The 57671-nt window shown below is 61.7% G+C and carries 45 protein-coding genes; 21 read left to right on the top strand and 24 right to left on the bottom strand.

Annotated elements, in window-relative coordinates:
• Nucleotides 1–41 precede the first annotated feature (41 nt).
• Nucleotides 42–1103, bottom strand: coding sequence for a sugar ABC transporter substrate-binding protein (locus AB4Y87_RS19220; RefSeq protein ID WP_442005879.1), 1062 nt, complete (start codon nt 1101–1103; stop codon nt 42–44).
• Nucleotides 1104–1510: 407 nt separating this feature from the next.
• Here AB4Y87_RS19220 and AB4Y87_RS19215 point away from each other — a divergent pair, with 407 nt between their 5' ends.
• Nucleotides 1511–2263 (top strand): helix-turn-helix domain-containing protein, encoded by a 753-nt coding sequence (locus AB4Y87_RS19215; protein WP_442005878.1) that lies wholly within the window; start codon nt 1511–1513, stop codon nt 2261–2263.
• Between the two features lie 64 nt (nt 2264–2327).
• Here the strand turns inward: AB4Y87_RS19215 and AB4Y87_RS19210 are convergent, their stop codons facing one another.
• Complete coding sequence (locus AB4Y87_RS19210; protein WP_442005877.1) at nt 2328–3128, bottom strand: SDR family NAD(P)-dependent oxidoreductase; 801 nt, start codon at nt 3126–3128, stop codon at nt 2328–2330.
• Nucleotides 3129–3456: 328 nt separating this feature from the next.
• Here AB4Y87_RS19210 and AB4Y87_RS19205 point away from each other — a divergent pair, with 328 nt between their 5' ends.
• The 9 genes from AB4Y87_RS19205 (at nt 3457) to AB4Y87_RS19165 (ending at nt 11909) form a co-directional block, all read left to right on the top strand.
• Entirely contained in the window at nt 3457–3852 is a 396-nt protein-coding gene (locus tag AB4Y87_RS19205) for a nuclear transport factor 2 family protein (RefSeq protein ID WP_442005876.1), read from the top strand.
• An 81-nt stretch (nt 3853–3933) separates the two neighbouring features.
• Nucleotides 3934–4563: a hypothetical protein gene (locus AB4Y87_RS19200; protein WP_442005875.1), complete on the top strand. Its 630-nt coding sequence runs from the start codon at nt 3934–3936 to the stop codon at nt 4561–4563.
• Nucleotides 4560–4868 carry an RES family NAD+ phosphorylase gene (locus AB4Y87_RS19195; protein WP_442005874.1) on the top strand — a complete coding sequence of 103 codons (309 nt, stop codon included), beginning with the start codon at nt 4560–4562 and terminating at the stop codon, nt 4866–4868. Before AB4Y87_RS19200 ends, AB4Y87_RS19195 begins: the two co-directional genes overlap by 4 nt.
• Nucleotides 4869–5507: 639 nt before the next feature.
• Nucleotides 5508–6944: a GH32 C-terminal domain-containing protein gene (locus tag AB4Y87_RS19190; RefSeq protein WP_442005873.1), complete on the top strand. Its 1437-nt coding sequence runs from the start codon at nt 5508–5510 to the stop codon at nt 6942–6944.
• 39 nt (nt 6945–6983) lie between these two features.
• The gene (locus AB4Y87_RS19185; protein ID WP_442005872.1) at nt 6984–8318 is read left to right on the top strand and encodes an ABC transporter substrate-binding protein; all 1335 of its coding nucleotides are present in this window, start codon (nt 6984–6986) and stop codon (nt 8316–8318) included.
• 46 nt (nt 8319–8364) lie between these two features.
• Nucleotides 8365–9246: a carbohydrate ABC transporter permease gene (locus AB4Y87_RS19180; RefSeq protein WP_442005871.1), complete on the top strand. Its 882-nt coding sequence runs from the start codon at nt 8365–8367 to the stop codon at nt 9244–9246.
• On the top strand, nt 9243–10151 hold the full coding sequence (locus AB4Y87_RS19175) for a carbohydrate ABC transporter permease (protein WP_442005870.1): 909 nt from the start codon (nt 9243–9245) through the stop codon (nt 10149–10151). Before AB4Y87_RS19180 ends, AB4Y87_RS19175 begins: the two co-directional genes overlap by 4 nt.
• A 38-nt stretch (nt 10152–10189) precedes the next feature.
• Nucleotides 10190–11269, top strand: a complete 1080-nt coding sequence (locus AB4Y87_RS19170) for a LacI family DNA-binding transcriptional regulator (protein WP_442005869.1) — start codon at nt 10190–10192, stop codon at nt 11267–11269.
• Nucleotides 11270–11606: 337 nt separating this feature from the next.
• Entirely contained in the window at nt 11607–11909 is a 303-nt protein-coding gene (locus AB4Y87_RS19165) for a DUF4193 domain-containing protein (RefSeq protein WP_442005868.1), read from the top strand.
• Between the two features lie 90 nt (nt 11910–11999).
• On the opposite strand, the gene AB4Y87_RS19160 is transcribed toward AB4Y87_RS19165, so the two are convergent.
• A complete protein-coding gene (locus AB4Y87_RS19160) occupies nt 12000–12743 on the bottom strand; it encodes a response regulator transcription factor (protein ID WP_442005867.1) in 744 nt (247 codons plus the stop codon).
• Between the two features lie 100 nt (nt 12744–12843).
• Here AB4Y87_RS19160 and AB4Y87_RS19155 point away from each other — a divergent pair, with 100 nt between their 5' ends.
• On the top strand, nt 12844–14514 hold the full coding sequence (locus AB4Y87_RS19155) for a sensor histidine kinase (RefSeq protein ID WP_442005866.1): 1671 nt from the start codon (nt 12844–12846) through the stop codon (nt 14512–14514).
• Nucleotides 14515–14517: 3 nt separating this feature from the next.
• On the opposite strand, the gene AB4Y87_RS19150 is transcribed toward AB4Y87_RS19155, so the two are convergent.
• The 3 genes from AB4Y87_RS19150 to AB4Y87_RS19140 all read right to left on the bottom strand — a co-directional run bounded on the left by AB4Y87_RS19150 (nt 14518) and on the right by AB4Y87_RS19140 (nt 18313).
• Entirely contained in the window at nt 14518–14757 is a 240-nt protein-coding gene (locus AB4Y87_RS19150) for a PLDc N-terminal domain-containing protein (RefSeq protein ID WP_442005865.1), read from the bottom strand.
• A gap of 33 nt (nt 14758–14790) precedes the next feature.
• A complete protein-coding gene (locus AB4Y87_RS19145) occupies nt 14791–15999 on the bottom strand; it encodes a 5-methylcytosine restriction system specificity protein McrC (protein ID WP_442005864.1) in 1209 nt (402 codons plus the stop codon).
• A 79-nt stretch (nt 16000–16078) separates the two neighbouring features.
• Nucleotides 16079–18313: an McrB family protein gene (locus AB4Y87_RS19140; RefSeq protein ID WP_442005863.1), complete on the bottom strand. Its 2235-nt coding sequence runs from the start codon at nt 18311–18313 to the stop codon at nt 16079–16081.
• Between the two features lie 188 nt (nt 18314–18501).
• Between AB4Y87_RS19140 and AB4Y87_RS19135 the strand changes: the two genes are divergently transcribed.
• Nucleotides 18502–20238: a M23 family metallopeptidase gene (locus AB4Y87_RS19135; RefSeq protein ID WP_442005862.1), complete on the top strand. Its 1737-nt coding sequence runs from the start codon at nt 18502–18504 to the stop codon at nt 20236–20238.
• A 111-nt stretch (nt 20239–20349) separates the two neighbouring features.
• Here the strand turns inward: AB4Y87_RS19135 and AB4Y87_RS19130 are convergent, their stop codons facing one another.
• Nucleotides 20350–23499 carry a glycoside hydrolase family 2 TIM barrel-domain containing protein gene (locus tag AB4Y87_RS19130; RefSeq protein WP_442005861.1) on the bottom strand — a complete coding sequence of 1050 codons (3150 nt, stop codon included), beginning with the start codon at nt 23497–23499 and terminating at the stop codon, nt 20350–20352.
• Between the two features lie 113 nt (nt 23500–23612).
• On the opposite strand from AB4Y87_RS19130, the gene AB4Y87_RS19125 reads away from it, so the two are divergent.
• Nucleotides 23613–24221, top strand: a complete 609-nt coding sequence (locus AB4Y87_RS19125) for a TetR/AcrR family transcriptional regulator (protein ID WP_442005860.1) — start codon at nt 23613–23615, stop codon at nt 24219–24221.
• A 38-nt stretch (nt 24222–24259) separates the two neighbouring features.
• Here the strand turns inward: AB4Y87_RS19125 and AB4Y87_RS19120 are convergent, their stop codons facing one another.
• From AB4Y87_RS19120 to AB4Y87_RS19090, 7 genes are all read right to left on the bottom strand, one after another.
• Entirely contained in the window at nt 24260–26197 is a 1938-nt protein-coding gene (locus tag AB4Y87_RS19120; protein WP_442005859.1) for a DUF5107 domain-containing protein, read from the bottom strand.
• Nucleotides 26198–26316: 119 nt separating this feature from the next.
• Entirely contained in the window at nt 26317–27849 is a 1533-nt protein-coding gene (locus tag AB4Y87_RS19115) for a glycoside hydrolase family 32 protein (protein WP_442005858.1), read from the bottom strand.
• Nucleotides 27846–28898, bottom strand: coding sequence for a LacI family DNA-binding transcriptional regulator (locus AB4Y87_RS19110; protein ID WP_442005857.1), 1053 nt, complete (start codon nt 28896–28898; stop codon nt 27846–27848). The genes AB4Y87_RS19115 and AB4Y87_RS19110 overlap by 4 nt, the downstream gene beginning before the upstream one ends.
• A gap of 15 nt (nt 28899–28913) precedes the next feature.
• Entirely contained in the window at nt 28914–30329 is a 1416-nt protein-coding gene (locus AB4Y87_RS19105; protein WP_442005856.1) for a right-handed parallel beta-helix repeat-containing protein, read from the bottom strand.
• 65 nt (nt 30330–30394) lie between these two features.
• A complete protein-coding gene (locus tag AB4Y87_RS19100) occupies nt 30395–31291 on the bottom strand; it encodes a carbohydrate ABC transporter permease (protein ID WP_442005911.1) in 897 nt (298 codons plus the stop codon).
• 170 nt (nt 31292–31461) lie between these two features.
• The gene (locus AB4Y87_RS19095) at nt 31462–32349 is read right to left on the bottom strand and encodes a carbohydrate ABC transporter permease (RefSeq protein WP_223936080.1); all 888 of its coding nucleotides are present in this window, start codon (nt 32347–32349) and stop codon (nt 31462–31464) included.
• A gap of 70 nt (nt 32350–32419) precedes the next feature.
• Complete coding sequence (locus tag AB4Y87_RS19090; RefSeq protein ID WP_442005855.1) at nt 32420–33700, bottom strand: ABC transporter substrate-binding protein; 1281 nt, start codon at nt 33698–33700, stop codon at nt 32420–32422.
• A 266-nt stretch (nt 33701–33966) separates the two neighbouring features.
• Between AB4Y87_RS19090 and AB4Y87_RS19085 the strand changes: the two genes are divergently transcribed.
• The 3 genes from AB4Y87_RS19085 (at nt 33967) to AB4Y87_RS19075 (ending at nt 38245) form a co-directional block, all read left to right on the top strand.
• Nucleotides 33967–34149 carry a hypothetical protein gene (locus AB4Y87_RS19085; RefSeq protein WP_442005854.1) on the top strand — a complete coding sequence of 61 codons (183 nt, stop codon included), beginning with the start codon at nt 33967–33969 and terminating at the stop codon, nt 34147–34149.
• A 175-nt stretch (nt 34150–34324) separates the two neighbouring features.
• The gene (locus AB4Y87_RS19080) at nt 34325–35530 is read left to right on the top strand and encodes a NosD domain-containing protein (protein WP_442005853.1); all 1206 of its coding nucleotides are present in this window, start codon (nt 34325–34327) and stop codon (nt 35528–35530) included.
• Between the two features lie 126 nt (nt 35531–35656).
• A complete protein-coding gene (locus AB4Y87_RS19075; RefSeq protein WP_442005852.1) occupies nt 35657–38245 on the top strand; it encodes a GH32 C-terminal domain-containing protein in 2589 nt (862 codons plus the stop codon).
• A 48-nt stretch (nt 38246–38293) separates the two neighbouring features.
• Here AB4Y87_RS19075 and AB4Y87_RS19070 read toward each other — a convergent pair whose 3' ends face one another.
• The 8 genes from AB4Y87_RS19070 to speB all read right to left on the bottom strand — a co-directional run bounded on the left by AB4Y87_RS19070 (nt 38294) and on the right by speB (nt 49202).
• Nucleotides 38294–39061, bottom strand: coding sequence for a copper homeostasis protein CutC (locus AB4Y87_RS19070; protein WP_442005851.1), 768 nt, complete (start codon nt 39059–39061; stop codon nt 38294–38296).
• 9 nt (nt 39062–39070) lie between these two features.
• Nucleotides 39071–39487, bottom strand: a complete 417-nt coding sequence (locus tag AB4Y87_RS19065; RefSeq protein ID WP_442005910.1) for an acyl-CoA thioesterase — start codon at nt 39485–39487, stop codon at nt 39071–39073.
• 74 nt (nt 39488–39561) lie between these two features.
• The gene (locus AB4Y87_RS19060) at nt 39562–41649 is read right to left on the bottom strand and encodes an ABC transporter ATP-binding protein (RefSeq protein ID WP_442005850.1); all 2088 of its coding nucleotides are present in this window, start codon (nt 41647–41649) and stop codon (nt 39562–39564) included.
• Nucleotides 41646–43379, bottom strand: a complete 1734-nt coding sequence (locus AB4Y87_RS19055) for an ABC transporter ATP-binding protein (RefSeq protein ID WP_442005849.1) — start codon at nt 43377–43379, stop codon at nt 41646–41648. Before AB4Y87_RS19055 ends, AB4Y87_RS19060 begins: the two co-directional genes overlap by 4 nt.
• A 353-nt stretch (nt 43380–43732) precedes the next feature.
• Nucleotides 43733–45805 carry an MFS transporter gene (locus AB4Y87_RS19050; protein ID WP_442005848.1) on the bottom strand — a complete coding sequence of 691 codons (2073 nt, stop codon included), beginning with the start codon at nt 45803–45805 and terminating at the stop codon, nt 43733–43735.
• Between the two features lie 9 nt (nt 45806–45814).
• On the bottom strand, nt 45815–46297 hold the full coding sequence (locus tag AB4Y87_RS19045) for a MarR family winged helix-turn-helix transcriptional regulator (protein ID WP_442005847.1): 483 nt from the start codon (nt 46295–46297) through the stop codon (nt 45815–45817).
• A gap of 134 nt (nt 46298–46431) precedes the next feature.
• Nucleotides 46432–48135 carry a thiamine pyrophosphate-binding protein gene (locus AB4Y87_RS19040; protein ID WP_442005846.1) on the bottom strand — a complete coding sequence of 568 codons (1704 nt, stop codon included), beginning with the start codon at nt 48133–48135 and terminating at the stop codon, nt 46432–46434.
• The gene (gene speB / locus AB4Y87_RS19035) at nt 48132–49202 is read right to left on the bottom strand and encodes an agmatinase (RefSeq protein WP_442005845.1); all 1071 of its coding nucleotides are present in this window, start codon (nt 49200–49202) and stop codon (nt 48132–48134) included. The genes AB4Y87_RS19040 and speB overlap by 4 nt, the downstream gene beginning before the upstream one ends.
• Before the next feature lie 231 nt (nt 49203–49433).
• Between speB and AB4Y87_RS19030 the strand changes: the two genes are divergently transcribed.
• Entirely contained in the window at nt 49434–51407 is a 1974-nt protein-coding gene (locus tag AB4Y87_RS19030) for an amino acid transporter (RefSeq protein WP_442005844.1), read from the top strand.
• Between the two features lie 6 nt (nt 51408–51413).
• Here the strand turns inward: AB4Y87_RS19030 and AB4Y87_RS19025 are convergent, their stop codons facing one another.
• Entirely contained in the window at nt 51414–51989 is a 576-nt protein-coding gene (locus AB4Y87_RS19025; protein WP_431118647.1) for a helix-turn-helix domain-containing protein, read from the bottom strand.
• 267 nt (nt 51990–52256) lie between these two features.
• On the opposite strand from AB4Y87_RS19025, the gene AB4Y87_RS19020 reads away from it, so the two are divergent.
• Nucleotides 52257–53798: a sodium:solute symporter gene (locus AB4Y87_RS19020; protein WP_442005843.1), complete on the top strand. Its 1542-nt coding sequence runs from the start codon at nt 52257–52259 to the stop codon at nt 53796–53798.
• 110 nt (nt 53799–53908) lie between these two features.
• Here AB4Y87_RS19020 and AB4Y87_RS19015 read toward each other — a convergent pair whose 3' ends face one another.
• Entirely contained in the window at nt 53909–54103 is a 195-nt protein-coding gene (locus AB4Y87_RS19015; RefSeq protein ID WP_442005842.1) for a hypothetical protein, read from the bottom strand.
• A gap of 244 nt (nt 54104–54347) precedes the next feature.
• Here AB4Y87_RS19015 and AB4Y87_RS19010 point away from each other — a divergent pair, with 244 nt between their 5' ends.
• The 3 genes from AB4Y87_RS19010 (at nt 54348) to AB4Y87_RS19000 (ending at nt 57498) form a co-directional block, all read left to right on the top strand.
• Complete coding sequence (locus tag AB4Y87_RS19010; protein ID WP_442005841.1) at nt 54348–55511, top strand: VIT1/CCC1 transporter family protein; 1164 nt, start codon at nt 54348–54350, stop codon at nt 55509–55511.
• A 144-nt stretch (nt 55512–55655) separates the two neighbouring features.
• Nucleotides 55656–56468, top strand: coding sequence for a matrixin family metalloprotease (locus AB4Y87_RS19005; RefSeq protein ID WP_442005909.1), 813 nt, complete (start codon nt 55656–55658; stop codon nt 56466–56468).
• 115 nt (nt 56469–56583) lie between these two features.
• Nucleotides 56584–57498 carry a matrixin family metalloprotease gene (locus tag AB4Y87_RS19000; protein WP_442005840.1) on the top strand — a complete coding sequence of 305 codons (915 nt, stop codon included), beginning with the start codon at nt 56584–56586 and terminating at the stop codon, nt 57496–57498.
• The last annotated feature ends 173 nt before the right edge of the window (nt 57499–57671 follow it).

The raw sequence follows: 57671 nt of genomic DNA, 5'->3' as shown, positions 1-57671 counted from the left end.
CAGTCTTCACCCAGGTCCGGCCTGAGGGAAGGAGGGGGCAGCTACTTCTTGTTGCCCCAGAGGTTTTGGTCATCAACGTTGGCTTTGGTGATAACCGGGGAAGGAAGCATGTCAGCCAGGTTTCCCTTGTAGTCGACGATCTCGCTGCCATGTTCGGACGGGCCGACTTTGTATTCCTTGCCGGCGATAGCGTCCTTAAGGTACTGGACTCCGTACTTGCCGTAGAGGTCCACGGGCTGGGAAACGACGGCATCAACGTGGCCGGAACGAATGGCTTCCAAGGATCCCTTGGATCCGTCAATCGTCACCAGAGGAACGTGGCCAGGCTGTCCGGCGGGAGCCCACTTGCCCTGGCCTTCCATTACGGTCTGTACGCCGGAGAGCATCACTGAGTCACTGGCTAGGAAGACCGCGTCGATCTTGGACGTGCTCAGAACCGTTTGAGCATTCTCTACAGCCTTCGCGGATTCCCAGTTGGTGTCTTTCTTGATGATCTGCATGCCGGGGAACTGGGCCGACATGCAGTCGCTGAATCCCTTGTCGCGGTCGAATCCCGACGTCGTTGACAGCGCGCCGTGCAGCTCCAGCACCGTGCCCTTGCCACCGGTGAGCTTGCCGATCTGTTCACAGACACTGGTGCCCATGGCAACATTGTCAGCCCTGATGTTCATGTAGATCTTGCCGCCGTTGGCTGCGGTGTCCACTGTCACCACCGGGATGTTGGCGGCATTCGCGGCCTGGATAGCCGGAACGACGGCATCACTGTCCCGGGGGATGGTCACAAGGCCTTTGACGTTCTGGGAAATCAGTGTGTTGATATCGGTCACCTGCTTGGCGGGGTCGCCTTCAGCGTTGGATGCCGGGAGCATGTTCAGGCCGTTTGAGTTGGCCTCGGTGACGACCGAGTCAACCAGACCCGCAGTGAAGGGGTTGTCGAGGACACCTGCTGAGAAACCAACGGTGGGCTTCTCATCAGCACCTCCAGGTGCTGCACCCCCGCCACAGGCGGAAAGCGCGACAGTGGCGCTGGCGAGCACGGCGACACCGATGTGGCGACGGCTCAGTTTGAATGCGGAGGCGCCTTTGCGATCCTGCACCATCATTTGCTCCTAATTAGAAGGTAGATATACACGGTGGAACTCTTCTTGTTCCGGGGCGGTCCGTCCTCGGCTTCGAGTACCGGGCGCTTGTCGAAAACTTTGGCCGGCGGTGGCGACTGGGAAATCCTCCATTAATGGCCAGCGTCGGCTTCATCACTCCTCAAATGTAAAGTGACACACCCCACACTGTCAAGTAATACAGCACATTGGACTTTACAGCTGGAGGTCCAAACTCGCAGTCGTGCTGGCTGAAGTCTAAATAAACAGCCAAATATCGCCAGAGCGGGCAAGAGAAGGGTAAACTGGCGTGAGCGCAGACTTTACATTGTGGCCAGCTAAGTGGTCGCTTGGTGGACAGACATATCAACGACTGGCTCGCATGCCGGGTTGGATCGCCGGAAAGGCCCACGATGAGTATTCAAGAGACAATACCGGCTACAGAAGAGGGTCGCGCCCAACTGGGCGGTCAGCTCCGGGCCGCACGGACCAAGGCGAAAATCTCCCTCCGGGAGCTCGCCCGCCGGGTCGGCATCTCCGCAAGTTTTATGTCGCAGGTCGAACTGGGCCGTGCCGTCCCTTCCATCGGAACCCTGTACACCATCGTGTCCGAACTGGGACTGTCGCTGGACTCGCTGATGAGCGGTGAGCACTCGGGGCCAGCCCAGCAGGCCAATGACGCCAGCGCCAAAGCGTCAGCGAACAAACTGAACGGTGTTTCCGCGTTCGTCCCTCCGGCAGGTTCCCTGCCAGGAATCCAAAGGGCCAGCGACCGTCCGGAGATCAACATGGGAGGCGTCCGCTGGGAGCGGCTTACGGAACGGGCGGATCCGTTGGTCGAGTTTTTGCGGGTGACGTACGCACCCGGGAGCGAGTCCTGTGCCGCGGACGCCTTGATGCGCCACCCTGGATGGGAGTACATCCACATACTTTCTGGCCACCTGAACGTTCAGGTCTCCTTTGACGGCGATGTTCTCGGGCCGGGAGACAGCATGAACTTCGACTCGAACGTGCCGCACCGTCTCAGTAACACCTCCGGTGAAGACTGCATCGCCATCTGGGCAGTAGTCGGCCGTCAGGGTTTCGCCCATCCTCTGGACCTCGCCAGGGCGAGGCACGGATCCGACGACGGCGATTCCGCGGCGATTGGCCACTCACACTCCTGATTTCTACCCCTTCGTGCCGTCCATCCGTTGCCCTGCCGACGGGCGTCAAGGACGGACTGAGAACCTAGATAAGTCCGCGGATACTGCCGCCGTCCACGCCCCAGACGGATCCGGTGACGAAACTGGTAATCGGGCTGCAGAGCAGGGCGATGATGCGTGCCACTTCCTCCGGAGTGCCCAGCCGTTCCAGTGGCAGCTGACGCAGCTTCATTTCGTGCTCGACCGCCGCCTGGCGTTCCATCCCGTGAAGGGTGGCAAAGGTGTCCGCGAAACCGCCCGGTTTGGTCCAGAACGGTGTCCAGATTGGCCCAGGAGCGACCGCATTGACGCGGATCTTCGGACCCTCTGCGCGGGCAATAGACTTCGTCAGCGCCAGCACTGCCGCCTTGCTTGCCGAGTAGTCAACAGGCTGGGCTTCAGGCTGGCGGGCCAGATCGGAGGCATTGTTGACGATGCATGGCGCCGTTGATTGACGAAGCGTAGGCAGGGCGGCCCGGATGGTGCGTACGTAGCTCATGAAGTTCAACTCCATCGTCCGCTGCCAGTCTTCGTCTGAGATCTGCTCGAAAGTCCGGACCGCCCCGGAGCCGACGTTGTTGACCAACAGGTCAAGGCCGCCGAGCTGGCTAATGGCCTCAATGACCGCGTTGGTGGTGGCTTCGCCGTTGGTGAAGTCCACGACGGCGGGGACAATCCGGCCCGGATTGTCCGCCGCCAGTTCTTCAAGCTCGGTCAGAGCCGATTTGTCGATGTCCAGCGCTGCCACCGTTGCCCCCTCTGCGGTCAACAAAAGTGCGGTCGCACGCCCGATGCCCTGGGCGGCACCTGTCACGATGGCCTTCTTGCCGGTCAGTTCCAATTCCATGAGATCTACCTTTCGGTCCGCACTACGGCAGCGCTGGTTGTGGTGGCGAAGGATTCGAGGACGACGTTAAGTGATTCAACACACAGCTGTCAAGTAAAAGGTTACATAGTTGTTCGAAGCGAACCCAAGCTTGAACGCTCAGAAACTACGAAAAGTGCCTAATTACTGCGCACTACCCGGCGTCTAACGGCGCCCGAGCGATAAGACGTGGCAGGGGCCTGGCTGCTTGGAGCGAGAGATTCGTCAACTATTAGTTGACACTCTTCTTGTCGTCAATTACCTTGGAAGCAGACTGGGGTCAAACACTTCAAGCAAGGAGAGCGCTTTCGTGGATAACGCCACCGCAGCCGAGAAAAACCAGATCGAAACGTTGGAGGCGAAACGCTACCAAGCCGTAGTCGATGGTGACTACGCTGCCTTTGAAGACCTCTGCCACAAGCAGCTGGTGTACACCCATTCACTCGGCGACAGGGACACGTTGGGCAGCTACCTGGAAAAGCTTCGCAAAGGGTTCTACAAGTACCACCGAATCGACCACCCCATTGAAGACATCCTCCTTATCGGGGACACGGCACTGGTGTTCGGCGAGATGAACGCAGATCTCACTGTCAACGGAACCCATAAAACCCTTGCCAACAGTGCCCTGTCTGTATGGGTCAAGGAGGATGAAACCTGGAAGTTTCTGGCCTACCAGCCGACGCCCCGGAAGCCTGCCGCCGCGTAGATCGAGGGGCAAACGAACGAACGCGATGTCTTTCACAGATGACAAAGTCATCTGTATCAACCGTCATTGTCAGGAGGAGAAATGGTGACCTCACGGCGGGACGTGATCCTGAAAAAGAAGGCGATAGCCGCTCGTCGGCGTGCTGCAGGCGGCTCTTTCGCCACCAAATCCTCCCCCTCCACCGTGAAGGAATTCTCCGAGGTTGTCGGCGTCGATGCATGGATCCTAAAAAGGGCTCTCAGTGAAGCGAACAGCATCTCCGCCTTGGGAGCCGCGATTGCGTCCAATCCGGATACGCCCTCTCCTGAACTTGTCCGCAGCCTGCAGGCGGAGGAGAACTGGTGGCGGCGGATCGAGAACGAGTTGCCGTCGATGAGCAGCACTGAGACGGCAGCTTTCCTTGGCGCCAAGGCCACCAACCGGAACTTCGCGTCGTCGCAGCGGTCCGCCGGGAGGCTGCTCGGGTATGCCCGCCGCCAGGCCATCCGCTACCCGAAGTTCCAATTCGATCTGCAGCGCGGTACCGTCCTTCCTGTCATTCCAGAGCTAGTGGCGCTCACCCGCGGTCTCGACGTCCCGGACGAAGACCTGGTCTTATGGATGGCAACCCCTTCATCGGCATTCGCTGATCAGCGCCGGCCAGTGGACCATCTCAACGACCGGGAACAACTGCTCGCCGCGGCTGAGGCCCACTTCGAGGCCATCTGGTGACGGTCGTCTGGCCCACGACCCCGGAGCCACCCGACCCCTTCGAGCCACGCATCGGAGTCTTGGCACTTGGGACCATCCTCCACCGTATTCACTCCAACCGGTTCCGGCCCAACCAGTTCAACCCCGGGCCCCAGGGCGCCGGCCGGTTCCACTTCTTCGGCGACCCCATGGTCCCGGCCCTGTACCTGTCCGAAACCCGGGAAGCTGCCTTGGCTGAGACCCTGCTGCACGATGTCCCTGTTGGCGCCCCGGCGACGCTTCCCGCAGCATTTACGCCAACAGTGTCTTGGCGGGGCTGGAGTTGAAGCGGCAGGTTCGGATCGCAGAATTTTTCGGACTGGGCCTTCGTGCGCCCGGAATCGAAGCCACCCAACTTACAGACACCCCGATGGATAACTACCCACAGACGCGCAAATGGGCACAGGCAGCCCACTCCGCAGGGTTTGACGGCTCGGTTGGATGTCTAGACGCGACAACAGTGCCAGAGCCAACGTGCTATTTGGTGACAGGTTTCAGGAAGACCACCTTGAAGTAGTCCCGGGAAGCGGACTTGCCTTCGCCGCGGCTGACGGCTTCAGCTGGCTCGTGAATACCTGTGCGCCCCTCAAAGTCGACGTTCTCGCGAGGTAGCAGGAGGCCCCGCCGACGAAGGAGAACCCCGGTCCGACTTCCCGGAGAGTTTCGGTGATCCGGCTGGTCAGAGCGTTTCGTGCTGAACTGCCGGCTCCATCGGCCGCCGAGCAAGCAAGATCGCCAGCAACCAAAACAACTGTGACTCAACAAAGCAGCTGGCCAAGTCATAAAGGTCGAGTCGGTCCATGCCCCGCCCCGAAAGTAGACCATAGAAGGCACGAAACAACTTTTGCTAAAACGCTTGACCACCCCAAGGATTAACGCTAACTTACTAGTGATCAAACGCTTTAGCAGAATGGACATCAGCGCAGATGAAACGCTCAGTCTTCTTCCAACCCGCCAACGGATGGGTTGGGGACCTCATCCCCTTCGAAAAGGACGGCGAGTTCTGGCTCTTCTACCTTCACGAAGACCGTACGGACCCGAAACCCGGCACTTCATGGAATCTGGTCACCACCAAGGACCTCACGGAGTTTGAGAACCACGGCGTATCCCTGCATCACGGCAGCGAAACCGACGTGGACTTCAACGCCTACACAGGCAGCATCGTCGTCGACGACACCGGCGTCCACCACCTCTTCTATACCGGCCACAACCCCCGGAACCTCGGCCCCGACGGCGCGCCCCTGCAGCTGGTTATGCACGCCACGAGCACGGATGACATGCGGAGCTGGGTAAAGCATCCGGAACTCACCTTCGGCGCCCCTGACGGCTACGAGTCCGGTGACTGGCGGGATCCCTTCGTGTTTCGCGATGAAAGCAAAGGCCAGTGGAGGATGCTGCTGGCGGCACGCCACTCCGCCGGACCGGAACGGCGCCGAGGCGTCATCGCACAGTGCGTGTCCACTGATCTCATGACGTGGCAGCACACCGAACCATTCTGGGACCCGCGCCGCTACATCACCCATGAGTGCCCCGACGTCTTCTCCTGGGGCGACTGGTGGTACATGGTGTACTCCGAGTTTTCCGAATCGTTCACAACCCGCTACCGAATGGCCAAGAGTCCCGACGGCCCGTGGACCGTACCCAATCTTGACAGCGTCGACGGCCGCGCCTTCTACGCATCCAAGTCCGCAGAGCGCGATGGTCGCCGCTTCTTCTTTGGATGGATCGCAAGCAAGGAAGGCAACACCGACGACGGTCCCTGGCAGTGGGCCGGCACAATGTCCGTCCTGGAAGCACGCCAGAACCCCGACGGAACACTGGGATTCTCCTTCGCCGACGAACTCGTAGACAGCTTCTGGGAAGACGTCCCGGTAACCCTGCCAGCCGAACTGCCCACACGACTGGACGTACCGGACGGGTACACCGCCATCGTGTCCGAAGAAGAACTGCCCAGCCAGTTTTACGCCAAGGCAGTACTGGACATTGACCCCAACACCACCGAATGCGGGCTGTTGCTCCGGTCAAGCCAGGACGGGGATCAGTCCTACGTCCTGCGCTTGGAACCGAAGCGCGGGCGCATGGTTTTCGACCGGTGGCCAAGGAAGATCACCGGCGACGCGCAGTGGCATGTCTCCGGGGACATCCCGTTCGACATCGAATTGGAACGCCCCTGCCACCTGCCTCCCGGCGAACACACGCTGGAAGTCATCGTCGACGGGGACCTGTGCGTTGCCGTTGTTGATCGGCAGGTCGCCCTCAGCACCCGGATCTACGACTTGCCCGCGGGGCGGATAGGCATCTTCACCGGGGAGGGCTCCGCTGCTCTTACCGAACTTCAGATACGTAAACGCACAGACAACTAAACACCACCACTTTCGGCTCAAATCAAAGGAGATTGTTCCATGAAGAAACTGATTCGCACGGCTGCGGTCGCGGCCATAGCTGCGCTGTCCCTGGCCGCCTGCGCCGGCGGAGGGGCCGGCGGCCCTGCCAATGTGAGGCCCACCGGCGAGATCAAACCGAGGGAAATCTCATGGCTGCTCTCTCGCCCAGCGGACGGGGCAGTAATCAACATCATGAAGAAGGTCGCGGACGACTATGCCAAGGACCACCCGGGCTTCTCGCTGAACCTCATCACCACCCCCGACCGCCCCTCATATATCCAGAAACTCGAGACCCTCGCCGCCGCGAACAAGCTTCCCGAGCTTTTCGACACGGATGCCACACCCTTCGCCCAACAGCTCGCCAAGCAGGGCAAGATGGTGGACGCGGAAAAGCTGCTCAAAGACCTGGGCGTGTATGACAACTACCGACCCAACGCCCTGAACTACCAGCGATTCGATGACGGATCGCTGTACATGATCCCGTTCCAATTCGAACTGGAGTTCATTTGGTACAACAAGGCCTTGCTGCAGCAGGCTGGCGTCCCGGTACCGAAGTCGCTGGACGACATCCCCGCGATGTGCACCGCACTGCGCAACGCCGGAATCACCCCGATCGCCATCGACGGGCAGGACCAGTGGCCCCTGGAACGCTACATGGCCTACCAGCCGTTCAGGACAGCGGGTCCCGACTTCCTCCAGAAGCTGAAGAAGGGCAACGCGAAGTTCTCAGACGCTGCCGGGAAGAAGGCCGTTGACTGGCTGGCTGCCCTGGGCAAAAACAAGTGCTTCCAGGATGGCTTCTCCTCGCAGGGCTACTCCGACGCCCAGAACATTTTCACCTCCGGGAAGGCAGCGATGTACAACATCGGCACGTGGGAATTGCCAAGCCTGGCGACTGACAAGCTGAACCCGGCAGTTCGGGACAATATTGATTTCCTCACCCTCCCGACAACTGAAGGATCCGTCACCGCTGCCAACGAATACGTCTCGCCGTCCGGAATCGGCATGGCTGTCAATGCCAAGACCTACGACCCGCTCGTCAGTGACTTCCTCAAGTTTGCCCTGACGAAATACCCTTCCGAGTACGCGGCCACCGGCGCTCTTTCACCGACGACCAACGTGCAGACCGCCACCCCGGCCAATGCGACTCCCCTGTACAAGAAGGCCCTCGAGACAGCAAACGACCTGGGAGACCAGCAGGCCATGCCGTGGGATACGCAGCTGGACCCGACAACTGACTCACGGCTCAAGCAAGAACTCGTGCTCCTCGTCCAGGGCGACATCACGCCGGAACAGTTCACCAGCACGATGGACAGCACCATCGCGCAGAACGCACCGAAGTTCTTCAAATAACACATAACGGTGGGGGGCCTCGGCCCCCCACCCGAAAGGCCCCACCATGCTCCCCAACAGGTCCCGACTCTCAGTACTGGTTTTCCTGCTCCCACCCCTGCTGCTCTACGGCGCCGCCGTACTGTTCCCCATCCTCCAGTCCCTGTTCCTCAGCTTCTTCTCCTGGAACGGCATCAGCGACATGGAGTTCGTCGGCCTCGCCAACTACCTACGGATGTTCACCGGCGATGACGTCTTCTGGCGCTCCTTCTTCAATGCACTCGGCTACCTGTTTATCTGTCTGGTCCTGCAGCTCGGCGGTGCGCTGCTTGTCGCCACCCTACTCACCTCTCTGCGCCGCGGCCGCGAACTAATTAAGACTCTTTACCTGCTGCCGGCCGTGATCTCCACCGTGGCTATCGCATTCCTCTTCGTGCGGATCTACTCGATCGACCCGGTGGGTCTGCTCAACCAGGTGCTGCAGTGGATCGGCCTCGGCACCCTCGAACACGCATGGCTCTCAGACGTGAACACCGTCCTCACGGCAGTATCGGTACCGGAAGGCTGGCGCTTCACGGGGCTGTACATGCTCATCATTTACGCGGCCTTGCTATCCGTTCCGCAGGAACTTGAGGAAGCCGCCCGCCTCGACGGTGCATCACGGTGGCAACTGTTCACCAAGATCCGCTTCCCGCACATCCGGCCCGTCTGGATCACCACCACTATCATGGCGACCACTTACGGCCTGCGCGGATTCGACATCCCCTATCTGATGACCAACGGCGGCCCCGGACAGTCCTCGGAACTGCTGACCACCTACATGTACAAGACAGCTTTCACCAGCACTGACTTCGGCTACGCCAGCACCATCTCGGTATTTATCGTCGTCGAGTGCTTGGTCGCCGTCGGACTCATCCTTCTCATGCTCAAACGAAAGGCGGACGCATGACCGCGCAAGCAGCTCGGATCACAAGGCCCCCTGCAACATCAGAAGGCAGGCCACCACTGCCCACGTGGCGAAGGCGCAAACGAAGCCTGCACGGCACCCTGTCAAAGGTCCTCATCGCGCTCATCGTCATCGTGCAGGTCTACCCGCTCGCATGGCTTTTCATCACCAGTCTGCGCACCGAAAATGACTTCGCGACGGGCGACCCGTTTGCCCTGCCCAAGGCGATCACATTCGATAACTACGCCCGCGCGTTTGAGACCGGCAATCTCGGGATGAACATCGTCAACAGTTTCATTGTCACGATGGGCGCCAACCTGCTGATCGTGCTTCTGGGCATGATGGCGGCCTATGCCCTGCAGGTCCTCGGCTTTCGGTTCAGCAAGTTCGTCCGCAGCTTGTTTTTGATTGGCATCATCGTGCCCGTGCAGATCGCGCTGGTACCGCTTTTCATCGACTACTCGAACGTAAACCTACTCGACACCTACCCGTCGATGATCATTCCCCTGGCGGGATTCGCTCTTCCGATGTCGATCTACCTTTTCTCCTCCTTCTTTGAATACATCCCTCGCGAGACGTACGAGGCCGCCTCGCTGGACGGCGCGGGCCCGTACCRGATCTTTGGGCTTATCACCCTCCCCCTCTCCGTGAATACTGTGGTCACAGTCGTTCTGGTCAACAGCATCTTCATCTGGAACGATTTCATCTTCGCCAACACGTTCGTCCTCTCCGAGGGACTCAAGACGATCCCACTGGGCCTGCAAAACTACATCGGAGCCATGGGAAAAACCGACTGGACGGCCACCTTTGCCGCGGTCTGCGTCACGATCACGCCCCTGCTGCTGGTGTTCCTCGTGCTGAACAAGGCGATGATCCAAGGCCTCGAGAGCGGGGCGACGAAGGGGTGATGCCCATGCCAGCCGGATATACTCCCGATGGAGGGCAAATGATTTCGCAGAAGAAAAATTCGGGCAACGCGGCCACCCCCGACGTTCCTGTCAAAATAGGCCGCGCGCATCCGGTTACCCTCCGCGAAGTTGCTGAAGCGGCCGGCGTGTCGACTGCCACGGTTTCCCTGGTCATCAACCAGAAGAAGAATGCCCGCATTGCAGATAAGACGCGTCAACGCGTCCAGGACGCAATCCGGCAGCTTGGATACCGCCCCAATGCAATGGCCAAGACCCTGGTCAGCGGCACCTCACGGTTCATCGGGCTGGTCGCAGACGGCGTCGCCACAACCCCCTTCGCCGGCCAGATCATCCACGGGGCGCAGGACGAAGCATGGAAACACGGGTACGCCCTGCTGATCGCCAACACCGAGGGCAACCGCGACCTGGAAAAGGACGCGATCGCCATGATGCTGGAATACAAGGTACGCGGCATCCTGTACTCGACGTGGTTCCACCGGCCGACCGACATCCCGGAAACCCTGCGTGAGGCGGACTTCGTCCTCGTCAACTGCTTCGCTACAGAGCCCGGGGCAGCCTGCGCTGTCGTCCCCGACGAAGCACAAGGCGGGCACTCCGCCACGCAGATCCTGCTCAACGCCGGCCACCGACGCATCGCCTTCATCAATGCCACCATCCCCGCCCCGGCAAAAGACGGACGGCTCCAGGGCTACAAAGACGCGTTGGCTGCCGCGAGCATTGGGTTTGACCCTGACCTGGTCATGGAAGCCTACCCCGACCAAGAAGGCGGATACGGCGCCACCGAAGAGCTGCTCAAACGCAACGTCACCGCCGTGTACTGCTACAACGACCGCATGGCCATGGGACTCTACGACGGACTGCGGGAACACGGGCTGTCCATCCCTGACGACATTGCCGTGGTCGGATTCGACAACCAGGAAGTCATCGCAGCCCACCTTCGGCCGCCGCTGTCCACAGTGTCACTGCCGCACTACGAACTCGGGGCGGCAGGAGTACGCATGCTGCTGGGCTTGGACGAAGCACCCAACGACTCCGCAGTGAAGATTGCGTGCCCCACCATTGAACGCGCATCCGTGGCTGCGCACTCGCCCGTATAGGTTTCGAGCACCGGCTGGACACGGGCGGTTCTGAGCCACCACGTCCGGCGGTCTGCCGGAAGAGGGAACAAACGGTGGTGCGGGAGGAGGTTCTTCCCTCCTCCCGCGAGGCTCAAATCAGGGCTCCGGCGCACATTCGTCATGTTGTCGAGTGTCTGTCTTGTCGAAAGAACGGCGACACGCCCCCACGGCAATTGCGCAGCAGGTTGTTGCGCAATTGGGTCCGCGCGGGAGAATCCGGCCAAGACGCGGCGAATTTTTATCCCGGGAACAATGTCGCCACGGTGCGCGTTGCAGTGTCGTCAGAATCGAGCAACCAGAAAAGAGAATCACCTAAGTGGCAACTGATTACGACGAAGTCCGTTCCGACGTTAAGGAATCCCAGGACCGCTCGCTGGAGGCATTGAAGTCTGCCAACGCGCCTGATGCACGCAGCGTCGTCACTGAATTGGACGAGGCCGATGCGTTCGATGAGGGCTTGACGCCCGGCGGTGAAATTGTCTCCGAGGAACTCATCGTTCAGGTCATTCCCCAGGCCGAGGACGAATTCACCTGTTACTCCTGCTTCTTGGTCCGGCACCGGTCCCAATTGGCACGCGAAGCCAACGGCCACTCATACTGCATTGAGTGCGAAGGCTAAACCCATTGCTGTAGTTACCACCACGAACCGAACGGCATCGCAGAATCGCGCCCAGGCGGCTGGCACCCCAGCCGTCCCCAGTGACGCAGCTCAGTTGCCCTGAGCCAGCGGCGCCAGTCGGTACCCAACGCCGCGCACGGTCTCGAGCCAGCGCGGGTTCTGGATGCTGTCGCCAAGTTTCTTGCGCAAGTTGCCCATATGTACCTCAACGGCACGTTCGTCGGCGTCGCTGACGTAACTGCCGACGTCGTAGGGTTCGTTGCGGAGTCGCCGCGCCAGATCTGCCTTGGTCCGCACGATCCTGCCGGTCTCAAGGAGGGCAAGCAGGAGGTCGAATTCGGTGCGTGTCAGCCTCAGTTCCTTGCCGTTCAGGACTGCCGTCCGGGAACCTGCCGAAACGGCAAGGCCGTTGTGGCTCATTTCCGGGTCAGTTTCTTCCACGGCTGCCTTGGACTCCGACGACGCGCGGGGCCTTCGCATCATGGCCTCGACGCGGGCGCGAAGTTCGCGCGGACGGAACGGCTTGGTCAGGTAATCGTCACCGCCGGCCTCAAGGCCCATGAGGGTGTCCAGTTCCTCCGCCCGGGCGGTGAGCATGATGATGTAGGCGTCCGAGGATTTCCTGATCTGGCGTGCCACCTCGAAGCCATCGATGTCGGGCAGGCCCAGGTCCAGCGTTATGACGTCTGGATTCAGTTCCCGCGCTGATGTAACGCCTGCGGATCCAGTGGATGCAACATGGACGTCAAACCCCGCTTGCGAAAGGACCACACGCACCAATTCGCGAATATCCTGGTCATCTTCAATGACCAGCCCCACTCGTACTTCACTCATCGCTGCCCCTCAGCCCCTTCGATAACCCTTCGAAGTATAACCATTATGGTTAGGCTGATCTCATGAACCGACTTTCTTCTGCATTCCCGGTGGTTGCGCCGTGACCCGCCCAACCACCTGGGATCTTGGGGAGAAGAAAAAACTCCTGGTTTTTCGGCGCTCTTTCCACGAACACACCCTGCGAATGAGGGTGGTTCTCAGCCAATTGCCGCTGTCTGTCTGTGTCTGCATTTCGGCGATTCTGGTGTGGCTCTTTTTCCCGGCCACCCTCGAGAATCCACTGTTTCTCCTCTTCCTGCTGAGCCAGGCATTCCTGTTGGCGGTGTGCGTCATTGTGCCCTGGCACCGGCTCCCGTTCCCCAGCTTCCTGGCGATACCGATCCTGGACATGGTCTCGATTTCCTTCGGCAGGGAAGGAGGACAGGAATCGCTCACGGGACTCAGCGTCCTGGTGGTCCTGCCCGTCATTTGGCTCTGTGCATCCGGCTTGTACCCAAGACTGGCCATTGCTTTGTCATTCTTGGGTCCGCTTTGCATCGTGTGGGCCCCCTTGTTCGTCAACGGATCACTAACGGAGCGGGACCTCACTAAACCCCTGCTCTTCCCCATCCTGATGCTTGGCATCGGCGTGTCCGTGAGCGTGCTGACGCTAAGCATGGTCCGCCAGCAGCGGGCCTTGGAGCAAAAGGACGAGGAGCTAAAGAAAGCCCTGGACATCAGAACCAAACAGGAACGGCTGCTCAACACCGTCATGGAAGCCCTGCCGCTGGGTGTGGTGGCCGTGGATGGCGACGGTCATGACATCCTCATGAACCGCCGCCAAAGACACACGCACTCCCTGGCAACTCCTGCAGGCAACGACGATCCGAACGAATCCCAGCTGCTCGTCTTCGACCAGGACAGGACCACGCCGTTGCCCGTCGACCGCCGTCCAGTCCGGCGCGCGGTTCTGGGCGAAAGGTTCACAGACCAGCTCGTGTGGCTTGGTTCCGGAGCAGAGCAGCGTGCGTTCACCACAAGTGCCCGCCCCATGGTTGACGACGCCGGGAACTTCGCCGGCTCGGTCGTCGTCTTCAGCGACGTCACGGACCTGGTCAATGCCCTGGCCGCCAAGGACGACTTCGTGGCCAACGTCTCCCACGAATTCCGAACGCCGCTGACGTCCATCCTTGGTTATGTGGAGCTTCTGCTGGATGATCCCCGGTCCCTCGATCCTTCCTCGCGCAGGCAGCTGGATATCGTCCGGCGGAACGCCGAAAGGTTGCTTACCCTGGTGTCCGATTTGTTGGCAGTGCGGTCGGGCCACATGATCATTCAACCGCACACAGTGGACGTGGCTGAGCTGGTGCGGGGAAGTGTGAGTTCTGCCGGTCCCCGCGCTGCCAAGGCGGGCATCCGGTTGTCCATGGATGTCCCTGACTCTTTGGAAGCCCATGTGGACTCCTCACGCATAGCCCAGGTCCTGGACAACCTGGTGTCAAACGCCATCAAGTACTCCCCCAAAGGCGCAGATGTAGAAGTAGCCGCGTGGGAGGATCAGGATTTTGTGTTCTGCCGTGTGTCCGATACCGGCATGGGCATGACCCAAGAAGAGCAGTCCGAGGCGTTCACCAAGTTCTTTCGGGCCGGCGGCGTACGCAACAGCACCATTCCCGGCGTCGGGCTTGGACTGCCCATCAGCAAAGCGATCGTCGAAGCGCATGGCGGAACCATCACACTGGAAAGCGAACCCGGCCGGGGCACGACCTTCCTCGTGAAGATGCCCGCCTGAGCGTTAGCGCCCGGCTACTGCGGCATCACGACGGCGGCCGAAGAGGAAGTAGCTCACCGGTCCGAAGAAATTGATGAACGAAACAGCGCGCCACACTGCCTTCTTTCCCCTGATCCTGGAGTCGGGGGTCTTGCCGATGCTGCGTTGCGCTGCACCGAGCAGGGCCATATTTATGGCTCCGCTGACGATGAGCATGATCCGCTGGCCTTTGCTCATATCGCGCCACGATTTCCTGCGAGCCATGATGCCTCCATCCGTGAAGATTTAGTTATCAGGCTAGTCCGACGCCGTTCGTCCCGCCACAGCCTGACGCACAACCTCGCCCCACGATTGTTCCGCGAGGTCCGCCACGGCGGCCAGGATCTCCGACGGCGGCAGGGACAGGTCCAGCGGATACTCCACGATGTCGATGTCCGTGTTCAGGATCCTGCGCAGCTTCATCTCCCCAGGCCCGGCATAGACAAGCCACGCAGTCGGGACCCTTAGTGCGGTGCAGTACGCCAGCAATTGGTAATGGTCCGCGTTCAGCGAAGCGCCGGCATCACCTGCTGCGGTGTACTTGGAGTCGTAGACCACCACCGGCCTCCCGCCCAGGAAGTGGACGGCGTCGGGGCGAACTGTCAGGCGATCAGAGTCCCGGACAGCCTCATTGAGCATCGCTCCATATTGGAGGCGCATCTCCCCTGGGTAGGCACTCATCGCGTGGCGCAAGGCCGTGCCCACGAACTCCTCGAAAACTTGTGCCATATCTACCACGAAGGACGCCGTCTGCTGCTTCCCTTCTCCGGCCTCGGCCGAGGCATTGCGCAGGATGACCTCCGAGAGCCGCAGAACGGCGTGGTACCTGAGGTTCATTCGGTTGGCCCGCCACGGCGGCAACGGAGCTCCGGACTGAAGGCGGGTGACGGCGTCGAGCTTTCCCTTGAGCTGGCGCAAGCGGCTCAGGACGTCGGCCCGGACGCCTGGCACCTTCCCCATCCGTTCCAACGCGGCGCGGAGGATGCGGTTTTCAGCGATGTCCTCAGTGAATTCGTCGTAGGACACTTCCAAGGGCACCATCATGCCGGGCCGGCGGGAGATCTGGTCCGAGATGCGGATGCGGCCTTTGACGGTCCGCAGCGATTCATCGATGGTGAGGTAGCCCTGAAGGACGCCCCGGCTCAGTGCGCGGTCAGCCAGCTGGGCCAGTGATTCGGCCAGGGCGCTCCAGAGATCAGGGTGCTCAATTGCTTCCACGGAGTGGTCTCGGAAGCCTTGATCGCCGGCGTAGCTGAGGAGGAAAAGCAAGCGACTCAGGCCAAGCCGGTCCTTCGGGCGGACCTCAAGCTGGACAGTGGAAGTCCTTACCGAGCCGACTTTGCCGACCGGTTCGATCCTGTAGAGGCCCATGCCAATTGGTGAGGCCTTCGCCAGCCCACTGGCGTTGATGAAAGCAGCGCTTGGGGGGTCGAGCTTGTCAACGACTCCGCGTGAGAGCTCGTCCATGACGATGTGCCGGGTCCCGGCAGCCGTCCGCGCCGTGCCGGCGCTTGCAGGTGGTCGGCGTGGGCGGGGCGGGACGGCCTTAGCGGGCAGCAAGTCGTCCCAGCAATTGGTCCAGGCCGAAGCGTTCCTCCAACTGGGCACGGTTCAACTGCCCGTGGTAGTGCTCCTCCAGCAACGGCATGAGCTCGTACTTCCAGATGCGGCGCAAACCTGTGGGGTTTTGGGCAGCGTTCTTCATGAAGTAGGACGGCCCGATCATCAGGTCACGGTCCCAGTCATCGATAGCGTCATTGAGGGCGTCCAGGAGATCGGCATTGAGGGTGTCCAGGCCGCGGGCTTGAAGGAAGCGCCGCAGCGATCCCCTGACCGGTTCCACCTTGGGATGGAGTTCAATGAACGCGAAACGACGACGGATGGCGGCATCCATCATGGCGATGGAGCGGTCAGCGGTGTTCATGGTGCCGATGATGTACAGGTTGTCCGGCAGGCTGAAGGGCTCGTTGGGGCTGTACTGCAGGTAAATGCGGTCGTCACGGTACTCGAGCAGGAAGTACAGCTCGCCGAAGACCTTGGCCAGGTTGGCACGGTTCATCTCATCGATGATCAGGAAGTACGGCTTGTGCGCGTTCTCCGGCTTGGCAGCCTCCTCCGCGAGTCGTCGCAAAGGCCCGGCGACGAGCTTGAAGGAGACCTGCCCGTCGTCGGTCTTGTCCGGCCGGTAACCCTCAAAGAAATCCTCGTACGCGTACGACGGATGGAACTGCACCAGCTTCACCCGTTCATCAGTGCTGTCGCCGGCGAGTTCGGCAGCGAGGTGCTTGGCCAGGTACGTTTTGCCGGTACCTGGAGGTCCATAAAGAACCAGTTGGCGGTTCTCTTCAAGCAGTTCGGCGATCTCCTTCAGCGGCTCGAGGTCCATGTGGAGGGACGCCGCGAACTCTTCCGTCAACGGCCGGAATCCCTGCTGGACAACCTCGACGACGGCGGTGGGCGGCGCTTCGTCCTCGCCGTCGGTTTCGGCTTCTACCGGCAGGAGTTCCTGCAGCGCCTGAATAACCCGGGTGACATCCACGATGATGCCGGGTGTGGACAATTGCCGCTGCGCATGGCGCGGAAGTTCGGTGATGGCGTAGCTGTCATCGAACCAGCGGACCTTGCGGCGGATACGCCGGTTGTCCTCATGGTGTTCGGGCTCGCCAAGAACGACTCCCACCCGAACGCGTCCGGCGTTCTGGTAGAGCGTAAGGTCGCCGGGTTTCATTACCGTGAGGAAGGCGAAGACCGCGGTTTTAGTGTCCTCGCGCTCTACGTAGCCCAGGTGTTTGTAGTCCTCGTCCACGGCATGCTGGACCACGCCCGCAGTGACTCCGGCAGTGAGCGAGCGAAGGTGCTCAACATCCAGCGTGGCTTTCTCTTCAGCAACCCACGCGGCCAGCAAATCAGCGTTGTCGTGATGCGTACGCAGCAACCAGGATCTGCGGCCGGGGTCTCCCACCTTGCGCCATTGGCTGACCAGCTGGCGTGCGTACCAATCGATGCGCTGGCCGGCTTGTTCGTCCAGGTGCAGCCGGATCCGATGGATGTCCGCAGTCACGTCCTCTTCGGTATCGCCCCCGGCGCCGCCAACGAGTGAGGCGAAGGCGTCACGAATCTCCCGACGCTCCACGTCGGCCACCACAGGCTCGAAGTAGCTGGGCCACACCAAATACTCAATGCTGCGGCGCAGGGCCGGCTGGTCCTCTGGTGTTCCGACTGCAAGTTCATGGAACTTCAAAGGATCGGCGAGCGCTTGGTTGATGGTTTCAGTGCTCTGGCTGTCCACATGAGCAACAAAGCGGCACAGCCATTTCAGGTGGTCCCAAATGGTCCAGTTGAACTCCGCGGTACGGTCGCGGATCACGCCGTGGTCCGTCATGCCCTCGTAGAGCTGTTCCGGCAGCTCGATGGCCGGTTCCACCCAGGAGGCAGCCTCGGCAACCCGGGCACGCTTCACCCTGAGGGACTTGACCTCGTGGGCCAGCGGCAAGGACTGAAGGAAGAGCAGCTCCACTGCCAGCAGCTTGGCTTCACGGGACGCGCCTTCGAGGTTTTGCCGGAGATTGGTCATCATGGGTGCTTTGGAATCTTCCACGCCCCGCTCAAGGCGTTCAAGCAGCTCCCCGGCGGCCTCTGCCGTCCACGTCAGCGTGGCTCCGTCCAGCGCTGACGGTCTTCCTTGTAGGGCCGGGCCCAGCACATACCAGGCCGCGTCCTCGATCTCCTTGGAGATTCCGGGGGCGCGGTCAATGGCAGGCTTCACGGAGGGGGTCACCATGCCAACTTACCTTGTTTGACTTAGCCAAGCATCTGGATTTGGAGCACTGCGAAGGCGCAAAGTCTTGACGTGGGCCTGTCATTCCCATAGACATGCAGTACCCGTAACATGCAGTGATCGGATCCAGACAATGGTGTGGACCTCCAACGCTTTTCGCCGGGCGGGGGCTCATGTCAGGAGCGGGATTTGTGAACAGCAAACCTCCTGACAAAGGCCCAACGCGGCTGCGTATTCGCGCCCGGTTTCCGTTAGCGCTTATTGCGGCAGCGGTGCTGCTCGGCTGCTTCCAATCTGGAGCAGCCACCACGGCGCCCTCGGCCATCCAACAGATCCGGGCAAACTCATCGACGGACGCGCCTTCCGTAGCCAACCGGTCCACGAATGACACTCCGGTTCAGGCCACCAACACTTCGGGGACGTCTGAGCCTGCGCCTACAAACCCCTTGGCGTCGACGCTCTGCCAACAAACAGCCTCAGGATTTGGAGTGGCGTCCACCAGCGCCGCTCCTTCGGACCTCCAACTCCGCAATGCTTCGGCCATCATGGTGGCGGCGGAAAAACTGGACCTTCCCTCCGATGCCCAAATCCTTGGGGTACAAGCCGCGCTTGGCGAATCTTCCCTGGAAAACAAGGACTTCGGCGATAGCGCCGGCCCCGACTCCCGTGGGCTGTTCCAGCAGCGCGCCAACGGGGCATGGGGCTCTTATGCCGATCGCATGGATCCATTCATCAGCGCAACAAGTTTCTTCCTAGCTCTGAAGGGCATCAAGGACTGGCAGCTTCTGCCTTCCACCCTGGCCATCCACCAGGTACAGCACAACCAGGATCCAGACCACTACACCAAGTACCGGGAGCTGGCCCAGAAGATCGTGGGTTTCCTGAACTCCCAAGGTCCGCTGACACTCCCTTGTTCCAGCGGCAGCGGTTGGTGGCAAACATCAGTCGGTAACGCTGAGTCCCTTCACGTACGGCCAGGACCAGGCACTTTGATGTCCCCACTGGTGAATCTGCGCCCCAGCTCACCCTTCGGGCTACGCACCAGTCCCATCACGGGTGCCCCTGGTGAATTTCATACCGGGCAGGACTTCGCGGCGCCCTGTGGAACCCCGGTTCATTCTGCCGACGACGGCTACGTGCGCGAGGTGGGCTGGCATGCCTGGGGCGGGGGCAACCGGATAGAGATCGATCACGGCAACGGGCTGATCACCACGTACAACCACCTGCAGGCGAGCGCCGTCCGTAAAGGGCAAGTAGTCGAAGCCGGGGAAGTCATCGGATTGGTCGGCTCCACTGGTTCCTCGACCGGATGCCACCTTCACTTTGAAACAATTGTGAATGGCGTGCTGGTGGATCCATCATCGTGGAGCCTGATTCCGCTGGATAAAGAGTCGTCCGTGGATCTGCTCAGGCTCACGAGCTACTCACCAGCAACAGGAACGGCGCCGGTTGGCGAAGTTCCGGTGTGGTCACTCGGCGGCGCGCTTGGCGAGCAGGCGACGTCGGCCCCCGCGACGGCTGCGCCGTCGACTCCCGAACCTGCAACGACCCCAACGGCTACGCCCACGCCGGCTGCCACGACTGAACCCACCCCAACTGCGACTGCTACGCCGACGCCGACCCCAACCGCTAGCCCGACCCCCACCGCCGAACCCACGGCATCTCCAACAACTACGCCCACGGCCACGGTAACGCCCACGCCCAGCCCAACAGCCAGCCCGACGCCAACCGCCGAACCCTCAGCAACCCCAACACCCTCATTCGAGCCCACGCCGTCGCTCACTCCGACAGCCACGGCCGCTCCCACCGCAACCATCACAGCGACCCCAAGTACAGGGCCAACGCCGACTCCAACCATCACGGCGACCCCGACTACCGGGCCCACACCGACTCCAACCATCACGGCCACGCCCACTCCGACGCCCTGAGCGTGTCCACGAGAAGTGTCCGGCCTTCCGTCTGCTTGCGGGCAAGCAGACGGAAGGCCGGACTGGATTCCTGCTAGCCGCCAGCGTTCTTACTAGCTGGCAGCGTTCTTACTAGCTGGCGGCCGCGATCCTGAACACCATGGTGCGGGCTTCGGGTTTGAGGGCGAAATCCGGCCAGACGTCGGGTCCGCAGGCCCTGGAGCCAAGCCCGTGCTGTGCGGCGTCAAGGTAGAGGAAGCTGTTCCGGCTCTGCGGCAATTCGTGCGGATGGGCTGCGCCCGTGACCTGCTGGGCCGTATGCCGGGACAAGGTGAAGCCAGGGAGTCGATCCCTGGAATCGGGAAGTGCGTGGAACGTCACCCAGGGATCCGTACTGTTACGCAGTTCCAAGGATCGGACAGCACTCCTGTGCCCTGTCTCCTGCGGCCGGGCGTAGTTCACGCTGAGCTCGTCGATTGCCGCCGAGTAGCGGCCCACCAGGGCGGCACGCATGCTGTCCGGATACGATTCCCGGGGTCCTGTCCCGAACCAGGAGGCTCCGTCCACTGATCCGGGCAGGTCAAACCGCACTCCCAGACGAGGCCACACGATGTCCCAACCCGCGCTGGGTGCAATATCCAGGCGCAACCACAGCTCTCCCCCGGATACCTGCCACTGCTCGTCCACGGAAACAGAATGTGCGGTGTCCGCGGCGGCATAGCGGGTGGTGACGAACACGCCGTCGTCGGCCTGCACCACTTTCTCGACGCGGGCCGTCAACCTATCAAGACCCGCCTTGAGCCACACACTCTGATTGGACGGAGCCGGGACGCCGTTGCCATTGTTGAGCCAGGGGTCGCCGAGGTCGTAGCTGCCGAAATTCGAACCTCGATCATTGTCCGTTGGTGCTCGCCACAACTCCAGGCGCGGGCCGGATACCGGCAGTCCAGCCAGGGCAACGAGCCGCCCATCCTCGAACTGGGCAGGTCCCAGGGAGGCAGGACCCAGGGATAAGGTGCCACCTGTCCCGGTCTCCCCGCGCCCAGCCGACGACAGTGGTCGCGGAGCTTTAGCTGGACGCCTGGCAGCAGATGCGCTGACATCCAACTGCGCAGTGGAGATGACATGTCCAGCAGGTGCCCACGCGGTGTCCTTGCGCAGGGCAACCTCAACGGTGAGCCACTGTTCGCCGGCCTCCACCCTGCTTAGAGCCTTCAGCGCCAACTCCGGGAGCTCCATGACTGTGGAGTCACCCGCGGCGAGTTGATCGCCAGCGGAGGTCACGACGTCGAACGTTCCGGACGCGGTCGCCTCGCCGTCCGTTTCGGTGCGCCAGCGAAGGACGACGTCGGACGCGTCCGCCGAGTGCCGCAGGTTGGCGACTGTGAGCAATGGGCGGGTCACGCCGTCGGTGACGGCTGTTTCGAAGCCCAAGCGGAGGGGCGCCACGATCTGTTTGAACTCGAACAGTCCCGGGCTGGGCGTCGAGTCCGAAAGGACCATGCCGTCCATGACGAAATTGCCGTCGTGGACAACCTCGCCGAAGTCGCCCCCGTAGGCGAAGAACTCTGTGCCATCAGCGGTGGTGGTGCGGATCCCATGGTCGCGCCATTCCCACACGAAGCCTCCATGCAGCCGCGGATAGCGGTCCACCAGGTCCTCATATTGGTCAATCGCACCGGGACCATTGCCCATTGCGTGGACGTACTCGCACAGGATGAAGGGCTTGCTGCGTTGGCGCGCCGATTCCGCCGCGGAGCAGCCGAGCAGGAGCGAGCCGGAATCGTTGCGGCCAATGGCTTCGGTTTCGGGGATGGAGGAGTACATGCGCGAGTAGACGTCGGTGTACGCGCCGGCGTAGTCGCCCTCGTAGTGCACCGGACGGCTGGAGTCTCGCGCGTGGGTCCAGGCGGACATAGCCGCGAGGTTGGCGCCCGTTCCTGCCTCGTTACCCAAGGACCACATGACGATTGAGGGGTGGTTCTTGTCCCGCTCAACGGTGCGCTCCATCCTGTCCACCAGCGCTTCACGCCAGGCCGGATCGTCACTGGGATTTCCGGCCCAGCGATGGCGCTCAAAGCCATGCGTTTCAAGATCGCATTCCAGGATCACCCAAAATCCCATTTCATCGGCGAGATCCAGCAGGCGCGGGTGCGGCGGGTAATGGCTGGTGCGGATGGCATTGACGTTGAACTGCTTCATCATGGCAAGATCAGCGCGGGCAAAATCTTCGTCGAAGACGCGGCCACGGTCCGGGTGCGTCTCGTGCCGGTTGATGCCGTGGAACACCACCCGCCGCCCGTTCACCAGGAATTGGTCTCCCTTGATCTCCACCGTGCGGAAGCCAATCTTCAACGAGACCGTTTCGCCCTGGCTGGAGATCGTCGCCGCGTACAGCCGCGGGACTTCCGCGGACCAGGGTTCGACGGCGGCAATCGCCACCGGGGCGACGTCCTCCGGAGTTTCCCACGTGACATCAACATCGAGCTCGGGAACGCGGAGGCGCACAGGATAGGCAGCAGGAGCAGCGGCAATTTCGGCGTCGATGATGCCTGAACCGGTGTCGCTGGTGCCTTCAAATGGGGTCCGCAACCAGACGTCGTCGATACCTGCTTGAGGACGGGCCTGAAGCGTGACGTCGCGGAAGATGCCCGGCATCCACCACTGGTCCTGGTCCTCGACGTAGCTCGAAGCAGACCACTGATGGACGCGGACTGCGAGGACGTTTTCCCCGGGACGGACTGCCTCGGTGACGTCGAATTCCTGGGCCAGCCGGCTTCCCGTGCCGACGCCGATCACTGTTCCGTTGACCCACACTTTGTAACGGGACTCCACCCCGTCAAAGCGCAGGACGATCCTCTCCGCACTTGCCCAGTCAGCAGGAATGGTGAAGGTCCTGCGGTAGTCGCCGGTTGGATTCTCGTCCGGCACGTGGGGTGGCTCGGTGGGAAAAGGGAACTGGACGTTGGTGTAGATGGGGCGGCCATAGCGGCCCTCACCTTCCAGGACCCAGTGGGAAGGAACCGGGATTTCATCCCAACCGGAATCGTTCAGACCTTCATCAGCGACTCCTTCTACCTGCTCGCCGGCGGGCAGGACTCCCCTGCCGCCGGGCGTTCCGGGCGCACCGGGCAGCAACCGGAATCTCCACAAGCCGTTGAGTGGGATCGTGGGCGCGTCACTCCGTAGCCAGGAGCGGGCCGGCAGCCGATTGCCGGAGCCGGGGCCGGGATGGGTGATGTAGGAAGTGCCGGTAAACAAGGCCGAAGATGTCGATTCCACGTGGCTCCTTCAAGCGTCCACTGCAGGGTTGGGTGTGACCACGCTAACACAAATTTCGAGTAGTTACTCTAATTTCAGTGTTCCAATCCCCGCCCGCTGTACACTGGCTTGCCATGACCACAAAGGACACGGCGAGCGCCAAGCGGGGACCCTATTCCAAGGCGAAGGAAAAGCGACGAGTGATTCTCGACTCCGCCCACGCCGTGTTTGCCGCGAAGGGGTATTTGGGCGGCTCCCTGCAGGACGTTGCCAACCAAGCGGGCATGAGCCAGACCAGCCTCCTGCATTATTTCCCGTCAAAAAGCGATCTTCTGATGGGCGTCCTGGAGTGGCGCGACGAACTGACCGGAAGCGCGAATCCCTCCGCTGAGGAAGAGTCGCTTGTGGATGACGTGATTCGCACGGCGCTCCATAACGAGAAGATTCCCGGCGTCATCGAGCTCTACACAGTGCTGTGCGCGGAATCGATCACGAATGCCCATCCCGGCCGTGATTACTTCACAGAACGCTTCGAACGCATACGGGCAAGCTATAGGCGCTCTTTCTCGGCCTTGGCCCAGGAGGGCAAACTCCGGCCCGGCGTGGATCCAGCGTGGGCAGCCACGTCCCTGGTGGCCCTGTGGGACGGCCTTCAAACCCAGTGGCTGTTGGCTCCTGACGCCATAGATGTAGCAAAAGCCCTGCGGGGCTTCTTCGAACTGGTCCTACTGCCCGAGGCCTGACGGGCCGAAAACCTGCTATGCGTTGCCGTTCCAGCCCCCTAGTGCATTCCAAATTGGTAGTTGAACGGCACAGCCTCGCCCGGACAGACTACTTCCCAGAGCGCCGCGATGGCATCCTCTCCCTCGCGGAGGTCCGGTATCTCCACCCCTTCGCGCAGGATGGTTGCAGCCTCGCCCGCCTTGCCCGCCCGGGCCAGTGCCAGGGCCCTGAGGAACCTCAAACGCCCGACGGCGGTGCCCTCCCTGGGTGCGGACTCCAGCAGTTCCAGCGCTTGGGCTGGATCATCATGGCGGATGCTGAGTGTCACGGCCTCGGTGAGCAACGCTGTGTTGGCGGAGTCGGCTTGAACGCCGCTCCTGAGTTCGCCCAGGCCCTCGCGATCCACGCCTTCGGCCAGTAACGCCAGCCCCAATCCGCGATGTGCGAGCGCCAAAGTCCCTGGCCGAACGCCCCCGGCAGCAAGCACCTCGCGATACGCCTCCTTGGCTCCTTCCAGGTCCTGCCGGGCATGCCTCATCGTGGCCACATGGAAGCGCGCCTCAGGACTTTCCTGTCCCTCCAGCAGCTCCTCCCAGTCAGCTCCGGCAACAAAGCTGGGCGCGGCGTCGAACGCTTTTCCCTTCAGCAGTTCCAGCCATGGTTCCTGCTCCGCTGTGACACTTTCATCGACGAATGGGGTGCCGCTCTCGTCAATCCAGCCCTTGCCCGTCCGACGCCGGCGGGCCCGCTCCACCACGCCCCAGCCGCTGCCGTGGAGCAGCATGGTGGACGGCGGGACGTCAGCATCGCTGATGGCGGCGGGCAGCATTGCTTCCAGGTCCTCGTGTGCCAGGAGCTCCTCAAGCCGCCGGCCGGCATGGGCTACGGCCGCATCCCAGTTCGATCCGTGGGCGGTATCCGGGTCCAGATGCCCATTGCCGTACGCCTCCACCCAGGACCATTCCGCACCCGCCGGCATGGCCAAATGCTCAAACTGGGTTCTTGCGAGACCAGCCTGGATCTCGGCGTAAGGGCCAGCACCCGGGCTCAACCATTGCTGCCACCGCTTGCCGCCTTGGCCTTGTCCCCAGACGAAGAGCTTCTTGCCCCTCAGCCGGCTGGTGGACAGCATCGCCAGTCCGTCGCCGTCGTCGTCCGCAGCCACAACCCAGCGACGTTCGGAAGGATCAATATCAAAGAAGAAATCGGCGGCGTGCGGGCTGTTGACCAACCACGTCCCGTCGTAGCCATTGTGGTCCGTCGGCCGGACGCGGGTGATGTCCGTGGCGTAGTCGCTACCAAATGCTTCGTCGGCCGGGGCGATCACGCGGGTGCGGTCCGTCTCCGGAATGGCCGCGTTGCTCCACCAGTACATGGGAACCTCGTGGTCATTGGGGTTGCGGATACGCACGGCCGCGAACAGCACGTCAGATTCGGCAGGCAACCATATGTCCACTTGGAAGACCACTTCCCGGAGCCGCTCGAACTCCCACACGCGTAGGATGTGCTTTCCGTCCAGCGTGTGGACGATCGCGGTGTGCAGAGGATCGCAACTGGTGGGTGAGTGACCGCGCGTGCCAATGTTCCACTCCAGGCCGCCCGCGAACCACGCCTTTCGGAGCGCGATGTTGGCGAGCTGGGGGGCGTCGTGCGTGTGGAGGAGCTGCTTTCCCGTCACTTTGTCGAACAATTCCCAGATACGGCCGCCGAGCGACGGTATGACGGTGGCCCTGAGTTTGCTGTTCTCAAGCACGACGGCGGGCAGCTCCTTGGGTGCCGCCTCCCGGCTGTAACCGTCCTGCATGAGGTACGGGAACACGTTGGGCACTACTCCGTAGCGGGCCGCCGCCTGGAGCTCTTCCGGCACGCCGTCGCCCACCGTATAAGGCTGATCGAGTTCCGCGGCCACCACCGGCAAGGGGTTCAGTGGGCCAATATCTGCCATCGTCAGGGAAATGGTGGTGACCGTGAGGTTGGAAGGTGAAATGGCAGCCATGTCAATATCCGATCGTGAGGAATTCAACGTCCACACCCACAGTCTCCTCGAACCGGGAAGCCAGCGCTAGAACTCCCTGGGGAGAGCCGATCCAGCCCCTGTCTGTTAGGACGTGGCCGTTAGTTCAGATCGGTGACCACCAGTTTCCGCACAAGGGCGGTGCCGCCTTCCACGCGCAGCCCGGTGCCGAAGCTCCCGGGCAGGGGGAAGACCAGATCACTGAGGACAACCCTGCCGTCTTGGGCGAAGACCTCCACTGATTGATCCACGATAATACGCAGCCTCAGCACGCCGCCGTCGAGCTTCACGGGCGCCGACTCCGCCGACGCGAACTTTTCGTGGAAGCCGGTGTTTCCGGAGTTGCGGCGGTCCAGAGTGAGCTGGCTCGTCTCGGCGTCAAAGCTGAGAACTGTTGCGGCGCTCCCGTCCGGGGCGCCGAGCAGCCTGAAAGCAATGGTCCGGGCCGTGCCTGGCAGGATCTGGGCCTCGATCAGCTGGGCTGATCCGGGCACGGAGTCGGGCAGTGGCACCACGGAGTCCTTAACTTCGGCATCCTGGATAATGCTGGCAGGTTTTCCAGATTCCAGGGGAAGCACAGGCCGCTGCACCAGGCGTGGCAAACCCTCTACGGTTGCAAGTTCAACCTCGCGGGCAAGCGACATGCCGGAGCGCCACGGGGCCGTTGGCAAGGAGTTGGCATAGTCCCAGTTGTTCATCCAGCCGATCATGATGCGGCGGTTCTCCGGGACATTGCTGAAAGAGACCGCGGCGTAGTAGTCACGCCCCCAGTCGAGCCAGAGGCATTGCCTGAGATCCATGGTTCCGTCGGCACCGGGTGAAACGAGCGAATCAGGATCGGCAGTGAACTGCAAGCCATCGAAGTGGCCCACGAAGTACTGTCCTCCGGAACCACCGGCCACGGCACCTGGATTGACGTTAACCACCAGGACCCACTTGACGTTCTCCGGGTCGCCGTCGACGGGCAGCCGGAAGAGGTCCGGGCATTCCCATTCGCCTTCCGCCGAGTTCGCGGGGCCGAAAGTACTCAGGTATTCCCAGTCCTTCAGGTTCTCCGAGCGGTACATGACAACCTGCTGATGCTGGGCCTCCACGGCCACCATCACCCAACAGGACCCGGCAGATCCCTCGTAGCGGAACACCTTGGGATCCCGGAAATGGGCCGAGCCGCGGCCAAGCACCGGGTTGCCTGCATATTTGCTCCACGACATGCCGCCATCCGTGGAGAACGCGAGGGACTGGGCCTGTGTCCCCTGATGCGCCGAGCCTTCCTTGAAGGCGCTCGTGTAGATGGCCACCAACGCCGGCTCTTCGTCTGTGCCGAATCCTGATGTATTGCCGTGGTCCACCACGATGCTGCCGGAAAAGACGTCCTCTTCGTCGTCGCAGGCGATGGCAACCGGGTGTTCGGTCCAGTGCAGGAGGTCAGTCGAGGTGGCGTGCCCCCAGGACATGTTGCCCCAGACGTTGTCGAAGGGGTTGTTTTGGTAGAAGAGATGGTAGACGCCGTTGTGCCAAACCAGTCCGTTTGGATCGTTCAGCCAGGTGTTCTTGGCCGTGTAGTGAAGTATCGGACGCATCGTTGAGGCGGCGTCTTCGCCGGGGGCGGCACGGTGCGTTGTTGTTTCAGTCATCGGAGGTCTTTCGGGAGGGAAGCGACGGAATCGCGAAGAACCATGGGGCATGGAAGAACCGTGGGGTGGGTGGCGAACAGCTGCAGGTCGGTTTTCCCTTCGATGGCATCGATCAGGTTTTCCGTTGCCCAGGCACCCATTTCGTAGTGCGGCAGGGCGACTGTCGTCAGCGCTGGGTAAAGGTTTTCGGCAATGAGTTCCTGGTTGTCGAAACCGACGAAGGAGATGTCATCAGGAATCCGCAGGCCAAGTTCCGCAGCGGCCCGGTACGCACCCATGGCCATGCGGTCGTTGTAGCAAAACACGGCCGTTGGCCGGCTCTCGGATTTCAGCAGCCGCAGCGCCGCCTGGTAGCCACCGGGCATCTCCGAGATCTCGGACTGGACCAGTTCTTCGTGGAACGGCAGCCCGGCGTCTGCCAACGTCTCCTTGAAAGCCCTCAACCGGGAGTGGGTTGCGGGCACGTCGTCGGTGTTGTTGAGCATCCCGATCCGGGTGTGACCGGCGTCGATCAGTGTCTGCACTGCGGACCTTGCCCCGCCCACTTCGTCGGGGATGACGGAGGAAACAGTTTGGCTGATGTCTTCGGAGTCCACCAGGACTGCAGGCAGTCCAGCGAGGTTCTTGGGGACAGCCAGCTTCCGGTGATACATCGTGGCGTACAGGATGCCATCCACTTGCCGGTCCAGCAGATCCGCCACCTGGCTTTCCTTGGACTCCTGGGAGCTGGTGCTGGTGGAGTTGATGATCATGATGTTGTAGCCCCGGCGTTTCGCAGTTTCCTCTGCGCCCAGGATGATCCTGCCTGCATGCGGCGTGGTGGCGATTTCCTCGCTGATGAACCCGAGCATCCCTGAACGTTGTGTCCGCAGGGCCTGGGCCAGGCGGTTCGGGCCGTATCCCAGGCGATGCGCAGCCTCCTGGACCCGCTCCCTCGTTCTTGCGCCAACCCGGGCGTAGGCGACGTCGTTGAGGACGTGGGAGACGGTGGTGACAGAGACCCCGGCCTCTGCCGCCACATCCTTGATACCCACTGATCTATTCGTCATTGGTCCCCCACGTCCTCATGATGTTGGTGCTGATCCTGCGATCGAATCAGCATGTGCGGCCTGGAAATCGACTGTCGGTGTGGCCCTCAAGGCGTTGACAGCCCTGTCTGCAATAACCTGGGCGTCAGTTCCGGAATCAAGGATCGTATTCCGGGCAGATTCGGAATCGACCAGGACGGCCGTAACGGCGAGCCCGTCAGAAGCGCCCGTGGTCAGCAGGGCGTCCACCTGGGCGGAGAAGCAGGAATCACTAGACGTGGCGTGAACGTCCATCGCCACCACGTGGTTGTTGGAAACGAAGTTTCCAGTCCCCTCCAGCAACCGGATGATGACCGGCGTCGCACCTGTGGGACGGATGCTCTCTGCGTCGATGACCTCGGAGAAGTGGTTGCCCACCACAGAATTGTTGCTCCCGCTCACGCAGAGAAGCCCGTAAAGATCGTCCACCCCGTTATCGACTCCCAGGAAGGGTATCCAGGGCTCATGGTCACGCAGGAAGTGATTCGTTGCCACGAGGTTCTCCGAACTGTTCTCTGCGAGAACCACCATCCCGGGGTAGAACGAATGCAGCCGGTTGTTGGTGACGCTTGAACGCGTGACGCCGTCCAAATGGATGCTGCTGGCACCCCTGGGGAAGATGTTGTTCGCGGTTATCAAGAGCCCGCCATGGCTCTTGGCATAGATCGAGTGGCCCTTGAAACCTGCTCCGATCAAATTATCGGTGATCTTTGACGCCTGTCCCCAGCCGCGCAGCTCGATGCAGCTCCCGCATTCAGCGATGAAGTTATCGTGAATGGAAAGCGCGTCCGCGTTGTGGATGGTGAGGGCGTTCTCCAGGTAGATGAACCCCATCCCCGTGACGCGGAATGAGTCATTGGCGCTCGCCACGTAGATGCCGGTCTTGCCGTTTACATACGTGTTCTCCGGCGGCAGGTCCGAGCCATCAGGGGTGAAGTGCAAGCCGTCGATGCAGAAGTTGGAGAACTCCACCGAGCTGATCCGTGGGCTCCCGCTTCGCTCAACGTAGAAGGCGGCTCCCCTGGATTCGCCTGCGACCTCCCCGTCAGCGTCCTTGCTGTCAGCGTCCGCGTCCAGTGGAAGATCGACAATAACGCGACTTCCTCCGGGCCACAGCTCATGCAGATCAGCCCATTCGTCTTCGGGGACGTTGAACCGAATGCTCGAGGAAGTAAAGCCGTGCCCCGAACCCTCGATCCTGAGGAAGCTGATATCGATCAGCACCTGCGTACGGAGGTGGTAGTCGCCGGGCGGAAGGTAGATCACCGCTCCCGGCTTTCCTCCGTTGTTCACATCACTGGCTGCCTGCCGGGCCTTGACGTCGGCGATGATGCTGTTGATGACTTCACCGACGTCCTCGGACGGATTACCGACCGGCCACGTGGTCACGTCGTAGTAGTTGTTGCTTGACATAGCTTCTGCCCTTTTTGTGGTGTGGTTTCTCAGCCCTTGACGGCTTCTTAGCCTTTGACGGTTTCTCAGCCCTTAACTGCGCCGAGCGTCATGCCTGCGACGATCTTGCGCTGCAGGAGAAGGGTGAGAAGGATGACCGGGATCGAGTACACGGCGGCCAGCGCCGTCATGGATCCCCAGTCCAGGCCGAACTGGGTCTGGAAGTTCGCGATGACCACTGGAGTGGTCTGCGAGCGGATGGCGGTCATCAGCAGCGCGAAGAGGAACTCGTTCCATGAGGCCAGGAAAGCGAAGATCGCGGTGACGGCGATGCCTCCGGAAACCACCGGGATCACCACCCGCCAGAGCGCACCGAGCCTGCTGCAGCCATCCACGGTTGCTGCCTCTTCCAGGTCGCGGGGAACAGCCTCGAAGAAGCTGGACATGAGCCAGATGGAGAGCGGCAAGGAAATGGTGGTGTGGGCAATGGACAATGCGATCGGCGTATCCGCCAACCCTGCCGAGGCCATCATGGATGCCAGCGGGATACCGATTGCTACCGGCGGCACCATGCGGGTGACCAGTGCGGCCATAATGAACACCCGGCCGCTCGGAGTCTTGTAACGGGTGATGCCATAAGCCGCCGGGACAGCCAGCACCAGCGAAAGCAGGGTGCTGATGATCGCCGTCTGGATGCTGTTGATGAATGACGCCAACACACCGCTGCGGCCCAGGGCGTTCGCGTAATTCTCCAGCGTCCATTCCTTGGGAAGGATGGTGGGTGGAACGGCGATGGTGTCGATCGGAGTCTTGAAGGACGTAAACAGCAGGTACAGGAACGGGAAACCGTACAGCACCATGGCTGCGGCCAGCAGGATCCACAGGATGGTCCGCGTGCTGCGACGTCCAGCCTCGAGGCCTTCGCGGTTTACACCACGACGCTTGCGCGGGGCGCTTGGCTCTGTAATCCCCGACGGCGGCAGCACAGTTTTGCCTGTCGGGTCACCGGGTGTTTGCTTCGCTGCCTGGGTGTGCTCGGCTGCTTGGGTGTGCTTGGCTGCTGTGAGCCGGGCGACCATTGCTGAACGGCGCGGCCTGATGCCAGGAGCGGAAGCCGGTGTCCCGCCGTCGTGCGATGTTTCTGCGGCGCTCATCAGTTGTCCTTTCCTGGCCGCCAGATGGTGGCCACCGCGAAGAACGCGACGGCGAGCATCGCCAGCAGGTAGATGGTGCCCATGGCGCTGGCCAGGCCGGGATCGCCGAAGCGGATCATGGTCCGGTAGATCAGCAGGCTCATGGTTTCGGAAGCGGACTGCGGGCCGCCGTTGGTTTGGATGAGGATGGTGTCAAAGGCCCGGGCGGCATCGATTCCGCGGACCACCAGTGCCACGGCGATCACCGGGCGGAGGAGCGGAAGGATGATCTGGAACAGGAGCGCCGGTGCCTTGGCGCCGTCCAGGCGGGCTGCCTCGATGAGGTCGCCGGGGATGTTTTGGAGGCCGGCGAACAGGACCAGGCACATGAAGGACGTCGTGAGCCAGATGTCCGGGACGGCTACCGAGAACAGCACGATGTTCGGGTCCGAGAGCCAGCCGATCTGGTTGGGGTTGGAGAGGATGCCCGCTTGGTGCAGGATGGTCCCGATGAGGCCGAAGTTATCGATCATCAGGAACTTCCAGAGCAGGCCGGCCACGATCGGCGCAATCATCAGCGGGTAAAGGAAGACCGTTCGCCAGATCTGGGACTTGCGTCCGAGCGTGGTGAACAGGAGGGCCATCCCCAGGCCGAGCGCGAACTCGAGCGTCACCACCACTACTGTGTAAGCCAGGGTTCGCCAGCCGGCACCCATGAAGGCTTCGGAGGCGAACGCTGCAGCGTAGTTTTGGAATCCGACAAAGTCACGCGGGCCGCCCGCGATGGGCGAGATCTTGAAGAAGCTGTCTGCGACGAGGCGGAACAGCGGGTAGGCCACAAACACGGCCAGGAACAGTGCCGCTGGGGTCATCAGGTATAGGGCGAAGCGGCGATCGGAGATACGCACGATTTTCTCTTCTGTTTGTTGGGGCCGCGGCCGGCACTGGCTGAGTCGGCTGGTGCCGGCCGCGGAGTCTTTACTTGAGGAGGTCCTGGATCTGCTTCTTGGCGTCAGCCAGGAGGGTGGCGGAGTCGCCGCCAGCTACAGCCTTCTGCAGGAGCGGAACCAGCACGGTGTCCACGATCTGCTGCCACTTGGCTGTTGCCGGACGCGTTGCGGTTGCCTTGCCGTTGAGCGTTTCGATCAGCGGCTTGAAGCTCTCATAGCCCGGCTGGTTCTGGTACTTCTCAAACGCTGAGATGCGCGCGGCGAGTCCGAGGCTGGATTCCACACCCATGCTGTTGTAGTCGTACGCGCACTTGATGAACTTCTTGGCTGCATCCGCGTTCTTGGTCGCCTTGGGTACGGACAGGTACCACGGGCCCGGAACACCCGCGACGCCGGCGCTGCCGCCAATCATCGCTGCAGCTCCCACCTTGCCTGCTACGGGAGAGTCCTTGGGGATCTGCCGGTAGGCGTGGGCCCAGAAGCGGGTCATGGCGGTCTTGCCCTGGTTGAACAGGTTCTGTGCCGCTGCCCAGTCAACCTGTGCAGCACCCGGAGGGGCGTCCTTGGTGAGGCTGACGTAGAAGTCGAGCGCTTCCTTGTGGGCAGCGTTATCGATGATCACGTTGTTGTTCGCATCAAGGACCATCGGCGAGCCGGCCTGCAGGACGTGGGCAAGCCATTCCGTTTCCACGGCGCCCTTCACGTCCGTGCCATACATGCCGTCCTTGGTGAAGAATTCGGAGATGTCCTGGTACTGCTTCCACGTGGTGGGAGCTGCCAGGTCGTAGCCGTACTTTGCCTTGAAATCTGCCTTGTTCTTGGCGTCCTCGAAGAGATCCTTGCGGTACAGGATGATCTCTGCGTTGGTCCAGGCCGGCATTCCGATGAAGTGGCCGTCAACGTTGGCTTCCTTCACGAGGGCGGGGAAAATGTCCTTCTTGGCTTCATCGGTGAACAGTTCATCGATTGGCTGGACTGCATCCTTGAAGCTGGGGAGCCACACGGAGTCCAATGCCGCGACGTCGAAGGAGACATTGCCGGAGGAGAACTCACTGGAGAGCCGGTTGAACATGCCGTCATAGGGCAGTTCGACGAAGTTGACGTCGAGGCCGGTGTCTTTCTTGCATTGCTGGGCAACGCCTGTGAGCTCGGCGTGGCCTCCTGCTTCCACCAGGACATTGACTGTGCTGGATGCGCTTCCGGATGTTGGTGCGGGGCCCCCGGCACCGCAACCAGTAGCAGCGAGTGCGACGGCAGTGCAGAGGCCGCCGAGTGTGACGAGCCTGGAGATGGTCTTTCGAGTGGACATCGCTGTCGACTTTCTCTTGGAACGGGATTGAAAGAATCTTTGGGGATGGAGAATCGTTTTGCCAAAACGACTTGGCAACACAATAGGCCCGATTTCGGCAGTATGTCAAGCGTCACATTTTGGCCAGTTTGGCGCCTTGACGCCGCGGATGCGCCAGCCCTAGAGTCATCGACGCTAGCAGATAAACCGTTTTGGCATATTTTGGCCGATTTGGCAGTTTTTGGCATCCGCTGTGCCCAGTGGGCATCCCCTTCAAAGGAGAACGTATGAAACCCATCCCGGACATCAGCCGGCGAAGTGTGCTCCGCGCGCTTACGGCGTCGGCCGCCGTCGCCTTCGCCGTCGCGGCCACCGGCAACGCTGCTGCCGCAGCATCTGAACAAGTGGCCGCAGCGCCCGACGCCGGTACTCAGCCGCAGGGGCACCGTCACCTGATCGGCGTCCTGTAGACCGTCCGTCTATAGAGCAGCCCTCTGTAGAACCACCCGGAACCGCCGGAGGCATGCGGCAGCATGCGTCTAAGCGAGGCACGAGCGAGCATCAGAGCACGGCGCCGGCGGTTCTGGCCGCACTTAAAGAGAAGCAGCACAGTTCAGTCCCCCAACGATGTGAGGAGAACCAGCTTTGACCACCGTCTACGACGTCACCACCTGGAGCGTGCCAGGGAATCCGTCCGCCACCCCGTACAACGACATCGGGCTCATCATCAACAGCATCATCGCTGACATCAAGAGCCAACAGACCAACCAGGCGTCCAAGCCCGGTGCCGTGATCTACATCCCGCCGGGAGACTACTCCTTGAAGACCCGGGTGAATGTGGACATCAGCTTCCTCACTATCCGCGGATCGGGCCATGGCTTCACCTCGCTGAGCATCCGCTACAACTCCGGCAACACCTCGGGCTGGCACGAGGTCAACCCCGGTGCCAGCCGCGTGAGGGTGGAAAACACCGACGGGAACACGGACGCTTTCCGCGTTTACCGCACAGGCGATCCGCGGATCAGCGCGGTGGTGTTCGAGAACTTCTGCCTCGACGGTGTGTCCTTTGGCTCCAATGAGAACGACTACACCAACGGCAAGACCGGCATCCGCTTCGATTCGGCCAACGATTCCTGCCGGGTGGAGCGCATGGGAATGGTGTACCTCGAGCATGGGCTTGTTGTGAGGGACACCGATGCCCTGAGCGTCAGCAGCAACTTTCTTGCCGAATGTGGATCCTGCGTGGAGCTGACAGGATCAGGCCAGGCCTCGAAAGTCACTGACAACCTCATTGGCGCCGGCTTCGTGGGATTCTCGATCTTCGCCGAGGGACACATGGGCTTGCTGGTCACGGGCAACAACGTCTTTCCACGGGGCAAGAGCAGCGTGCACTTCAAAGACTGCACGCGCTCCTCCATCACGTCCAACCGTTTCCACGCCTTCTACCCCGGCATGGTGAATTTCGAAGGAAGCTGCACGGAAAATCTGATTGGAGCCAATCACTTCCTGCGGCAGATGGAACCGTTCGATCCCCTCAAGCCGTACAACAACGGCCTGGATGATCTCTTCGGCCTGGTGCACATCGCGGGCAGCAACAACACAGTGACTGGAAACCACTTCAGCTACGACGTCGCCTCCGGATCGGTCTCGCCGTCGGGGCAGACGCCTACCATCATTTTGGTGGCTTCCGGAAACAACAACTTCATCGCCACTAACAACACCGTCTCGGCCATCGCCGTGCACACCGTAGTCCTGGATGCATCAACTTCCGGGTCCAAGGTGCTGGACAGCGGCGATAGCAACCAGGTGGTGAGGTACGCGTCCAATTATGCGTTCAGGGCAACGCCGTAAACCGAACGCCGCAACAGCACGGCGTCATCGCACGGCATAAGTAACGACGACGGCGGGCGTCGCCCCACGAGGCGGTCCGCCGTCGTCATCCTGCAACGCAAGCCCTTGACGAAAGGTCTGTCAACGATGACAAGACGCACCAAAGCCTTAATGTCGATCGGGGCGGCCGTGGCTCTCACCGCTGCCTCATTCTCCTTCGCAGCCACCGCCCAGGCCACCGACCCGGATCCGTCCACCCAGCAATACCGCCCGTACCTGCACTACACGCCTGAAGCGAACTGGATGAACGATCCCAACGGCCTCATCTTCCACAACGGGAGATACCACATGTATTACCAGTACAACCCCAACGGGACGCGGTGGGGGGACATGAGCTGGGGCCACGCTTCCTCCACTGACCTGATCCACTGGGAGGAACAACCACTCGCCATTCCCCGGGGTTTCAACGGATCCGGCCAGGTCATCGAGGAAATCTTCTCCGGATCCGTGGTGGTGGACACCCAGAACACCAGCGGGCTCGGGACCCTCCAAAATCCGCCATTAGTGGCCATCTACACAAGCAATTACACCGGGGCCCACCCCACCCTCGCCGGTAAGCAAGCGCAGTCACTGGCGTTCAGCACTGACGACGGACAAACCTGGACCAAGTACGGCAACAACCCGGTCCTGAGCAGGAACACCTCCAGCTTCCGCGACCCCAAAGTCTTCTGGTACGACTCCCCCACCGGTCCGGACTACTGGGTCATGGCAGCCGTTGAAGCCGACGAGCACCGCGTCCTCTTCTATAAGAGCAACGACCTCAAGCAATGGAACTATCTGGATGACTTCGGTCCGGCAAATGCAACAGGCGGGCAGTGGGAATGCCCTGATCTGTTCCCCCTGGCCGTCGACGGAGACCCAAACAACGTCAAGTGGGTCCTGTCCGTGAACATCAACCCTGGAGCCGTTGCAGGCGGCAGCGGTGGACAATACTTCGTGGGAACCTTCAACGGCACTTCGTTCGCAGCCGAGAACATCGATCCCGCCAGTCAGCTTCCCCCCGGAAACGTCCTTGCCGGCTTCAACGGCGGCAACTACAGCGGCTGGAACGTCCAGAACGATCCGTCAAACAGTTCCGGGCCCTGGGGAAGCGCCCCCGCCTCAGGAAGCCTGTCAGGACAAATGGCGGTTACCGGCACCATCGGAGCCGGGCTGGTTAACGGCTTCCATGGCGGAGATGCTCCCGTGGGCACCATGGAATCAGCACCTTTCACGCTGGACAAGGACTACCTCAACTTCCTCGCCGGGGGCGGAAAACACCCGCAGGAAGCCGGGAAACAGTCGGGAAACCAGGCCCCTCCGGGCTACCTGCTGTTCGACGGCTTCGACTACCCCGGGACCTTCACGCAAGCCGGCTGGCAGCTCACCGGCGACTTCCAAGCGGCACTGAACCCGTCGACGTCGGGCGGTGAATTCGCCATCGGGAAACGGATCAACACTTTCGAAGGCGGCCCGTACCAGGACAATAACGTCGGCACTATCACGTCCCCCGAGTTTTACCTGACCAGCACCAACATCGGCTTCCTCCTGGGTGGCGGCAGCCGCACCAACGGAGAGCTCCAGGTTGAGCTGCTGGTGGGAGGGGTGCCGGTGCGCACCTCAACGGGCACCAATTCGGGCGACCTGAACTGGCAGAACTGGGACGTTTCCCCTTGGTACGGCCAAATCGCCCGCATCCGGGTTGTGGACAACGCGACCGGGCCTTGGGGCCACCTGACACTGGACAACATGGTGTTGGGTTCGGAGCCGGCGAAGCCCAGGAGTGCTGAAACCACCGTGAACCTTGTGGTCAATGGCCAAACAGTCCGTACCGCCACCGGCAACGACTCCGAACATCTGGAGTGGAACGCCTGGGACGTCAGCGCCTACAAAGGCAGCCAGGCCACCATCAAGATCGTGGACAACAACCGCGGCGGCTGGGGACACATCCAGGCCGACGAATTCGTTTCCTCGGATGCCTCCCACCTCGAGCAGCATGATTGGCTGGACTGGGGCAGGGACTACTACGCCACGGTGTCCTTCAACAATGCTCCAGACGGCAAACGCATCATGCTGGGTTGGATGAACAACTGGGACTACGGGCAGGACACTCCCACCACCACGTGGCGCGGAACCATGGCGTTGCCGCGTGAAGTCGTCCTGACCCAGACGTCCGAGGGCCCGCGGCTGCGGCAGCAGGTGGTGTCCCAAGCCGATGCCTTGAAGAACACGGCAGCAGCGTACACGGCGCCGGCCCAGGACGTCACGCCGGGAACAACTACACTTCCCATCACAGGTGATGTGGTCCAGGTCGACGCCGAATTCTCTCCGGGAACGGCGTCGGTGTTTGGCCTGGAAGTCCTCGACGACGGAACCGAAGCAACCCGGATCGGCTACGCTCCCTCCACGAAACGGCTCTCCCTGGACAGGACCAACTCAGGCAACGAAGGATTCCATCCAGCCTTCAGTTCAGTAGAGGACCCGCGGGTGGAGTTGATCAATGGCCGGCTTCGCCTGCGCCTGTACGTCGACCGTGCATCCGTGGAACTCTTCGCCCAGGACGGTCTGACCACCATCACGGACCAAGTCTTTCCCAGCGCTGGGGCGACCCATATCTCGGTCTTCTCAGAAGGAGGAACGGCACGGCTGGAAAGCCTGACGGTTACTCCCCTCAACCAGGCAATGTGGGGCGGCTGACCCGGCAGTGAAAGCTGTTCGGTAGTGGAAACTATGCCGGAGTGGAAACTATTCGGGAGGAGCACCGAGTTCCAGCGCGTTGATCTCCGCCCTCGCCATGCGGACCGTTTCGCGGTCTGTGACGGTATAGGCAGTGGGGTCGGCAGCGTCGTGTGCGCCAAGGGATATGGTTCGTTGACCCAGCGTAGAGACAGTTCTCTTGGCGGACATATGAACGGCCGAGAGGCCGGCCGCGTGCATCGCCGGAATGTCACCAAGCTTCAGTCCGCCTCCGGCCATGATTTCCAGGGCTCCCCCGGCCCGCTCCACCATCTCGGAAAGGTTGGCAAGGCCTGCACTTGCCGTGGCCTCGTGGCCAGACGTGAGTACCCGGGTGAAGCCGAGTTCCAGCAGTTGATCAAGGGTGGCCAACGGGTCCCGTGAATGGTCGATCGCTCGATGGAAGGTCAACTGCGCTTCAGGGTTGGCCTGCCGGGCAGAGTCCACCAGGCGTTGGACCGCGTGAACATCGATGTCGCCCTCTGCGGTCAGGGCGCCCACTACTATCCCGTGGGCGCCCTGAGCCAGCAGGTGACGTACCTCGTGCACCATGGTGTCCACATCCGAGGCGGAGTAGTGGAAATCGCCGGGACGGCATCTCACGAGCGGATGGATCTCAAGGCGTCCGGCAACGTGTTCAAGGCTGGCTTCCATGAGTCCTTGGCTCGGTGTGATGCCACCAAGTTCCAGGCTGCTGCAGAGCTCAATCCGGTCGGCACCTTCGGATGCGGCCGTACCGGCACCCGCCGCGCTCACCACGGCGATTTCAAGTTTCATGGTGAAACTCTACGCGCGGTAACGCTCCAGCTTTTCCTTCTGGTCCGCAGTGAGCCTGAGGACCCTCCCGGTGGCTTCCGCCACGAAGGCCAGGTGTGTAACGGCCTTGACGCAGTCTTCCCTTGTGACGGGGTCCTTGATGACGTAGTGAAGATCAAAGCTGGCCCCCTTGATGACGCCAACCCAAATCTCCACCACTGCCGGGATGTTGCGGTATTCCAACGTCCGCACGTACCGGACTTTGTGCTCCACAACCAACGTCATGGTGCCCTCTTCAACATCATTGAAGAGAGCCGCCGGCGGTTCGACGCCCGGAAGGCCCGCACCCCGGGGTGGCCCGAAAGCCGCGATTCGGGCTTCTTCGAGCATCCGTACGATTTGCACATTGTTGATATGCCCGTACGCATCCATGTCACCCCAGCGCATAGGTACGAGTACCTCAATGCGCTGGGGTGCCACGGAATCCTGGGCTTGCACCCCGGTACTCAGGGAATCCGCGCTCAGCTGTGCACCGCCGTCGAATCATCCACGGCGGTCTCTTCCTCACCGGCAAACTGGGACATGTAGAGGCGGTAGTAGGCGCCCTGGAGCACCAGCAGCTGGCTGTGGTTGCCCTGCTCCACGATCTGCCCGTTCTCCATCACCAGGATCGTATCGGCGTCGCGGATAGTGGACAAACGGTGGGCGATGACGAAACTCGTCCGGTCCGTGCGGAGCGCGGCCATGGCCTTCTGCAGCAGCAGCTCAGTACGGGTATCCACCGAGCTCGTAGCTTCATCAAGGATCAACAGCGAAGGATCGGAGACGAACGCACGTGCGATGGTAATGAGCTGCTTCTCACCGGCGCTGACGTTATTGCCTTCTTCATCGATGATCGTCTGGTACCCGTCCGGGAGGGCCCGGACGAAGCGGTCCACGTAAGTGGCCTTGGCCGCTTCCATGATTTGTTCCTCGGTGGCGTCCAGGTTGCCGTACCTGATGTTGTCGTAGATGGTCCCGCCGAAGAGCCAGGCATCCTGCAGCACCATGCCCACCTTGGACCGCAGCTCGGAGCGGCTGAGGTCCTTGATGTCCACGCCGTCCAAGGTGATGCGTCCGGCATTGAGCTCGTAGAAGCGCATTACCAGGTTCACCAGGGTGGTCTTTCCGGCCCCGGTGGGTCCGACGATCGCCACGGTGTGGCCAGGCTCCGCGCTGAAGGACAGGTCCTCGATGAGGGGCTTGTCCTCCACATAACTGAAGGAGACGTGCTCGAACTCCACGTGGCCATCGGTCTTGGCTGGCAGGTGGCGCGTACCGGTCTCTTCAACTTCTTCGTCGGCGTCGAGGAATTCGAAAACGCGCTCGGCCGAGGCAACACCGGACTGCAGCATGTTGGCCATGCCGGCGATCTGGCCGAGCGGCTGGGTGAATTCCCGCGAGTACTGGATGAATGCTGTGGCGTCGCCAAGGCTCATCGAGCCTGAGGCAACCCGCAAGCCGCCCACCACTGCAATGCCGACGTAGGACAGGTAGGACACGAAGTTCATGGCCGGGAAAATTACGCCGGAAACAAACTGGGCGCCGAACGAGGCCTTGTACAGGGCCTCATTGCGTTCATCGAAGCGCACCAGCATGTCAGCATCACGGCCAAACACCTTGACCAGGTCATGCCCGGAGAATGATTCCTCGATCTGGCCATTGAGCGAGCCGGTGTTCTTCCACTGTGCAGCGAAGAGCTTCTGGCTCCTGGCACCAATGACGCCGGCCATGACACCGGAGAGTGGCAGCGCGATCAGTGCGATCAGTGCCAGTTCCCAGGACACGATGAACATCATCACCGTGATGCCCAGCACCGTAAGCACCGAGCTGACCAACTGTGCGAACGCCTGCTGCAGTCCCTGCTGGACGTTGTCGACGTCGTTCGTCACGCGGGAGAGGATGTCGCCGCGCTGGCGGGTGTCGAAGTAGTTCAGCGGGAGCCTGTTGAGCTTTTCCTGGACGTCATTGCGGAGCTTCTTGATGACTCGCATGACGATCCTGTTGAGGAGCCAACCCTGCGCCCACAGGAAGATGTTGGCCACAAAGTACATCAAGAGCACGATCGAAATGAGGAACGTCAGTTTGGGGAAATTGATCCCGTTGGTGAGTTCCATCTTGGAGACCATGTCCGCAAAGTTCTCTTGGCCTTGCTGGCGCATGAGCTCGACGAATTGTTCCTGGGAGACGCCGGGCGGGAGCTGCTTGCCCATGACGCCGCCGAAGATCACGTCCATGGCACTGCCCAGAATCTTGGGCGCAATCACATTCAGGACCACCGAGACAACCACAAGGCCGATCACGATGTAGACGCCCACACTCTCAGGCTTTAACAAGCCCATGAGTCGCTTGGCCGATGGCCAGAACTCCTTGGCCTTCTTGGCGGGAACATCGCCGAACATACCGCCATCGGCTTCCGAAGGGACGTACTCCTCCTCTACGAAGTCGTCGTCATCAAGTGCCTCGGTTGCCACGTCTGCCTTGTCTGCCTCGTCTGAAGCCCGGGCATTCTTCGCGGCCTCTGCCTTGGCAGCCCAGCCACGCTTCTTCTGCTGGTTCTGCTCGCTCATGCGACTTCCTCTACACTCAGCTGGGATTCAACGATTTCCTGGTACGTGGGCGAAGTTTCCAGCAGTTCATCGTGCGTTCCGCGATCCACGATCCGGCCGTTATCCAGAACCAGGATCTCGTCCGCATCGGCAATGGTCGAAACGCGCTGGGCGACGATGATGACCGTCGCGTCACGTGTCTTGGCCTTCAGAGCTTTCCGGAGCCTGGCATCGGTGGCAACGTCCAAGGCTGAGAAAGAATCGTCAAACAGATAGACATTCGGCTTGGTGACCAGGGCCCTTGCAATGGAAAGGCGCTGGCGCTGGCCGCCGGACACATTGGTGCCGCCTTGGGCAATCCGCCGGTTCAGGCCGGATGACTTTTCCTCAACGAAGCCCTTGGCCTGCGCGGTCTCCAGCGCCTCCCAGAGTTCCTCGTCGGTGGCCTCGGGCTTGCCAAAGCGCAGGTTGTGCTCGATAGTCCCGGAGAAAAGATACGGCTTCTGCGGCACGGCCGAGACGCGGCTGGTGATCTCCGACGCGTCCATTTCGGTGACTGGGACGCCGTCGAGCAGGACATCACCTGAGGCGACATCGTAAAGCCGCGGGAGCAGGGAGACCAGGGTGGTCTTGCCTGCGCCGGTGGAACCAATGATCGCCAGGGTCTTTCCCGGCTCAGCGGTGAAGGAAATGTTGCTCAGCACCGGCGCCTCGGCTCCGGGGTACTTGAAGGTGACGTCGCGGAACTCCACGCGTCCCTTCTTTTCGGCCGGAACCACAGGGGACGTGGGGTTGTGGATTGAAGGCTCCACGTCCAGCACCTCGCCGATGCGGTCTGCACAGACGGAAGCACGGGGAATCATCATGGCCATGAAGGTTCCCATCATCACTGCCATCAGGATCTGCAGAAGGTACTGCAGGAAAGCCGTAAGCGAGCCCACCTGCATGTCACCGGAGTCCACACGTTGACCGCCGAACCACAGCACCGCCGCAGTGGACAAGTGCAGGATCATGCCGATGGCCGGGAACATAAGGACAAAGAGATTGCCGATCTTCACGGAGACGGCGGTGAGGTCCTGGTTGGCGTCACCGAAACGCTTGGCTTCATAGGGTTCGCGCACAAAGGCACGCACAACCCGGATACCAATGATTTGCTCGCGGAGCACACCGTTGATGGCATCGATCTTGGTCTGCATTGAACGGAACAGCGGCATCAGCCGAACCACGAGGTAGCCCACGACTGCCACCAGGAGGGGCACGGAAACCCAGACCAACCAGGACAGGCTAAGGTCCTCGCGGAGGGCCATGATGATGCCACCCACGCACATGATGGGTGTGGAGACCATGAAGTTCAGGCCCATCAGCACCAGCATCTGGACCTGCTGGACATCGTTGGTGCCGCGGGTGATCAGCGTAGGAGCACCAAAGCGGTTCACGTCCTGGGCGGAAAAACTGCTCACTTGGCGGTAGACGCTGCGCCGGAGGTCCCGGCCGATCGCCATCGCTGTCCGCGCACCGAAGTAGACGGCCGCGACGGCGGTGAGCACCTGAGCCAGTGCGACGGCGAGCATCAGCGCGCCGGTCCGCCAAATGAAGTCGGTGTCGCCGCGGGAGACTCCCTCATCAATGATTTTGGCGTTGAGGCTTGGGAGGTAGAGCGTGGCAATAGTGGACGCCAACTGAAATATGAGGACGGCCACTATCTGCGGCAAATACGGCTTGGAGTAGCGCCGTATAAGGGTGACAAGCATGCCCACGGGTCCTTAGAAAGAGTGCGTGAATGAAGTAAGAGAAGTGTTGCAGCAGGGGCTGACAGTATTAGCCTCCCTACTCTACGAAATCCGTTGCCTCGGCGAAACAACCTAGGGAAAAGATCATCCCAGCGGAGTATTTCCCGTGTCGGATGTGCTCCCGCAGGCGCAGGCACCACAGCCGCTGCARGCCGGACCAACCGCGGCAGGCCGGACCAACCGCAGCAGGCAACAAAAACGCCGGCTGGTCACCCAGCCGGCGCTTTCGCTCCCGCACTTGTTCGTCCCGCCCTCGTTCGCCACGCCCCGCGTAGTACGTCAGGAATTTCGAACGAGGGCAGGATCTGTGATGGTTAGCCCGCGTGCTTGCCGTGGTCCGAACGTGCTTCTATGCCTTGGAGGAGCATCAACGCCATGCGTTCCTGCTGCTTGCGTTCACGCTTGAGCTCCTTGCGGAGGGCGGCGAGCTTTTCCGCGGTATGGGCCTGCTGCTCCGCGACCGTCTGCTGCTCCCGCAAACGTGCCTGCAGCTCAACGTTGGCCCGGCTCAGCTGCAATTGCTGTTCGGCCAGGACGTACTGGGTGCGGGACACTTGTTCCTGCAATTCCTTGACGTCGGCAGTTGCCGGGGGACGTTCCTGGGTCAGGATCCGCGCGAATTCGAGGTCAAGATCGGATCCGGAGTCCGTGGCCTGCCCTTGGTGCTCCCCCACCGGAACCTGACGGCCGCCCCCTGAAACGGCGGGCTCGGCACCCAAGCGGCGTGCGCCGTCGTCGGACTTCCCAACCTGAGCGGCGCGGGCGTCAGCGGTATCCAGGGAAGTGGTATCCAGAGACATGGCAGCATCTCCGGACGCCGTCGCCACGAGTTCCTTCTCCGGTGCCGCGTCGACAGTGCGCCGCAGCGGGCGTTCCTTGATGAACAGCACGGCCAGGAGTGCCACTACGCTGATGATCGCGGAGATCAGGAAGATCTGTGCGGTGGCGTCCCCGTAAGCGGCGCGCATGATCTCAGCGATGGGCGCGGGCATATCGGCCAGGTCCATGCTGGCACCGGACCCGCCACCTTGAACCGGAATGCCGGCGGCGGCCATCCCTTGAACGGCCAGGTCCTTCACGTGGTTGGACATGATGGCACCAAGTACGGATACGCCGATTGCACCACCAACGGAGCGGAAGAAGGCCACTGAGGCACTGGCCGTTCCAATGTCCTTGGCCTGGACCGTGTTCTGCACGGCGAGCACCAGGTTCTGCATGAGCATGCCCAAGCCGAGGCCGAACACACCGGTGTAGATGGCAACGATCCACAGTTCAGTGGTGTGGTCCATGGTGCCGGCGAAGGCGAGGCCGCCGATCAGGAGCACGGAGCCTGCGATCAGGAACCGCTTCCATTTGCCAAAGCGGCTGATCAGGACGCCCGATGCCACAGAACCAATGAGGTTGCCGGCGATCATTGGCAGCGTCAGCAGGCCAGCCTCAGTGGGTGTGGCTCCACGGGCAACCTGGAAGTACTGGCCGAGGAACGTAGAGGATCCGAACATGGCGATACCGACCGCGATCGACGCGATGATGGCAAGAGCTGTGGTGCGCTCGGAGATGATCTTGAGCGGAATGATCGGCTGGGCAACCTTGGTTTCCACCAGCACCAGCAACGCCAGCAGCACTACGCCGCCGCCCACCATGAGGGCTGACTGCCAGGAGAACCAGTCGTAGTAGTCCGGGTTGCCGGCGAAGGAAACCCAGATCAGGAGCAGGCTTACGCCGGAGGTCAGCAGGATGGAGCCGAGCCAGTCGATCTTGGCAGGACGCTTGATGTGCTGGATCTTCAGGGTCACCTGAAGCAAAATGAGCGCAATCACAGCCAGTGGCACGCAGACGAAGAAGGTCCAGCGCCAGCCGAGCGGGCTGTCCACAATGAAACCACCCAGCAGCGGGCCGCCGGCAGTGCCCACCGCCATCACGGCACCCATGTAGCCGGAGTACTTACCACGATCCCGCGGCGGGATCATGGAACCGATGATTGCCTGGGCCAGGGCGGTGAGGCCACCCATGGCGATGCCTTGAATGACACGCGCAGTAAGCAGCAGCGGAATCGTCTCGGACAAGCCGGCCATGACGGAGCCCGCCACGAAAATAATGATGCTCAGCTGAACCAGGAGCTTCTTGTCGAAGAGGTCAGCGAGCTTTCCCCAGATGGGTGTAGTGGCTGCGTTCGCCAGCAAAGCGGCGGTGATGACCCAGGCGAAGTCAGTTTGCGTGCCCTTGAGTTCGGACATGATGGTTGGCAGCGCATTGGCGACGATTGTGCTGCTGAGGATCGCGGTGAAGAAGGCAGCGAGAAGACCTGTGAGGGCTTCCATGATTTGCCGGTGGGTCATGGGTGCTGCGGTATTCCCCAGGGCGGCATTCTGAATTGGTGTGGCCATGCGTGGCTCCTAAGCTGTGTGAGTCGTCGTAGTGGAGCCGGCCGCCGTTGCCCGGATTGAGTCCTTGAGGGACGTGGTGAGTTTGTTGATGACCTGGGAGGCCTCGAGGGCGTCAGCCTCGCTCCAATCCGCCAGGTAATCCCGCAGCCTCACGCTGCGTTGTTCTTCGAAGTCGCGCAGCTTCGCCGCACCATCCTCCGTCAGGGCAAGGAGCTGGGCCCTGCCGTCCGCCGGATCAGGCCGCCTGGCGACGAAGCCAAGTTCCTCCAGTTCGGCCACATGCCTGCTCAGGACCGGCGCGCTGACGCCCAGGCGGGCAGCCAGTGCTGTTGCCCGGGTCTCCCCCTCGCCGATAAAGCGCATGACGCCTTGGACCGCCATCCCGACGTCGGGAACGCGGGCCATGTGGGCGGTTACCACGCAGCGCAGAGTGCGCTGGAGGTCGAATATTTGATGCACAAGATCGGTTGCTGTGGCAGAACCGACGGACATGGAAAACACCCCTTTTTTGTTTGCCTAGAGCAACTATAACTCATATTGATTGCTTTGGGAAACTAAAGAAACGACTGGACCCTTAAAAGCATCAAGCCCCGCACGGATAGCGTGCGGGGCTTGATCTTGGGTACCTAGTGGTCCAGGTGGGTGGGGCCGAACATCTTCAGCAGCGTCTCAACCACGACGACGTTGGGGCCGTCAGCTTCGAAGGACTCCTTGAGAGCGTCCCCCACTTCCTCCGGTGGCACCCGGCGGGCCGGAACACCGAAGGACTCGGCCAGCTTGACGAAATCCGGTCGTGCAAGCTCGGTGGCCGTGGCCTTGCCGAAAGCGCCCACCATGTATTCGCGGAGGATGCCGTAGCCGCCGTCGTCCACGATCAGCCAGGTGACCGGGATGTTGTGCTGCTTCGCCGTGGCAAGTTCGGAGATGGAGTACATGGAGGAACCGTCACCGGATACGGCAAGCACTCGACTCGGTTTGCCGGTGGTTTCCAATCCCACGGCGCCGCCAATGGCTGCCGGGAAACCGTAGCCGAGGCCACCAGCACCCTGCGCGGAATGGAACTGGCCCTCGCGAGCATCCCAGCAGCTCCAGCCCCAGTACGCGGAGATGGTCATGTCCCAGAACGTCTGCATATCAGCCGGGACAGCCTCGCGGATGTCGGCCATGAACTTCAGTTCCTTGGCCAGGTCCTGTGATTCCAGGCGGGCCTTCACCTTGGCCAGGGTTCCCTTCACCAGGTCCTCAGGTGCGGTGCCATGCCAGGAACGTGTCACCGTGTCAGCGGCACCGGCTGCTGCGAGAGCTTCGTCCAGGGCTGCGAGCGCCTGCCCGGCGTCGGCACGGATGCCCAAACCTGGACGGTTGGATTCGAGGACGCGAGGTTCGGCGTCGATCTGGATGATGCGGCCGCGGGGTTCGAACGTGAAGTAATTGGAGGTCACTTCACCCAGGGATGAACCGATGACGATGAGTACGTCTGCATCTTCCAGGACGTCGCTCATGTACCGGTCCTCGATCCACGACTGCAAGGACAACTCATGCTTCCACGGGAACGCTCCGTTGCCGCCCGGGGTGCAGATCACCGGTGCGCGCAGCTGCTCGGCAATGGAGAGCAGCGACTTCTCAGCCCGGCCACGGCGCGTACCGCCGCCTGCGATGATCGCCGGACGTTCCGCCGTCGAAAGCCACTTCACGGCCTCGCGGATCAGCTCGACGCGTGGAGGGTTGTCTGCTGCCTCGGCGAGCGCGTCCTCCACCGGCGGGACCATGATCGGATCCAGCAGGACGTTCTGCGGGATCTCGATCCATACGGGGCCCTGTGGTGAGGAAATCGCCTCGGTCCAAGCGTCCTGGATGGCCGACGGGATGCCCGAGGCATGCTGGATCAGTCGCTGGCTCTTGGTGACGTTCGCAGCCGAAGCCTTCTGGTCATCCAATTGATGCAGCATTCCCTTGCGGCGAGCGCCAAGGCCCTCAAGCGGAATCTGGCTGGCAACAACCACCATCGGAACACCGGTGGCGTAGGCCTCCTGCAAACCAGCAAGGGAGGTCAGCGCGCCGGGACCGGTGGACAGGAACAGCACGCCCACTTCGCCGGTGGCGCGGGAGTAGCCATCAGCTGCGAATGCCGAATTGTTCTCCACTCGCGAAGACACGAAGTGCAGGTTGCCGCGGCCCATGGCGTCAAAGAGACCCAAAGCGTGCTGGCCCGGGATGCCAAAGACCGTCTTCGCGCCAAGCGCTTCGAGGGTCTCGACGACGAGGTCCCCACCGTTGCGCTGATCAGTGCCCTTGGTGGGCGCGCCAGTGCCCGGATCGAAATCGATCATCGCGTCTCTCCAGCCGTGCCGGTTGCCTGGGCGAGGTCCGCGATGCGTGCCCCCAGGGCCTGCTGGGCGTAGCCGTTCGGAGCGCCGTGACGATCACCTGCAACCGCGGTGTCTGCCATGAGGGTTACCAGTTCATAAGCAACGTGGCTGCCGGCAACGCCAGTGATTTCGGCGTGGTCATAAGCCGGGGCAACTTCCACGATGTCGGCACCAACGAGATTCATGCCCCGGAAACCACGGATGATCTCGAGCAGTTCACGGCTGGTGATGCCGCCGGCTTCGGGGGTACCGGTGCCGGGCGCGTGTGCCGGATCCAGGACGTCGATGTCCACCGAGATGTACAGCGGACGGCTTCCGATGCGGTCGCGGATCTTGGCCACCGTCTCCAGGACGCCCTGGTAGTAGACGTCAGCAGAGGTGACGATTCCGAAGCCAAAGCGGTGGTCGTCGTCGAGGTCTTTCTTGCCGTACAGAGGACCGCGGGTGCCCACGTGACTGATGGCCTCCGTGTCCAGGATGCCTTCTTCCACAGCGCGGCGGAACGGCGTACCGTGCGTGTATTCAGCGCCGAAGTAGGTGTCCCAGGTGTCCAGGTGTGCGTCGAAGTGGAGCATGGCCACGGGCTCACCGGCACGCTCCGCTGCTGCCCTCAGGAGCGGAAGGGCGATGGTGTGGTCGCCACCGAGGGTGACGAGTTTGCTGCCGTTGGCGGTGAGGTCCAGCGCATTCTGCTGGATGGTCTCGATAGCCTCGTTGATGTTGAACGGGTTCACCGCCATGTCGCCAGCATCTGCCACCTGGATGTTCTCGAACGGGCTGACATCCCAGGCAGGGTTGTACGGGCGCAGCAGACGGCTGGCCTCACGCACATGGTTCGCGCCAAAGCGGGCGCCGGGCCGGTAGGAAACACCGGAGTCAAAGGGCACGCCAACAACCGTGACGTCAGCCTTGGATACCTGGTCCAGGCGGGGCAGGCGCGCGTAGGTGGCCGCACCGGCGTAGCGCGGAATGCGGGACGAATCGATGGGACCAAGGTTCCCGTTGGCCTCAATACGGAGCTCTTCCAAAATGCGCCACTCCTTAGTGGATAGGTCGAGATGAATCAGTAACTGTGACACCCATCATACACTCAAAGTTTCCTAATAAGCATCACCTGTTTACAAGTTGCTTCTATCGGTGAGCTCATGTGAGATGCCGGTCACATGAGGCGTAAAGATTCCATAAAAACCGGGGTTGAGCCGCTGACGGCGGCCATACGCTCCTTGCCTAAGCAGCACACTGCTGCCCGAAAGGACAACGTGACCACCCTGACCAGGCCGCCGGCCGATCCTGCAGACCGACTCAAAAAGGCATTCCACCTTAAATCGTGGCTGCTGGAAGGAATGCCGGATACCTCGGGCAAGCGGCAGGGTCCGCACGGACAGCCAGCGGAAGCCCACAAACCGCAAGCTTGGTGGAAGGTCATGTGCCTGACGGGCCTGGACTACTTCTCGACTCTGGGCTACCAGCCTGCAATCGCTGCCCTGGCTGCCGGCTTGCTGTCGCCGTTGGCCACGCTGCTCCTGGTCTTCGTCACCTTGGCTGGCGCACTGCCTGTATACCGTCGCGTTGCCAGGGAAAGTCCTCGGGGCGAGGGTTCCATTTCCATGCTGGAGCGCCTGCTTCCTCGATGGGGCGGCAAGTTGTCCGTCCTGGCGCTCCTCGGTTTTGCGGCCACGGACTTCATGATCACCATCACCCTCTCCGCCGCCGACGCGACTGCGCACCTCATTGAGAACCCCTTTGCTCCGCACTTCCTGGAAGGCCAGCAGGTTGTCATCACCCTGGCCCTGATTGCAGGACTGGGCATCGTCTTCCTGCGCGGATTCAAGGAAGCCATCAACGTGGCCGTCGTCCTGGTCGCCGCGTTTCTGGCACTGAATCTTGTGGTCGTCATAGTTTCCATCAGCCATGTCTTCACGGAGTCCCGGGTCATCTCAGACTGGTGGACGGCGCTGAACACATCCCACGGCGATCCCATACTGATGATTGCCCTTGCGCTGCTGGTATTCCCACGATTGGCCCTGGGCCTCTCCGGGTTCGAGACCGGCGTCGCAGTCATGCCACAGATCAAGGGCCATGCATCCGACACTGAGGCCAACCCGGCCGGCCGGATCAAGGGCGCACACAAGCTCCTGGCGACGGCCGCCATCATCATGAGCTCGTTCCTCATCACGTCCAGCTTCACCACCGTCATGCTGATCCCAGCCGCAGAATTCGAACCCGGCGGCAAGGCTGATGGGCGTGCCCTGGCTTTCCTCGCCCACAAGTTCCTGGGCGACGGATTCGGCACGGTCTACGACGTCAGCACCATCGCTATCCTGTGGTTTGCCGGAGCCTCGGCGATGGCGGGCCTACTGAACCTGGTCCCCAGGTACCTGCCGCGTTACGGCATGGCTCCAGCATGGGTACGCGCACTGCGTCCACTCGTCCTGGTCTTCACAGTCATCGCCTTCATCGTGACGATTATTTTCCAAGCCGACGTCAACGCACAGGGTGGCGCCTATGCCACGGGTGTACTCGTCTTGATCACCTCCGCCTCCATCGCCGTGACACTGTCCGCCCGGCGAAAGAAGCAGCGGGCACAGGTCATCGGCTTCGGCGTGGTTTCCTTGATCTTCATCTACACCACGGTGGTCAACTCGATCGAGCGTCCGGACGGCCTGAAGATCGCCGCACTGTTCATTCTGGGCATCATGGTGGTGAGCTTCATATCCCGGATCCGGCGTGCCTTCGAGCTCCGGGCCACCCATATCAAGATGGACCAGACTGCACTCGAATTCACTGCGAACAACGTCGACGGACCGGTCCGGATCATCGCCCATGAACCAAAGCACCTCAGCGCCGGGCGGTACCGCGAGAAGCTCCAGCACGCGCAACAGGCCAACCACCTGCCGTTGGATTGCGATGCGGTGTTCATCGAGATCATCGTGGACGACAGCTCAGACTTCGAGCAGGAGCTCCAAGTAGTGGGCAAAAAACGACACGGGTTCAAGATCCTGGAAGTCCACAGCAACAACGTGCCCAACACCCTTGCCGCCGTCTTGCTTCACATCCGCGACGTCACCGGTTTCATGCCGCACATCTACTTCCGCTGGACCGAGGGCAACCCGATCTCCAACCTCAGCAAGTTCCTGTTCTTCGGCGAGGGCGAGATCGCGCCGGTGACCCGCGAGGTACTGCGGGAAGCTGAGCCGGACATCACTCGCCGCCCTTGGGTCCACGTGGGCTAACTTCGCCTAGCGGCTCGCTGCGGGGACCAAAATCCAGAGCACCTCGACGGTTTCGTCCGTGGGATTGACCCAGGTATGGGGTTCCCTGCCCGGGAAGGAGAGCGTGTCGCCTTCTTCGAGGTCATACTCCTCGTTGGTCAGGATGAGTTTGATGCGTCCCTTGACCACGTGGAGGACGTCTACGTCGCAGTCCACGGCGTAGAGCTCGTTCTCTCCACGGCCCCGCGGTTCGATAGTGGCCTGAAGGATCTGCAGGCGCCGCTCCGAGCGGGCAGTTAACAAGCGCTCCACAATGCCCTGGCCACCCAGGGAAATCCGGGGACCGTCGTCGCGCCTGGTGAGGTGCGTTTCCGGAGCGGCAAACAAGTCTCCCACCGAAACTGACAAGACCTGGCAAAGGGTTACGAGGGAAGCGACCGACGGCGATGTCAGGTCCCTCTCGACACGGCTGAGGAAGCCCTTGGTCAGCCCCGTGGCGTCCGCCACTTGTTCGATGGTGAGGCGCTGCGCCTGACGGGCTGCGCGGATTCTGGAACCAATGGCAACGGGAACGTTGCTTGGTTCAACGGGGAGAGCCTTCATTCACGAACCTTTCAGGCCTGTCATTGGGCCCTGTCATTGCAGCAATAGTAGCGGGATCCCGGGCAGTGAGAGCCACAAACAGCCCAACGATGACCAAAGCCCCTTGACTGTTACTCCGATCACAACATATCCTCATAGGCAACAAGTGTTGTCTGTGAGGCACACAACACGAACCCAATCTCCCATCATCAGCACGGAGACTTCGGCGATTCCCAGGAGTATCGTCGAAAACCCCAACCTCCGTGCACCAGCTCCAAGGAGCCACTCATGGACTCATCGTTCATAAACATCGCCATTGTGGTGGTGTACCTGCTTGCCATGCTTGCATTCGGTTGGTGGGGCAAGTCCCGCACCAAGAACAACAGCGACTTCCTCGTGGCCGGCCGCCGTCTGGGCCCCTTCCTTTACACCGGAACCATGGCCGCAGTTGTCCTCGGTGGCGCATCCACCGTCGGCGGCGTCGGCTTGGGTTACAAGTTCGGCATTTCGGGGATGTGGCTCGTCGTCGCAATCGGCGCCGGCGTCCTCCTCCTGAGCCTGCTCTTCGCCGGCACCATCCAGCGCCTGAAGATCTACACGGTCTCCCAAATGTTGAGCCTTCGCTACGGCAGCAAGGCCACGCAGACATCCGGCATCGTGATGCTGGCCTACACCCTCATGCTCTGCGCCACGTCCACCGGCGCCTACGCCACCATCTTTGTCGTCCTCTTCGATTGGCCGCGCTGGATGGCGATCGCCGTCGGCGGTGCAATTGTGCTTGTTTACTCGACCATCGGTGGCATGTGGTCCATCACCCTGGCCGACCAGGTCCAGTTCATCATCAAGACGGTGGGCATCTTCTTCCTGATGCTCCCCTTCGTCATGAACGCAGCCGGAGGACTCGACGGCATCCGTGAACGCGTCGATGCGAGCTTCTTCCAGATTGACGGAATCGGTGTCCAGACGATCATCACGTACTTCGTCGTCTACACACTCGGACTCCTGATCGGCCAGGATATCTGGCAGCGCGTCTTCACCGCCAAAACTCCCAAGGTTGCACGCTGGGGCGGAGCGACGGCCGGCGTTTACTGCATCCTCTACGGTGTGGCTGGCGCCTTGATCGGCCTGGCTGCCCGGGTAGCACTCCCCAACATCGATGTGGCAAGCCTTGGCAAGGACGTGGTGTATGCCGAAGTGGCAACGAACATCCTGCCCATCGGCATCGGCGGCCTTGTCATGGCCGCAGCTGTTGCAGCCATGATGTCCACCGCTTCAGGTGCCCTGATTGCCGCCGCCACCGTGGCTCGCGCAGACGTTGTTCCGTTCGTGGCCAGCTGGTTCGGCAAGACCATCAACACCGACGACACCGAAAACCCTGAGCACGACGTCAAGGCCAACCGTTACTGGGTTCTTGGCCTGGGCATCGTTGCGGTGCTGATCTCCATGGCCGCGCAGGACGTGGTGGTTGCCCTCACCATTGCCTACGACATCCTGGTGGGCGGCCTCCTGGTCGCGATTCTGGGCGGCCTCGTCTGGAAGCGCGGAACCGGTATCGCTGCTGCCTGGTCCATGGCAGTGGGCTCCATTTTGACTCTGGCCTTGCTGATTCTTTTCGCCACTGGACTCATCCCGAGCGTCGACGGCGTCTACGCCAACGAACCCATCTACTACGGCCTGGCTGCCTCGTTCGTGGCGTACGTCGTGATTTCCCTCCTCACGCCGCCCACCGAACCGGAAGTTCGGGCGGCTTGGGACAAGCGCGTGGCCGGTGCGGTCTCTGACGAATTGCCCCTGGAAGCCCACCCCGTCAGCAGCCACAACGCCAGCTGAACGGCCCAGCCCCAAGTAATGTTCGACGGCGGCGCCGCCCCTTTTCGGGGCGGCGTCGCCGTCGCGCTTTACCTTAGGCTCCCGAGTTACGGGGCCCGCGTCGAGGACGCTCAGAATTCTTCATCTTCTTCCCCACGGAATTCTTCGGTTTCATCCAGGGGGACAACGCGCTCGTCGTCATCCGGGACGTCGATTTCCTCCACCCAGGGTTCGTCGACTTCCTGGTCTTCGCTGTAGTCGTACGCGGGGTCTGACTCGATGGTCTCCCGTTCCGGGTGGTTGGCGTGCGGTTCGGTGGTGTCCATGCTGCAACCTCCGTCTGGTGGGCTGGCAACCAGCCTGCTGACCGAGTACGGGGAGGGCCCCCGCCCCTGTCCTTCCATCTGAGCACTGTGCTTGAAGAGGGTCAAGGCATGCGTGGATCGCGCCCAAAATTAAGGCACGCCGAACATTCCCGCTAAGGAATACCGGCCAAAAATCGGCGCCAATAAGCGGTACAGTGGGCGTTGCAATGGGGCCGCAACTACCCCACCCAGCACAGGAGAGAAAGTGCAAAAGCACCAGGAATCCCACGGTTCGTCGAGCCCCGCTCCGGACCCCGCCCCCGGATCCGGAACACCGCCCCAACCCGTCCCGCCCACGCCTGCGGACATCAGGCGCTGGCGTCAATACCTGGCCGATGAGCGTGCCGAAGCCGCCGTCTATCGGGAGCTCGCCCAGCGTCGTGACGGCGAGGAACGCCAGATCCTGCTCGCCTTGGCCGAGGCAGAAGGAAGGCACGAGGCACACTGGCTCAAGCTCCTCGGAGAACACGCCGGAATGCCCAAGGGTGCCTCCACCCGTAGCCAGCTACTTGGCTTCCTGGCACGGCACTTCGGCTCCGTCTTCGTGCTCGCGTTGGCGCAGCGCGCGGAAGGCCGCTCCCCTTACGGTGCCGAACCCGCCGCGACCCCTGCCATGGTTGCCGACGAACAAATCCACGAAGAAGTTGTCCGCGGCCTTGCTACGCGCGGACGTAACAGGCTCTCCGGTACCTTCCGTGCCGCTGTTTTTGGTGCCAATGACGGCCTGGTCAGCAACCTTTCGCTGGTCATGGGCATGGCCGCAACCGGCGTTCCCAGCCCGGTGGTCCTCATGAGCGGTGTGGCCGGATTGCTGGCCGGCGCGCTGTCCATGGGCGCCGGTGAGTACGTTTCGGTCCGCTCGCAACGGGAGTTGCTCAACGCCACGCTGCCCACGCAGGCTACCCTCACTGCTGCCCCTTCTCTGGACATCGAGCACAACGAGCTCGTGTTGGTTTACCTGGCCAGGGGCATGACCCGCGAGGCCGCCGAGCACCGCGCCGCCGAACGCATGGGACTTTTCAGTTGCGACTGCGATCCCAGCCTTTCCTTGCAACCGGAGAAGGAGCGACCCGCTGACGACCACGAAACCGTGGGGTCTGCCTGGGGCGCTGCGATGTCCAGCTTCTGCTTCTTCGCCTCTGGTGCCATCGTGCCCATCCTTCCGTTCATTTTCGGCATGACGGGTGTGGCTGCGCTGACAGTAGCCGCGGTGCTGGTGGGGATCGCGCTGCTGGCGACTGGCGCCGTCGTCGGACTGTTGTCCGGGACCTCACCGCTGAGCCGCGGCTTCCGGCAGTTGGCGATCGGCCTGGGTGCTGCGGGCGCCACATACGCGCTTGGCCTCGCGTTCGGAACGATGATCGTCTAGGCGGTAATGTTGGTTCGTCCTCCGCGCGGCCCCGCGTGACCGGGGCGTAGGGAATGGAGAACCGTGGATTCGGAGCAGCCGCCGTTGCGCGCGCCAAAACACCGCCGTGCGGGCACAACCCTCCGAATTCTTCGTGGCGTCCTCATGGCCGGTGTCGCCGCCGTCGTGGCTGTCCTTGTCAGCGGTTTGCTCCACGGCGATCCGCGAATCGTCGGGCTGTTTCCGGGCGTGGCCCTGCCCAATTCGCCCAAGAGCGAGCCGATTCAGCAGACCCCGGCCCGTGCCCTGGACGCGCCGCCGCCAGGAATCGAGGAGGCGGACGCCCCGCTGGCGTCGCCCCCGCCGCCGGCCAACGCCAGCGATTCATACAAGTTCCTGGCAACCAACGACGACGGCACCCCGGTTGGGTACTCGCCGTGCCGACCCTTGCACTACGTAGTAAACGACGCCACTGCGCCTCAGGGTACGGATGCACTACTTGCCACCGCAATCGCCAATATTTCCGCGGCGTCCGGAATCCAGTTCGTCAACGATGGCAGCACCGACGAACTCCCCACAGCGAAACGCGAACCGTACCAACCGTCCAAGTACGGCGACCGGTGGGCGCCCTTGCTGATTTCATGGACCACACCTGAGACGGCTCCAGCGCTGGCTGACAGCGTCATCGGTACGGGCGGCAGCACCATGTACTCACTGAATAATGGTGCCAAGAGCTACATCACGGGCAGCCTGGAGCTCGACACCCCGCAAGTGACGGAGCTCCTTGCCGAGGAGGGTGGTTCGGACTACGTGCTGGCCGTCATGCAGCACGAACTGGGGCACGTCATGGGTTTGGATCATGTTGATGATCCCATTCAGCTGATGTACCCGGAGATCGGCGCCCCTGACGGATTGGCCGCCGGCGACCTGAACGGCCTCCACCTCCTGGCCTCGGCTCCTTGCCGCAAGGACATCTGAAGCTCCGAAGCTTGGCCTCACCGCCATGGACTCACCGCGCCATCGGTTCTATCCTGACGGAAGCGGCCGACGGCGGCGCTCACCGTCCGATTGGGCCGTCCCGTGAGGGGGTTCGATGGAACCTTATGGGTCGCCAGAGAGGCCAGACCCCTATCCCCCGCCGCCTTATCAGCAGCATGCCACGCCGCCGCCCAGGCCGCCCATCAAACACAGCAGCATCGCGGCCATCCTGTTCCTGTTCGGCATCCTCGGTTTGGTCTGCGCGGGCGCCTACTTCAGCGGCGAACTTCAAAGGTTCTGGTCCGATTCCACGACGCAGAGCCAGGCGCCGCACCCCGGGCTGGTTCCCTTTGGCCAGCGTCAGGATCCACTGCCCGGCTTTGAAGAAGCCGACGCGCCACTGGGGACGCCGGCGCCATTGCAGCGAACCAGCACTTCCTACAAATTCCTGGCCGTCAAAGCAGACGGAACTCCCCTGGCATACTCCCCTTGCAGACCGATCCACTACGTGGTCAACTCGGATCTGGCCCCAACGAGTTGGTATTCCATGGTGGAGGACGCCGTCCGGCAGGCCAGCCTCGCCTCCGGGCTGCAGTTCATTTATGACGGTCCGACGTCCGAATTGCCCACCACCAACAGGGCCGGCTACCAGCCCACAACATACGGTGACCGGTGGGCGCCTGTGCTCATTGCCTGGACTACACCGGAGCAGGTGCCTCGGCTGACCGGGCAAACGGTCGGCTTGGGCGGAAGCTCTTCCATCGGCCTGAGCAACGGCTATAAGGCTTACGTGACTGGCTCGGTATCGTTGGATGCACCCCAGTTCGCCGGGATCATGGACTCGCCCCAAGGCAAGGAAGTGGGCACAGCTGTGATCATGCACGAACTCGGACACGTTCTTGGTTTGGACCATGTGGATGACCCGCGCCAACTGATGTACGACCAAGCCTCGTGGGTTCGCGAGTACGCCGCCGGGGACAAGACGGGCCTTGCCCAACTCGGCTCCGGCCCCTGCAGTAAGGATTTCTAGCCCTTCCAGCAACTTCTAGCTGTATTGACCATGGACGTTAGGGACACTCGGCGTGGTTAGGTGACAAAAAGAAGACMTCCGAGTGGAGTGGGGCTTGTCTAAGAGGTCTAAGAGTCCGCTTCACAAGGAGGTCTTCAATGTCCCATGCTAACGCGATCTTGACTCCGAAGGGC

The sequence above is a fragment of the Paenarthrobacter sp. RAF54_2 genome, assembly GCF_052113945.1.
Taxonomy (GTDB): Bacteria; Actinomycetota; Actinomycetes; order Actinomycetales; family Micrococcaceae; genus Arthrobacter.
The sequence above is the reverse complement of the archived record's forward strand: the minus strand, read 5'-3'. Positions and strand labels throughout refer to the sequence as shown.

Bases quoted from the DNA above. Each gene is read 5' to 3' on its own strand.
- AB4Y87_RS19220 (WP_442005879.1), bottom strand. From the start codon at position 1,103: ATGATGGTGCAGGATCGCAAAGGCGCCTCCGCATTCAAACTGAGCCGT.
- AB4Y87_RS19050 (WP_442005848.1), bottom strand. From the start codon at position 45,805: ATGGCCACACCAATTCAGAATGCCGCCCTGGGGAATACCGCAGCACCC.
- AB4Y87_RS19020 (WP_442005843.1), top strand. From the start codon at position 52,257: ATGGACTCATCGTTCATAAACATCGCCATTGTGGTGGTGTACCTGCTT.
- AB4Y87_RS19055 (WP_442005849.1), bottom strand. From the start codon at position 43,379: ATGCTTGTCACCCTTATACGGCGCTACTCCAAGCCGTATTTGCCGCAG.
- AB4Y87_RS19005 (WP_442005909.1), top strand. From the start codon at position 55,656: ATGGCCGGTGTCGCCGCCGTCGTGGCTGTCCTTGTCAGCGGTTTGCTC.
- AB4Y87_RS19160 (WP_442005867.1), bottom strand. From the start codon at position 12,743: ATGAGTGAAGTACGAGTGGGGCTGGTCATTGAAGATGACCAGGATATT.
- AB4Y87_RS19060 (WP_442005850.1), bottom strand. From the start codon at position 41,649: ATGAGCGAGCAGAACCAGCAGAAGAAGCGTGGCTGGGCTGCCAAGGCA.
- AB4Y87_RS19115 (WP_442005858.1), bottom strand. From the start codon at position 27,849: ATGACTGAAACAACAACGCACCGTGCCGCCCCCGGCGAAGACGCCGCC.
- AB4Y87_RS19150 (WP_442005865.1), bottom strand. From the start codon at position 14,757: ATGGCTCGCAGGAAATCGTGGCGCGATATGAGCAAAGGCCAGCGGATC.
- AB4Y87_RS19170 (WP_442005869.1), top strand. From the start codon at position 10,190: ATGATTTCGCAGAAGAAAAATTCGGGCAACGCGGCCACCCCCGACGTT.
- AB4Y87_RS19105 (WP_442005856.1), bottom strand. From the start codon at position 30,329: ATGTCAAGCAACAACTACTACGACGTGACCACGTGGCCGGTCGGTAAT.
- AB4Y87_RS19065 (WP_442005910.1), bottom strand. From the start codon at position 39,487: ATGCGCTGGGGTGACATGGATGCGTACGGGCATATCAACAATGTGCAA.
- AB4Y87_RS19040 (WP_442005846.1), bottom strand. From the start codon at position 48,135: ATGATCGATTTCGATCCGGGCACTGGCGCGCCCACCAAGGGCACTGAT.
- AB4Y87_RS19210 (WP_442005877.1), bottom strand. From the start codon at position 3,128: ATGGAATTGGAACTGACCGGCAAGAAGGCCATCGTGACAGGTGCCGCC.
- AB4Y87_RS19185 (WP_442005872.1), top strand. From the start codon at position 6,984: ATGAAGAAACTGATTCGCACGGCTGCGGTCGCGGCCATAGCTGCGCTG.
- AB4Y87_RS19200 (WP_442005875.1), top strand. From the start codon at position 3,934: ATGGTGACCTCACGGCGGGACGTGATCCTGAAAAAGAAGGCGATAGCC.
- AB4Y87_RS19120 (WP_442005859.1), bottom strand. From the start codon at position 26,197: ATGGCTGCCATTTCACCTTCCAACCTCACGGTCACCACCATTTCCCTG.
- AB4Y87_RS19140 (WP_442005863.1), bottom strand. From the start codon at position 18,313: ATGGTGACCCCCTCCGTGAAGCCTGCCATTGACCGCGCCCCCGGAATC.
- AB4Y87_RS19190 (WP_442005873.1), top strand. From the start codon at position 5,508: ATGAAACGCTCAGTCTTCTTCCAACCCGCCAACGGATGGGTTGGGGAC.
- AB4Y87_RS19110 (WP_442005857.1), bottom strand. From the start codon at position 28,898: ATGACGAATAGATCAGTGGGTATCAAGGATGTGGCGGCAGAGGCCGGG.
- AB4Y87_RS19045 (WP_442005847.1), bottom strand. From the start codon at position 46,297: ATGTCCGTCGGTTCTGCCACAGCAACCGATCTTGTGCATCAAATATTC.
- AB4Y87_RS19085 (WP_442005854.1), top strand. From the start codon at position 33,967: ATGAAACCCATCCCGGACATCAGCCGGCGAAGTGTGCTCCGCGCGCTT.
- AB4Y87_RS19145 (WP_442005864.1), bottom strand. From the start codon at position 15,999: ATGGACGAGCTCTCACGCGGAGTCGTTGACAAGCTCGACCCCCCAAGC.
- AB4Y87_RS19215 (WP_442005878.1), top strand. From the start codon at position 1,511: ATGAGTATTCAAGAGACAATACCGGCTACAGAAGAGGGTCGCGCCCAA.
- AB4Y87_RS19090 (WP_442005855.1), bottom strand. From the start codon at position 33,700: ATGTCCACTCGAAAGACCATCTCCAGGCTCGTCACACTCGGCGGCCTC.
- AB4Y87_RS19180 (WP_442005871.1), top strand. From the start codon at position 8,365: ATGCTCCCCAACAGGTCCCGACTCTCAGTACTGGTTTTCCTGCTCCCA.
- AB4Y87_RS19000 (WP_442005840.1), top strand. From the start codon at position 56,584: ATGGAACCTTATGGGTCGCCAGAGAGGCCAGACCCCTATCCCCCGCCG.
- AB4Y87_RS19015 (WP_442005842.1), bottom strand. From the start codon at position 54,103: ATGGACACCACCGAACCGCACGCCAACCACCCGGAACGGGAGACCATC.
- AB4Y87_RS19025 (WP_431118647.1), bottom strand. From the start codon at position 51,989: ATGAAGGCTCTCCCCGTTGAACCAAGCAACGTTCCCGTTGCCATTGGT.
- AB4Y87_RS19125 (WP_442005860.1), top strand. From the start codon at position 23,613: ATGACCACAAAGGACACGGCGAGCGCCAAGCGGGGACCCTATTCCAAG.
- AB4Y87_RS19070 (WP_442005851.1), bottom strand. From the start codon at position 39,061: ATGAAACTTGAAATCGCCGTGGTGAGCGCGGCGGGTGCCGGTACGGCC.
- AB4Y87_RS19075 (WP_442005852.1), top strand. From the start codon at position 35,657: ATGACAAGACGCACCAAAGCCTTAATGTCGATCGGGGCGGCCGTGGCT.